Below are 56,375 nucleotides of genomic sequence, written 5' to 3'. Positions count from 1 at the left end.
GCGGGCGCCCGGCCCCCGCCGACGCTGGAGGCGAGCGTGAGGCCGGTGGTCGCGAGCAGCGTCACGCCGAGCCCGAGCGCGATGAAGACGCCCGCGAAGGAGGTCCAGCGCGCGCGTACCGTCTGCAGCGCGATCCTCAGCATGTCGCCGCCGTCTCGAGGGCGGTCATCCGCTCGGCGACGGCCTGCGGCGTGGGCGCGGCCATCTCGGCGACAACGCGCCCGTCGGCCAGGAAGACGACGCGGTCGGCGTGGGCCGCGGCGACCGGGTCGTGGGTGACCATGACGACCGTCTGGCCCTGGCGCCCGACCGTGCTCCGCAGCAGCCCCAGCACCTCGCGGCCGGTCCGCGAGTCCAGGGCTCCGGTCGGCTCGTCGGCGAAGAGCACGTCGGGCCGCGTGATGACGGCCCGCGCGATGGCGACGCGCTGCTGCTGGCCGCCGGAGAGCTCGGCGGGCCGGTGCCGGGCCCGGTCCTCGAGCCCGACGGCCGCGAGTACCACGAGCACCTCGCGGCGGGACGGCCGGCGGCCGGCCAGGCGCAGCGGCAGGGCCACGTTCTGCTCGGCGGTCAGCGACGAGAGCAGGTTGAAGGCCTGGAACACGAAGCCGATCCGGTCCCGGCGCAGCCGCGTGAGCCCGGTCTCGTTCAGCGTGGACAGGTCGGTTCCGGCGACGCGCACGCGGCCGGCGGTGGGCCGCTCCAGCCCCGCGGCCGCCTGCAGCAGCGTCGACTTGCCGGAGCCGGACGGGCCCATGACGGCCGTGAACGTTGCACGGGCGAACCCCAGCGTCACCGAGTCGAGCGCGACCACGGTGCCGAACCGCTTCCCCACGCCCTCGAGCGCCACGACGTCTTCGGTCATGCGCCCATCACACCGCGCGCGAGGCCGGCGGCTCACGCCCGCGGGCAGGTGTCCTCGCGGTGGGGGCAGCCCCACCCCGGCCGGGCCCTGTCCTGGCTGGGGCAGGGCTCAGCTCGGGACGGGGTAGACCGCCCAGGGCTTGGTCTTCAGGCCGCCCCGCGAGTCGATGCTGGTCTTGAGCCGCTCGCCGGTCTCGTGGGAGATGCCCGGCGACTCGTACGTCGGGACCTCGACCGCGCTCGCGGTGAACTGCTGCTTGTCGGTCCCCTCGTAGTCGATGCGCACGACGGTCGGGCCCTGCGCCGTCTCCAGCAGCAGGAACACGTGGCCGGGCCCGCTGATCGGCGGGGTGCGGCGGCCCAGGTCGATGCAGCTGGTCACCTCGCCGAACGGCGACGAGCGGGCGAACAGGGAGCAGGCCTGCCGCTCCTGGTCGGCCAGGAACGACGAGCGCTGCGGAAAGCTCACGGCGAACGGACCGCCGCCACACACCAGCACTACCGCCGCCGCGGCCGTGACCGCCCACCCGAGTCGATTCATGCCGACATTGTTAGCAGATATCCTGCTGCGTGTGATGCCGTGGGAGGACCTCGGGTTCGACACGTACGACGAACTGTGGGCCCGCGTGCCCGCCGACCCGCGGCCGTCGGTCACGTTCGACCTGGCCGGCTTCTTCACCGCCGAGGTCCAGGCGGAGTTCAACGCGGCCGAGCGGGCGGTCGACAGCCTCGCCCACCTCGCCTTCGTCCGGGTGCTGCCGCCGGGCACGCCGCTGCTCGTGCTCACCTGGGAGCACGCCTCGCACCGCTTCTGGCCGCACCGCCAGACCGAGGCGCCGCCGTGGCTGGTCGTGCCCAACGGCGACCACTACGTCGTCGGCACCGAGGACTTCACCCTGGGCACCCGCGGTCACCCGTGGGAGCAGACCCTCCAGGTGTGGGGTGAGCCCCTCCTCGACGTGCTGGTGCCGATGCTGAGCTGGCTTCCCCGCAAGGCGTGACGCGGCCGCTCAGTACTCGACGTCGCCGGTCGCCTCGAACGGGCCGACGACGATGCCGCGGCGGAAGGTGCCGTCGGCCCCGGTGATCGCCTGGAGCGTGAACTGCTGGAGCACCCGCAGCTGGCGCCCGGCGATCCGGAGGGGCCGGCGCACCTCGTAGAGCGGCGACCACGGGCACTCGTAGTAGCAGCTGCTGCCGTCGCGGGTGTGCAGCGGCACGATGTCGCCGGCCGCGAAGGCGGCGTCGACCTCGCTCTTGAGGGCGAGGGTGGCGGCCGGGTCGGGGTCCTCGCGCCACAGCAGGGCGATCGCCTCCCTCGCCCGGCGGTCCTTCTGCCAGCGCTTGAGCGTGACGGGGTCGGTCAGGCACCACGGGTCGAAGTGGCCGCCGCCGGGCAGGGCCCGCACGTCGGGGCGCCCGGCCGGGCGCAGCGACTCGTAGGAGCCCAGCAGCGACGGCATCGCGGCCAGCTGGCCGACGTGGAACCACAGCTCGAGGGCGGTCTTGAGGTTGTTCTCGATGAGCTCGTGCAGCTGCGCGTTGTGCCGCTCGGTGCGCAGCCCCACGGCGTAGTCGGCGGCCGCGGCGGCCTCGGCGTTGAGCTGCTTGAGCCGGTTCACCGCCGCGCGGTGCTCGCCGGGGACGCCGGCGCGCTCCAGGCCGTAGAGGGCGACGTCGATGTGCTGGCGCAACGGCGGCACGGCGGCGAGCAGCGCGGTGAGGTGCTCCGGCGGGCAGGGCCGGACCTCGGCCCAGTCCGGCAGGCCCGCGGGCAGGGCCAGCTCGGCGGAGATGTCGTAGTCGGGGTTGACCCGGGCCTGCCGCGCCCGCGACACCCAGCCCTCGACCGCCGCCAGCCAGGCCGACACCTGGTCGAAGGTCACCGCGGGCACGTAGCCGACGGTGCCGGGGCGGGCCGCGTAGTCGGCGTCGAGGAACTGCTCGCCGAGGGTCTGCAGCATGTAGCCGTTCCACGCCGCGAGCAGCAGGCTCCCGGTCGCCGGCGGCGCGTTCCACAGCGTCCGCCCGTCGGCGACGAGCTGGTCGCGGGCCCGGTCCGCCTCCATCATCTCGTCGTAGGCGGCCTTGCCCGCGCCGCGCAGGGCCTCCAGCACCACCGCGTCGCGCTCCTTGGCCAGCGAGGCACGCATCTTCGTCAGGAGCGAGGGGCGCATCGGGTCGGCCATGCGACTCAAGGTAGCGGCTCCCTGCCATGCCGACGCATGTCCGGAACCGATGAGTTTGCGGGCCGGACGGGGTTGCACGGGTAGGAGCAGCCGACACGACGGGAGTACGAGATGTTGCTACAGGGGCGCAGCGCGGTCGTCTACGGGGGCGGCGGCCACGTCGGCGGGGCCATGGCCAGGGCGTTCGCGCGCCACGGGGCCACCGTGCACCTGGCCGGGCGGACGCTCGCGACGGTGCGGGCGGTGGCGGACGAGATCACCGCGGCCGGCGGGATTGCCTTCGCCGACGCGGTCGACGCGCTCGACGAGCACGCCGTCGACGAGCACATGGGCCGGGTGACCGAGCGCTGCGGGCGGCTCGACGTGTCCGTGAACGTGATCAGCGACCAGGACGTGCAGGGCGTCGCGATGGCGCGGATGACGGCCGCGGACTACCTGCGGCCGATCGTCACCGCGGTGACGTCGAAGTTCCTGACCGCCCGGGCCGCCGCGCGGGTCATGGTGCCGCGGCGCTCGGGGCTCATCCTGTACTTCGGGGGCACCTTCGACTGGTCGGTGGCCCGGCGCTTCAGCGTGGGCGGGATGGGGGTCACGTTCGACGCGGTCGAGTCGATGCGCAAGCAGCTTGCCTGCGAGCTCGGGCCGAGCGGGGTCCGGGTCGTCACGCTGCGCACCGGCGGGCTGCCCGAGACGATCCCGGCCGGGTTCGAGGGGCGCGACGAGCTCGTCGGATGGCTCACCGGCCAGACGCTCACCGGGCGCACGGCGACGCTCGCGGAGGTCGGCGAGCTCGCCGCGTTCGTGGCGTCGGACCACGCCGGGATGATGACCGGCGCCGAGCTCGACATGAGCGCCGGAACGTCGATCCGATGAGTTGATCATTGAAAGATCTTGCCGACCTTCCAATACATTCGCGCAGCTCAGCCCGCACACACGCCGCTGAGCTGCGCGAATTCCTGCAAGAAGCTTGACAAGGATGAATGTCAGGCCCGAACCTTCCTCCACGCGTTGCAACGCCTTGGCTTTCGTTCGGCCGCCACCGTCCGGATCGCGCAAGGAGTGACCACCCCATGCCCCGTCGCAGACCCGTCCTCATCCTCGTGCTGTGCCTGCTCGCCGCGCTGCTGCCGGCCCGCGCGCTGGCCGCCGCCGGCAACAGCCTGACCGTCTACTACAAGCCGCCGAGCGGCTGGAGCACCGTGAACGTGCACTGGGCGCCCACCGGCGGCGCCTGGACCGCCGTGCCCGGCGTGGCCATGCCGGCCGCGAGCTGCGCCGGCTGGTACACCCGCGTGCTCGACCTCGGCTCCGCCGCCGGGGCCCAGCTGACCTTCAACAACGGCGCCGGCACCTGGGACAACCACTCCGGGGCCAACTACTCGGTCGCCGCCGGGCTGGCCGCGATCAGCAACGGCGCGATCGCGACCACGAACCCGTGCTCCGCCACCCCGCCGTCGTCCTCGCCCCCGGGCGGCAACACGGCCACCGTCTTCTACTCGACCGCCGGCCGGGCCTGGAGCACCGTGAACATCCACTACGCGCCCGACGGCGAGGCGTGGACGGCGGTGCCGGGCGTGGCGATGAGCGAGACCGCGTGCACCGGCTGGGTGAAGAAGACCGTCCAGCTCGGCGCGGCCACCGGCATGCAGGCGGTGTTCAACGACGGCGCCGGGACGTGGGACAACAACAACGGCGCCAACTACCGCATCGCCGCCGGGACGAGCCGGGTCGCGGGCGGCAGCGTCACCGCCGCCGCGACCGACCCGTGCACCGCGGTCCCGCCGGACACCACGGCGCCGACCGCGCCCGCGAACGTCACCGCGACCGTCGACCACGTGACCGTGAGCCTGGCCTGGAGCGCCTCCACCGACGACCGGGGCGTCACCGGCTACCAGATCACCCGCGACCCGGGCGGGACCGTGCTCACCAGCGCGTACCCCGGCTACATCGACGGCGGCCTCGCGGCGCGCACCACGTACACGTACACCGTGCGGGCCGTGGACGCGGCCGGGAACCGCTCGGCCGCGTCCGCCTCCGTCACCGCCACGACCGGCGACGCGCCGCCGCTGCCCGAGGGCGGGGCGATGCTCGGCGGCGACCCGCGCAAGGAGAGCATCTACTTCGTGCTCACCGCGCGCTTCTACGACGGCGACCCGTCCAACGACCGCGGCGGCAGCCAGCACGTGAGCTCCGGCAACGCGGCGAACAACGACCCGATGTTCCGCGGGGACTTCAAGGGGCTCGTCGACAGGCTCGACTACATCAAGGGCCTCGGCTTCTCGGCCGTCTGGATCACCCCGGTGGTGCTGAACCGGTCCGACTACGACTACCACGGGTACCACGGCTGGGACTTCTACCGCGTCGACCCGCGGCTGGAGTCGCCGGGCGCGACCTACCAGGACCTCATCAACGCCGCCCACGCCAAGGGGCTGAAGATCTACCAGGACGTCGTCTACAACCACAGCTCCCGATGGGGCGCCAAGGGCCTGTTCACGCCGACCGTGTGGGGCGCGCGCGACGGGCAGTGGGACTGGATGTACAGCGAGAAGGTCCCGGGCGCCGTCTACGACCCGATGCGGGAGAACGCGCTCGGCCGCGCCTACAACGGGGACCTGTGGTCGACGACCGCCCCGGCCGGCAACACGTGCCCGAACTACGGCCTGCCGAACGGGCAGAAGAGCCCGGAGGGGTACACCATCCACTCCTGCCAGTGGCCCAGCCCGACGGCCTCGATGTTCCCCGCGAACCTCTACCACCAGTGCTGGATCGGCAACTGGGAGGGCGAGGACTCCCGCTCCTGCTGGCTCGCCGACGACCTCGCGGACCTCAACACCGAGAACCCGGTCGTGCAGCAGTACCTCATCAACGCGTACAACACCTACATCGACATGGGCGTGGACGGCTTCCGCGTCGACACCGCCGTGCACATCCCGCGGGTGACGTGGAACCGGCGCTTCCTGCCGGCCCTGCAACAGCACCTGGTGCAGAAGTACGGCGCGGCCAAGGCCCAGGACTTCTACGTCTTCGGCGAGGTGGCCGCGTTCGTCAACGACAAGTGGAACCGCGGCTCGGTGAACCACTCCGCGCAGTTCTTCACCTGGAAGGAGCGCAGGTCCTATGTGGACGACGACGTCCAGGCCGCGCTCGACCAGTACAACTACGAGGAGCAGCTCGGCACCGGCAACCAGCCGGCGTCCACGAACGCGTTCCTGAACGGCAACGCCTACCACGCGCCGGACCACAGCCAGTTCTCCGGCATGAACATCATCGACATGCGGATGCACATGAACTTCGGCGACGCCCCGAACGCGTTCCGCAACGGCATGGACTCGGACGACTCCACCAACGACGCCACCTACAACGCGGTGTACGTGGACTCGCACGACTACGGGCCGAACAAGTCCTCGACGCGGTACGCGGGCGGCACCGACGCGTGGGCCGAGAACATGGCGCTGATGTGGACCTTCCGGGGCGTGCCGGTGCTGTACTACGGCTCGGAGATCGAGTTCCAGGCCGGCAAGCAGATCGACTGCGGCCCGGCCTGTCCCCTGGCCACGACGGGCCGCGCGTACTACGGCGACAAGCTGGCCGGGTCGGTGACGGCCTCGGACTACGGCGTGGTCTCCTCGTCCTCGGGCGCGGTGGCGACCACCCTGGCCCAGCCCCTGGTCAGGCACGTCCAGCGGCTCAACCAGATCCGCCGGGCGATCCCGGCCCTGCAGATGGGGCAGTACTCCACGGCCGGCGTCTCGGGCGGCCAGATGGCGTTCAAGCGGCGGTACACCAGCGGCTCGGTCGACAGCTTCGTGCTCGTGACCATCTCGTCGAGCGCCACCTTCACCGGCATCCCGAACGGCACCTACACCGACGCCGTCACCGGTGACGTCAAGGTGGTGTCCAACGGGACCCTGACGGCGACGGTCGCGGCCAAGGGCGACCTGCGCGCGTACGTGCTGTCCCTGCCGGGCAACCCGGCGCCGGGCAAGGTCGGCTCGGACGGGCCGTACCTGCGCTGAGCGCACCGCGGTGGGCCCGGTTCCCGGAGCGCCGGGCCCACCCCTCAGTGCAGGGTGAGCCGCAGCACCCGGTCGTCGTCCGGCACCGGGCCGCCGGGCCGGCGGCCGTCGCGGTTCGACGTCGTCATCCACACGCTGCCGTCCGGCGCCGTGACCGCCGCGCGCAGGCGCCCGTAGCGCTCGGTCAGCGCCTCCACCGGGCGGCCGGCGACGCCCGAGCCGGTGCGCCACCGCACCGACGCCGTGTCGGAGAAGGAGGAGGCGACGACCGGGGACGGGCCCAGCGGCACGAGGTAGATCCGCTGGCCGCGCAGGCACGTCACGACCGCCGTGGTTCCCGTGATCGCCACGCCCGCGGCCACCCCGACCTCCGGGTGCCAGACCACCACCGGGTCGACGTAGCGCGGGTTGCCCCCGATCCCCTCGACGGCCGGCCAGCCGTAGTCGCCGCCCGGGCGGATGATGTTGAGCTCGTCCCACACGGCCTGGCCGATCTCGGACGAGTACATGACCCCGTTCGCGTCCCAGGCCAGGCCCTCGGGGTTGCGGTGGCCGTAGGACCACACGAGCGAGCGCGGGAACGGGTTGCCCGGCGGGGGCCGGCCGTCGGTGGTCATCCGCAGGATCTTGCCGCCGAGGATGTGGAGGTCCTGGGCCGCCTCGGTGCGGGAGGCCTCGCCGGTGGTCGCGTACAGGTAGCCGTCGGGGCCGAACGCGAGCCGCCCGCCGTCGTGGATGCCGCCCCTCGGGATGCCGGTCACGATCGGCTGCGGGCGGGCACGGCCGTCGAGCTTGAGCCGCGCGATGCGGTTGTCGACCTTCGTCGTGTAGTAGACGTAGACCGTCCGGTCCTTCTTGTACCCGGGCGACACCGCGATGCCCAGCAGCCCGCCCTCGTTGTCCGAGTTCGCCTCGCCGATGCGGGCCACGGGGGTGACCGCGCCGGTGGTCGTCACGTGCAGGATGCGCAGGGTCCGCCGCTCGGTCACCAGCGCGCTGCCGTCGGGCAGGAACGACAGCCCCCACGGGACGTCGAGGTGCCGCGCGATCGTCGAGACGCTCACCCGCCCGTCCGCGCCGCCGGACGGGTCGGCCGCCCCGCGGTGGAAGTCGGTCGGGTTGATCGGCGGCAGCGGCCGCCCCTCGGCCCCCGCCGGCGAGGAGCATCCGGCCAGCACACAGACGGACAGCAAGGCGATCCCGGCTCGGCGCACGGGGCAACCGTGCGCCGGGCCGGGATGAGCCGCCGTCATCCTAGGAGGCGTAGACCTCCAGCTCCGAGAGCTGCCCGGCCGGCCAGCCGGTGTTCCCGGTGACCGTGACGCGCAGGTAGCGCACCCCGGCCGCGGGGAACGTGAGCGTCACCGCGTTGCCGGTGGCCGGGTCGAAGGCGCAGGCCCGGCTCGCGACGAGCACCGCCCCGGTGGTGAAGTCCGTAACCGTCACCGTCTCGGTGCGCGCCGCCCACGCCGTCGCCGGCGGGAGTTTCAGCACCACGCGGCTCACGGCGGTGGTCGCGCCGAGGTCCACCTGCAGCCACTGCGGGAACGCGTTGTTCGCGCTCTCCCAGTAGGTGTCCGCGCTGCCGTCGACGGCGTTGCCGGCCGCGTAGTTCTGCGTGTTCGACGACTGCGTGACCGGCCGGCGCAGGGCCAGGTTGGTGGCGGTCGCGGCCACCCCGGTGCCGCTGAGCGCGACGGTGGCCTCGGCGTTGGCGGCGGTAGTGCGCACGCTCAGCGTCCCCGTCCGGTTCCCGGCCGCGCTGGGGTGGAACGTGACCGTGGCCGTGCAGTTGGCGCCCGGCGCGATGGTGGTGCCGCACGTGGTCGTGACGGTGAAGTCGCCCGACGCCGTCACGGACTGGACCGTCGCCGGGGCGGTGCCGGTGTTGGTGACGGTCACGGTCTGCCAGTCGCTGTTGGTGTTCACGTCGGTGTCCTCGAAGTGCAGCGACGCGGGGCTGAGCGCCAGGGTGGCCGTGCCGCCGCCGGTGCCGTACACCTCGAGGGACGAGAGCTGCCCGGCCGGCCAGCCGGTGTTCGCGGTGATGCTCAGCCGGACATAGCGCGCGGTGACCGCCGGGAACGTGGCGCTCGCGGTGTTGCCCGTGGCCGGGTCGAACAGGTAGTCGGCGGCGCCCGCGGCGGTGCTCCACTGGGTGCCGTCCACGCTGGTCAGCACCGCGACCGTCTGCCGCCGGGCGGCCCAGGCGGACGCCGGCGGCACGCGCATCGTGACCTTGCCGACGCTCGCGGAGGAGCCCAGGTCGACCTGCACCCACTGCGGGAACGCGTTGTTCGCGCTCTCCCAGTAGCTGTTCGCGTCCGCGTCGGTGACGTTGCCGGCCGGGTAGCCGGCCTGCGTCGACAGCGCGGTGGCGGGGCGCCCGGCGGCCAGGTTCGTCGTGCTCGACGGCGGCACGCCGGTGCCGGTGAGCTGGACGAGGACGGCGCCCTGGCCGTCGTCGCCGGTGATGGAGTACACCGCGGACTGCGCGCCCTGGGTGCTCGGCGTGAACGTGACGGTCTGGTGGATGACGTCACCGGGCGAGAGCTGCTGGCCCTCGGAGACCGGCGTCGTGGTGTTGAACGCGCCGACCGGCGGGGCCGCCTTGGTCAGGGTCAGCGTGATGTTGCCCGTGTTGGCGATGTCGAAGGTCTGGGTCGCGGACGTACCGACGACGACCGACCCGAACGCGACCGGGTTCGGCGTGATCGTGAGGTGGGCGGCGCCCGCGACCGCCGTGCCGCTGAGCGGGACCGTGACCGGGCCGGCCGAGCTGGTGACGGTGATCGAGCCGGTGTGGTTGCCGGCCGCCGTCGGGGCGTACTTCACCGAGACCGACACGGACGCCCCGGCCGCGATCGTGGTGCCGTTGGCCGGGAAGCCGGTGGCGCTGAACGGGGCCGCGGGTGCGGTCGAGCCGGTGACCGTGACGGCGCTCGTGCCGGTGTTGGTGATGCTGACGCCGAGGGTCTTGCTGGCGCCGGTCGGCACCGTGCCGAACGACAGCGCCGCCGGGGTGGCGCCGAGGCCGGGCTTGGTGCCGGTGCCGTGCAGGTCCAGCGCGACGGTCCCGGCGTCGGTGGTGAAGGTGAGGCTGCCCGCGGCGCCCCCGGCCGCGGTGGGCGTGAACCGCACCGGCACCGCGAGGGTCTGCCCGGTGGCGAGGCTCACCGGCAGCGCGGGCGCGGTGACGCCGAAGGGCGCGGCGGCGCTCACGGCGGTGATGCGCACGGCCCGGGTCGCGGTCACGGTCACCGTCGCACTGGCGGTGCTGCCGACGGCGACGCTGCCGAAGTCCGTCGGCGGGGCGCTCAGCGCGGCGGTGGTCGGGCGGCCGAAGCCGAAGATGCGGCCGTCGCGGTTGCCCACGTAGACGCGGCCGTTGTCGGTCGCGGGCACGGCGAACTTCGTGGCGGTGCCGATCGGCGCGGAGTACCGCAGGTGCAGCTGGCCGCCGGTGGGCAGGGCGTCGTAGGCGCGCAGCTGACCGCCCGAGCCCGTGGAGCCGTCGCTGTAGACGGCCCAGACGATCGCCGAGCCCGAGGTCGTGCCGGTGGAGGTGACGACCGGGGAGCCGGAGGTGTAGCCGAACGTCGAGGGGCTGGTCGCGGCCGAGGTCAGCACCGGCAGGCCGGAGCCGTTCACGCCGTACTTGAACGCGCGCAGGAAGCCCTGGTTCTCGACCTGGTACACGTAGCCGCCGTCGCCGCCCCAGACCGCCGGGTGGCCCCAGACCCCGTTGTAGGGCCCGGCCGGCGGGACCAGCGAGGCGTCGGTGCCGCCCGGGCCCTGGGCCATGCCGCCGAGGTTGTCGCGGTCGAGGAGGAACACCCGGCCGTCCTTGCCGGTCTGCACCATCAGGCGCGGGTGGGCCGCGGTGCCGAACGAGGCCGGCAGGGCCACCGGGCCGCCGGAGCCGAAGTCGGTGTCGTCCTGGTCGAGCTTGCCGTTGTTGGCCGGGCTGAAGAAGTCCTTGGCGCTCAGCGAGCCGTCGCCGTTGACCTGCAGCCGGATCACCGACTCGGCGAGCGTGCCGGGCGGGCTGGTGCCCGGGCCGGGTGCCGGGGACACCCCGTTGCCGGTGGCCACGAAGATCCGGCCGGACCCGTCGGAGACCAGGCCGCCGCCGGACTGCCAGATGCCGCCCATCCCGGTCGAGCGGCCGGCCTCGGTGGACCACAGCGTCGACATGGCGGGGGTGGCGGTCTTGACGCCGGCGACGTACCCGACGTAGGGCCCGTAGTCGCAGTGGCTCGCGAAGCCGGCGTAGACGACGCCGTCGAGCAGCAGCAGGCCCGGGCGCTGGGCCGCGGTCTTCGGGTTGAAGGTGTTGGCCGGGTCGTTGGTCGGCGAGCCCTGGATCGTCACCGGCCAGCCCGAGCGCTCGGCCCCGGTCGCTGGGTCGATCTTGTGCATGTAGAAGTGCGGGTGGTTGGCGTCCGCGCCGTCGTTGACCTTGGCGGTGAAGAAGACCGAGCTCGTCGCCGGGTCGTAGACCGGGGTGCTCGTGACGCCGATGTTCGGCACCAGGTCGCCGCAGCCGATCGCGGACGCGGGCCAGGCGGGGCCGACGCTGCGGGACCAGACGATCGCGCCGGTCTGGGGGTTGAGGCCGTACACCCAGTTGTTCTCGGTCGCGGCGATCAGGGTGCCCGCGGCGACGATCGGCTGGGCGTAGATCTGGCCGTTGAGGTCGGTGGCGAAGAGCTGGCCGAAGTCGGCGGCGGAGACCGCGGACGGGCCGAGAGCGGCCTCGTTCGGGTCCCAGGCGGTGCGCAGGGTGTCGACGGAGACCGTCGTGACATCGGCGGAGGCGGGCGGGGCGAGCACGGCGGCGGTGCCGAGCGCGAGGAGGGGTGGCAGGAGGGCGGCGGCCAACCGGCGTGCGGCCATGACGGCTCCAGGGAGGGGTGTCGAAGAGCGTCGATCGGGACAGCACCGTAACGCGGCCGACATCTCTGCGCAAGATGCCAACGAAAGACGGAAATACTTGCACTCATCAACCGCAAAAGCCATCGACGGTACCGCCTGGGCCCGCACCACCCGCCCGGGGCATTGATCGTTACAGACCTGTGCCGGATGGGTACCACACTCGAACCGACCAGGGCCTTCGCGGTCTCTCGCGGAAGGGGACGGTGCGATGACCGAACCGGGAAGCCGGCGGCTGTCCGCCCGCGACAACCGCACCGCGGTCGCGGCCGGGGGCGCCGCGCTCATCGTGATACTGCTCGCCCTGCTGGCCTACTGCCAGTTCACCGGCTCGGGCTCCGGCGACCGCGCCGCCCCGGGCGCCTCTGTGTCGGCCTCTGTTTCGGCCTCGGTCTCGGCATCCGTCGCGGCCAGTGTGTCGGCCGCCCGGTCCGCCGACGCCGCCCGGTCCGCCGCGGCCGCCGCCGAGCGGGAGCGCTCCGCCGCCGCCTCGCGCTCCGCGGCCGCCGCGGCCTCGGCCGCGAACGACGGCTCGTCGGGCCTGAGCGGCAATGGGAACCCGACGGGCCCGGCCCCGAGCGGCGCGCCCCACACGGGCGGCGGCGACGGCCTGGGCATGCGCAACCCGCTCCTGGCCGGGGCGGGCATCGTCCTGCTGCTGGCCGCGGCCGCGCTCGTGGTCTTCCGCCCGCGCCCGGCGACCGGGCGGCGCTGACCGTGCGGCCGCCCCGGCGCCTGGTGATCGACGGCCTGACCGGCCTGCTCGCGGCCGGCGGCCTCACGCTGCTGGTGATCGGGGCGTCCCCCGCTCCCCCGCCGCCCGAGCGCCCGGCCGCCGCGCCCGCCGCCTCCGCCCCGATGCCGGACCCGATCCCGATCGCCAGCTCGGCCGCGCCGGCGACGGCGGTGCGGACGAACGGGCTGGGAGCGTCCGCACCCGTGCGGCTCACGATCCCCGCGATCGGGATCGACACCGCGCTCATGTCGCTCGGCCTCAACCCGGACGGCACCGTCGAGGTGCCACCGCTCAAGCCGGGCGCGCCGGCCGGCTGGTACCGCAACCTGCGCACCCCGGGCGAGGTCGGGCCCGCGGTGCTCCTCGGCCACGTGGACACCGCCCACGACGGCCCGGCCGTGTTCTACCGGCTGCGCGAGCTGCGCCCCGGCGACACCGCGACCGTGCGCCGGGCCGACGGCACCGCGGCGGTCTTCGTGGTCGAGCGGGTGGTGGAGGTGCCGAAGACCGACTTCCCGACGGATGCCGTCTACGGCCCGGTCGACTATCCGGCCCTGCGGCTCGTGACGTGCGGCGGCACCTTCGACCGCCTCCGCCACGAGTACCGCGGCAACATCCTCGTCTACGCCCGCCTAGAACGATCCTAGGACTTCGTCGGTCGTCGGGGTCGCGGCGCAGCTGCGCGAGGCGTAGTCGAGGGCGAGCGCGTGGTCGGCCGCGGTGAAGTCGGCCATGGCGTCGGCGACGAGGAACGGCTCCACGTCGTGCGCATAGGCGTCGGCGGCGGTCAGCAGGCAGCCCAGGTGCGCGAAGACGCCGCACACGAGCAGCTGGTCGCGGCCCAGCCGCCGCAGCGTGTCCAGCAGCGGGGTGCGGTGGAAGGCGCTGTACCGCCACTTCGTCACCACCTCCGAGGGCGACGCGGGCTCGAGGACCAGACCCCGGCTCGACTCGTCGGACGTCATGCCCGCGCCCCACACGTCGTGCAGCAGGCCGCGTTCGGCCCGGGTCATGCGGCCGGGCTGGGCGGTGTACCGGATCGGGATGCCGAGGCCGGTGCACGCCGAGCGCAGCCGGGCGACGTTCGCCAGCAGCTCGCGGCCGGGCGGGACGGCGGGGTCGAAGCGGTCGACGAAGTACCGCTGCATGTCGTGGATCAGCAGCACACAGCGCGACGGGTCCGGCCGCCACGGGGCGGGCCCCGGGCGGGGCGGCGACGGCATCGGATACGAGACGACGGCGGGCATCATGCGAACAACCAATCCTGTCCGGGCAGCCCGGAGGCCGCGATCCGCTCGTCCCGGCGGCGCTGCTCGGCGCCGTCGGGGAGGTGGTACTCGTGGCCGCCCGCCACGCTCGCCGCGGCCACGCGCTCGGCCCGCGGGCGGCGCGCCGCCTCGAACCCGGCGAGGTCGCCGAGGTGGCACGGCAGCGCCGCGGCGTCCTCGATCGCCTGGGCCGCGCCCTGGGCGAGGAAGGGCGGCATCGGGTGGGCCGCGTCGCCGATGACGACGGCCCCGTCCCGGTGCCAGGCCGGCAGCGGCGCGCGGGTACGCAGCGCGAACCCCCGGGTGGCCGCCTTCGCCAGCGCGCGCACCGGCCCGTGCCAGCCCCCGAACCGCTCCCCCGGGCGGGCCACGACGACGAGGTTGAGCCCGCCGGGGATCGGATAGGCCACGACGTGCGCACCCGGGCCGAGCCAGACCGTCACCACCGACGACTCGACCTGCGGGAGCACCGCACGGTAGGCGGTGTACCCGACGTCGACCAGCCCGCCGGGGACCAGCAGGCCGCGGACCGTCGAGTGCAGACCGTCGGCGCCGATGACGAACGAGGCCGGCCGCAGCGTCTGTCCGAAGTGGATGCGTCCGGCACGCGCGGCGAGAGCCTGCACCAGGTCGGCCCGCCGCAGCGTCAGATATGGGGAGCCGTAGCGGGACCGCACGGCCGGGCCGAGCGGAATCCGGCCCAGCAGCGCGCCGTCCGACCAGCGGCGGATCTCGCGCGCCGAGGGCTGCAGGGATACGGCGCCCAGGTCCACGCCGAGGCCGGCGAGGATGCGCGTCGCGTTCGGCGGGAGCTGGATGCCGTAGCCCGACGCCGGCAGGGAGGGGGCACGCTCGACGACCTCGCAGGGCACGCCGTGGGCGGCGAGGGCCACGGCCGCGGTCAGGCCGCCGATCCCGGCGCCGACGATGAGCGGCTCAGTAGTACCGCAGCGCACGGTCCCAGTCCTCGTCCGGGCCGAACAGGCCGCGCGGCTTCATCACCTCGGCGGTCGCGGTCAGCAGCCGGTGCGGGACCAGGCCGCCGGGCGGCACGGGCACGACGAGCGGCTCGACGTGCGGGTACGCGGTGCGCAGCGCCGCCGTCAGGGTCGCGGTCGCGGCGGTGCGCCAGCGGTCGGCGACCTCGATCTCCACACCGAGGCGGGGATGGTGCCGGTCGCCGTCGACCCGGGCCCGCCAGAACCAGACGCCGAAGTCGTCCGGCAGCCCGAAGACGAGCTCCTCCAGGCCCAGCTGGGTCAGGCCGCCGCGGGCGAAGCGGCCGAGCAGGCGCACCGCGGGGAGGTGCCAGCCGCAGGGGCACTCGCGGTACGCCACCTCCACCTCGTCCTCGATGGCGTAGCGCAGCAGGGGCATCGCGTCGCGGAAGAGCGGCGTCACGACCAGCCGGCCGCGCCCGTCGGGCCGCAGCTCCCCCGTGTCCGGGTCCTGCACCTCGAAGACGGCCCGGTCGGCCCACAGGTGCATGGTGCCGTGCGCGCACTCCCCGGCCAGGCTGCCGGTCTCGGTGGCGCCGTACTCCTCCACGACCGGCGCGTTCCACACCCGCCCGATGCGGGCCTTGCGCGCGGGCCCGACGGGCTCGCCGCCGACGAACAGCGCGCGCAGGCTCGGGAAGTCGCGGTAGCCGCCGGCGCGCGCGGCCGCGGCCCACAGCAGCGTGTCCGTCGGCAGCGACCAGGTGAGGGTGACGCCGAGATCGTGCAGCAGGCGCACCACCCGCGAGTAGGGCGTGGCCAGCGAGCGGTTGTCGGCCGGCACCACGGTCGCGCCGCGCAGCCGGGCGGCCGCGTGTGCGAGGTGCCCGGTGATCATCAGCGCGTACGGGGTGCGGACCAGCATCGTGTCGTCGGGCGCGATGCCGGTCCACTTGCGCGCGAAGCGCTCGGCGAGGTCGAGCCAGTCGGTCTCGGTGTAGTAGGACGCGGTCGGCTCGCCGCTGCTGCCGCTGGACTCGTGGTAGGTGGCGATGTCGGCGCGGTCGCAGGCGAGCAGGCCGAACGGGTACGCGTCGCGGAGGTCCTGCTTGGTCGTGAGCGGCTGCTCGGGCAGGGGCGCCAGGCCGCGCTCGCGGTAGAACGGGGAGCGCTCGGCCGCCGCGTACACCGCGGGGAGCCGCTCCTGCTGGAGCCGGGCGAGGCCGGCGAAGTCGTGCCAGTCGCCGATCTGGGGCAGCGTCATGAGTTCTCCAGGATCCGGTCGGCGTTGCCGAAGGAGACCAGCGCGAGCTCGTCCGGAGGCAGGCCGAGGGCGCGCAGCTTGGCGACCTCGACGCTCGGGTGCTGCAGCGGGTGCTCGGTGCCGAAGAGCACCCGGTGCGCGCCCAGCCGGCGCACCGCGAGCCGGGCCACGGCCGTGAAGCAGCCGGAGAGCTCGACGGCGATGTTGGGCAGGGGCGCGACGAGGCTGAGCCCGGCCGCGTCCAGGCCGGTGTGCCCGCAGTGGCCGGAGACGAACGTGACGTCCGGGTGCCGGCCGGCGAGGACGACGAGGTCCTCGGTGCGGGTGCCGGCCCGGCCGAGGCAGACCACGTAGACCGGGTGCCGGTGCCGCGCGGCGATGCGCACGAGCGCGTCGACCCGCGGGTCGTCGAGCCGGAAGCCGTGCACCGCCGGGGAGATCTCCAGGCCCCGGAACCGCGGCGCCGCGGCCTCGTAGCCGGCGGCGTCGCGGTACGGGTCGGCGAAGAAGAACGGCACCAGCCGCCCGCCGGACGCCTCGCACGCCCGCCGGACCCCCTCGTTGTCGGCCAGGGCCTTGCTCCGCCCGCCGTCGACGATCTGCACCGAGAGGCGGTCGAGCCCGACCACCCCGCCGGCGCAGACCGCCGCCCGCTCGACCCCGGCCTCGTCGAGGGCGCCCAGCAGGGCCTCGGCCGCGCCCGGGCCGGGGGTCAGGCGCGCGTGGAAGTCGAACATGGCGATCACTGCTCGTAGCAGAGTTCGTCGATGGGGTAGCCGACGTGGCGCTCGCGCCGGGGCAGGTACCCGAGGATGCGGTCGCCGGGCTTGAGCGCGGTCGAGTTCAGCACCGCGCCGCCGGGCCCGAGGATGCGCACGTGCCAGTCGTCCTGGACGATCACGTTGACCGCCTCGCCGCCCTCGGCCACGGCGTCGATCGACAGCAGCGGCCGCGTCTCGATCTTCACCCGGCCGACGACCACCGGGCGGCTGCGCCCGTCGGCCCCGACGGCCAGGACGGTGCCGCCCGCGCGCAGTTCGCTGAGGTACCGCGTGTGCTCGCCGTCCGCCAGCGTGTACGACATGATCGCGCCGGCGTTGACGCGGAACGGGCGCGTCGGCATGTACGGCAGCGGGTGGGTCTCGCTCACGCAGAGCACGAGCGCCTTGGCCCGCGACCCGACCAGGATGCCCTCGTCGCGGGCGAGATAGGTGCACGTGTCGACGCAAGCGCGCTCGCCCATCCCGGCGTGGGTGATCGCGGTGACGGTCAGCTCGGTGAGCTCCAGGTCCGGGGAGCGCCGCTCGACCGCGTCCTTGAGCCGGCCCGCCTCGCCGGGCGCGGACGGGGCCAGCATCACCCCGTCCGGGCCGTGCTCGAGCACGCCGAGGAACACGGGCGCGTCCGCGGCCCGCTCGACGGTGGTGACGATGAGCCCGTGCGCGTCGGCCGCCGCGGCCAGCACGATCTCGAGCGGGATGTTCGTCGGGTCGGCGAAGCGCAGCACGGTGACCGGGTCGCGGGTCACGCTCGCGCAGGCCGCGGCCAGGGAGTCGGCGTCGGTCACGTCGACGTGGGCGCCGAAGCGCACGCCGGGGTGGCGGGCCGCGAGCCGGCCGGGCTCGCCGTGCTGCGCCGGGTCCACGACGACCAGGTCGGCGTCGCCGAAGGAGTCGGGCAGCTCCTTGCCGGGCAGCAGCACCCGGCTCACGGTCGGCGGCAGCCCGGCGAGGTCGGCCGGGTCGTCGGCGACGATCGCGTCGAAGCCCCGGTGGATCGCCTCCTGGCACAGGACGGACTTGAGCCCTTCGGCGGCCCGGATGTCGAGCCAGCACTGCTTCATGGGGGTACTCCTTCTCATCGGGTGCGGGCCGGGGTGCGGTCATGGACGAGTGCGGCGAGCCGGCGCACCATCGCGGCCGGCTCGGGGGCGTTGAAGACGAGGCGGCCCGCGGCGACCCCGCCCGCGCCGGCCCGCATGGCGGCGGCGAGGTGCTGCAGGGCGGCGGCGCTGTCCAGGGCGTCGCCACCGGCCGCGAGCACCGGGATCGGGCTCGCCTCGGTGATCGCCGCGAGGTCGTGCGCGTCGCGGGGCAGCGCCGTCTTGACCAGGTCGGCGCCGAGCTCGGCGGCGATGGCGGCGGCGTGCGCGACGAGCCGCGGGGCGCGGCCGTCGGCGATGCCGGGGCCGCGGGCGTAGACCATGGCCAGCAGCGGCACGCCCCACCGGTCGCAGTCGCCGGCGACCGCGGCCAGGTCGGCCAGCTGCCGCGGCTCGGTCGGCGAGCCCGCGTTGACGTGCACGCTGACCGCGTCGGCCCCCAGGTGCAGGGCCTCCTCGACGGAGCCGACGAGCACCTTGGCGTCGGGGTCGGCGGACAGGCCGGTGCCGGCGGACAGGTGCAGGATCAGGGAGAGGTCGCGGAAACGGTGGGCGGCCACGTGCCGCAGCGCGCCCTTGTGCAGGACCACGGCGTCGGCACCGCCCGCGGCGAGCTCGCCGACGAGCCGGTCCAGACCCCCCGAACGTCCACTGTGGATGATCGGGGCGCCGCTGATCGGGTGATCCAGCGGCACGATGAGCAGGCCGCCGGATCCGTTGCGGTACAACCGGTCCAGCCGGACCCGGCGGGCGAAACTGTCATTGGGAGCCACGCCTACCGACGCTAGGCCCGGGCCGGTACACGCCCCACTACCTCAATGGGTAGTGGCCGCCCTCACCGGCGCGCTGCGACGGTGACGAGCATGACGCATCCGTGGTTGCAGCGTATCGCCGGCGCCGAGGCCTTCGCGCTCGTGTGCCGGGACGACCGGGTGGAGCTGCGCGTCGGGGTCCCGCTCGCCTCGATCCCGGACCCGGTGGACTCGGAGGTGGTGGCCGCGCTGCCCTACCGCACGATCGCCGAGCGCGGCCTGGCCTGCGTCGACGACGGGGCCCCGCCGCTGGCCTTCGCCGTGACCTGGTCCGCCTCCCTGCCGGTGTCCTCGGTGCTGGAGCTGCTGCCCTCGTGCTCCCCGGGCCTGCTCGACGGCCGGTTCGACCTGGACGACGCCGAGTATGCGGAGGTCGTCCGGCGGGTGGTGCAGGAGGACATCGGCGGCGGCACGGGCTCCAACTTCGTGATCCGCCGCACCTACCGGGCGCGCATCCCCGGCTTCACGCCCACCGCCGCGCTGTCGGCCTTCGCCGGCCTGCTGCGGTCCGAGCGCGGGGCGTACTGGACGTTCCTGCTGCACTGCCGCGGCCGCACCCTGCTCGGCGCCACCCCGGAGTCGCAGGCCCGCCTCGAGCGCGGGATCGCCGCGATGAACCCGATCAGCGGCACGTACCGCTACCCGCCCGGCGGCCCGACCGCCCGCGGCCTGCGCCGGTTCCTCGCCGACCGCAAGGAGACCGAGGAGCTGTTCATGGTCGCCGACGAGGAGCTCAAGACCATGGCCCGCATCTGCGACGGCGGGGGCCGGCTGCGGGGGCCCTGGCTGCGGCCGATGTCGCGGCTGGCGCACACCGAGTACGTCATCGACGGGCCCACCGGGCTCGGGCCGGCCGAAGTGCTGCGCGCGACCATGCCCGCCCCGACGGTGACCGGCAGCCCGATCGCCGCCGCGTGCCGGGTGGTCGCGGCGCGCGAGGGCACCGGGCGCGGCTACTACGGCGGGGCGATCGCGCTGCTCGCCCCGGGCGCGCTGGACTCGGCGCTGATCATCCGCACCGCGGAGATCGGGCCGGACGGGTCCGTGACCATCGGCGTCGGGGCGACGCTGGTGCGCCACGGCGACCCGGCGGCGGAGGCGGCCGAGACCCGGGCGAAGGCCGCGGCGCTGCTGGGGGCGCTGGCGGGTGAGCGGACGGCGGCGGCAGCGCCGAAGCTCCCCGCCCTCGAGCGCGCCCTGCGCCGTCGCAACGCCGGCCTGTCCCCGTTCTGGCTCGGCCGGCCGGTGCGGCTGCGGCCGCTGTCCGGCCGGGTGCTGATCATCGACAACGAGGACGACTTCACCGCGATGCTGGCCCGGCTCACCGAGGCGCTCGGGCTGCGCGTGGACGTCCGGCCGACGCTGCGTGACGGCTACGATGCGGTCGTGCTCGGCCCCGGCCCCGGCGACCCCCGCGACCGCGACGACCCGCGCATCGACCGGCTGCACGAGATCGCCGGGCGGCTGCTGGCCGAGCGGACCCCGACCCTCGCCGTCTGCCTCGGTCACCAGGTCCTCGCGGACGAGCTCGGCCTGCCGATCCGGCGGCTCGCCCGGCCGGCCCAGGGCGAGCCCCGGCGGGTGCCCGGATTCGGGCGGGTCGGCTTCTACAACACCTTCGTCGCCGTGTGCGGACCCGCCGAAGGGGCCCCGAGGCATCGAATGAGTGCAATTCATGTGACCACCGTGCGTAACGGCCGGCCGGAGCGAATTGGGATATTGCGGGATGCCGCGACCGGGGCGGTGCACGCGATGCGATTGGCACGAGCGCGGTCAATACAGTTTCATGTTGAATCGGTGCTGACCGAGCATGGCCCGGCGATTCTGCGGGGCCTGCTGGCCGAAATCCTGTCCGCCCCGCCGGGCGGGCCGGGAGCAGCACGATATCGGGCCAACGGAGGATGCCGTCCGGGTTCGTCCGGCTCCCCCGAATGGCTGTTCAAGTCGATCATCGAGTACCGAGAGAATCACCGCAGGCCAGCCACGATAACCGAACCGAGCTCCGCTGAGACGTCTGACAATTTGGGGTGATTTCGCTGACTGCACCGGCCGCGGGGACATTCGGGCGCGATCGGGAGCTCGCCGTCCTGCGCACAGCGGTGTCCGGCGCCGCCGAGGGCTTCGGCGGGTGCACGATCGTGACCGGCTCGGCCGGCATCGGCAAGTCTCACCTGGTCCGGGCCTCGATCCTGTGCGCGCGGGCGCGCGGGGTCTCGGTCGCGGCCCGCGCCGCGTTCGAGCTCGACCGCGCGGCCCCGCTGATCACCCTCGCGGGGACGCTGCAGCAGCTGCGGCCGGCCGAGCCCGCGATCGGCTGGCTGCGCGAGGAGGACGACGCGCAGTACCGCACCCTGGAGCGGCTCGGCGCCGCGCTGGAGGACTACGCGGCCCAGCGGCCCCTGGTGATCGCGATCGACGACGCCCAGTGGATGGACGAGCTGTCCGCCCTCGCCGTCGCCGAGCTCGTCCCGGCCCTGGCCTCCTCCCCCGTGCGCTGGGTGTTCGCGCACCGCCCGGCCCCGTCCGGCACGCCCGGGCAGCAGCTCATGGAGCGCCTCGTGCGCGACGGGCACGAGCAGCTCACCCTCGGCACGCTCGACGACGACGCCGTGCGCCGGCTGTGTGCCCAGGTCGTCGGCGCCGACGTGGACAACACCGTGCTCGCCCTGGCCGGCGGCTGCGACGGCAACCCGCTGCAGATCGAGCAGCTGGTCCGGACGCTGCACATGACCGGGCAGCTGGTGGTGGCCGACGGGATCGGCACCGTCGTCGGCGAGGAGCTGCCGTCGAGCTTCATCACGATCGTCGACCAGATGCTGCACGGGCTGTCCAGCGAGGCCCAGGAGCTGCTGCAGGCGGCGGCGGTGTTCGGCCGGCCGTTCGGGATCGAGGCGGTCGCCGAGCTGCTCGAGGTGCGCCCCGGCCCGCTGGTCAAGCAGGTCAAGGAGGCGCTCGACGCCCGGGTGCTGGTCAACAACGGCGACGAGCTCGAGTTCGTGCACGACCTGGTGCGGCTGGCGGTGTACGGCACGCTGAACCCCGCCGTCGCGACCATGCTGCACCGCCAGGCCGCCGCGATCGCCCGCGAGGAGGGCCGCCCGCCGGTCGAGGTGGCCGAGCACCTGCTCAAGACCGGCCGCTCCGGCCGCCGCGAGGCCGTCACGATCCTGCACGAGGCCGCGCTCGAGGTCGCCCCGGCCGCGCCCAGCACCGCCGCCGACCTGATCGAGCACGCGCTGTTGGTGATCGGCGAGCACGACCCGGCCCGGGTGGCGCTCGTCGCGGACGCCGTCACGCTGCTCGCCTCGGCCGGCCGGCTCGAGCGGGCGCAGGACCTGGGCGAGACCGCGCTGCGCGCCGGGCTCGACCCGCGCACCGACGCCATGCTCAAGTTCGGGCTGGCCGAGGCGTTCAAGCACGCCGGGCACAACCGGCTCGCGGTGGAGTGGGCCGACCAGGGCCTCGCCGTGCCCGCCGTGCCCGGCTCGGTCGCGGCGAAGCTGCACGCCATCCGCGCCCACGCCCGCTTCTACTCCGGCGACCTGCCCGGGGCCGACGCGGACGGCGAGGCGGCGACGGCGGCGGGGCTGACCACCGGGGAGTACGCCGCCTCGGTGTTCGGGCTCACCGGCCGCAGCCTCGTGGCCCAGGCCGAGGGCCGCCTGGACGACGCCTTCGGCCACGCCGAGCGCGCGACCGGCATCGCCGACCAGGTGCGCGGCGACGCCGCCCACCGCCACCCGCGGATCTGGCTCGGCGACGCCCAGGCCTGCCTCGACCGCTTCGACGAGGCCGAGGAGACCTACCGCCGCGGCCGCCGCGAGTCCGAGCGCCTCGGCACCGCCTGGTCCACGCCGCTGTGGCACTACTACCACGGGGCCCTGCTCACCGCCCGCGGCCGCCTCGACGACGCCGTCGCCGAGGCCGAGGCCGGCGTGGCCATCGCGCTCAACCTCACCGCCTACGCCCTGGCCGTGCCGCTGCTGGGCCAGCTCACCCGGCTCGCCGTCCTGCAGGGCGACCTGCCCCAGGCCCAGGCCCACCTCGCGCACATGCACCGGCGGATGGCGGCCGGGATCACCGCGGCCCCCGAGGACATGTACTGGCCCGAGGGCGTCCTGCAGGAGGCGATCGCCGGCCCCGAGGCGGCCCTGGCCGCGCTGACCGGCCTGATCGACGCGCTGCCCGCGCGGCCGGTGCTCATCGCGCAGGACCCGTCCACCGCCCCGGCCCTCGTGCACCTGGCGGTCCGCGCCGGCGACCTGCCCCGCGCCCGCACCGTGGTCGCCGCGGCCCGGGCCCTCGTCGCCCGCAACCCGCGCCAGCTCTCCCTCGCCGCCGCGGCCGACCACGCCGAGGGCGTGCTCACCGGCGACCCCTGGCTGCTGCGCGGCGCCGTCGAGCGCTTCCGCCGCACCCCGCGCCGCCTCGCCCTCGCCGGGGCCCTCGAGGACGCCGCCCTCAACACCGCCGACGACCAGCAGGGCCGCGCCTGGGCCGCCGAGGCCATCGCCATCGTCACCGACTGCCGGGCCGAGCGCGCCCGCCGCCGCCTCGAGTTCAGCCTCGGCGGCCCCAAGGCCCCCACCGAGCGGCCCGGGTTCCGCCCCGGCTCCCCGCTGCACCAGCTCACCCCGGCCGAGCAGAACGTGGCCCTGCAGGTCGCCCTCGGGCTCACCAACCGCCAGGTCGCCAGCGCGCTGCACCTGTCCCGGCACACCGTCGACAGCCACCTGCGCAAGATCTTCACCAAGCTCGACCTGCGCGGCCGGGTCGAGCTGGCCAACCTCGTGAACCGGGATCGCTTGAACACGTGATGTACGGGGGCACCCACCGGGCCCGAGCATGACCATTGGCGACGAAGGCGTCGCCGTGGCCGAGCGATGGGGGAACACCGGTGACGACGCCGTCGAGCGCACAGGTTCTCGTGGTCGGGGCGGGCCCGACCGGCGCGGTCCTCGCGCTGGAGCTCGCCCACCACAACGTGTCCTGCCTGGTCGTGGAGCGGGCCGTGGCCCCGCCCCGCCACCCCGGCGTCGACCGGCTGACCGGGCACGCCATGGGCCTGTTACGCCGGCTCGGCCTCGACGCGGTGATCGAGCGCTACGCGGAGGCGCCCGAGCCCGAGGACGTCGAGTGGCGCACCGGCCTCGACGACGACCCGGTGCTCGTCTCCTCGCCCGGCACCGCGTCCGGCGGCGGGCCCGACCATCGCGTCCCGGCCGCCGACCTCGCCCGGCGCCTGCGCGACGAGCTGCGCGGGCACCCCCTCGTCGACCTGCGCGAGGGCTGGACCTTCACCGGCCTGCGCGTCGAGCCCGACGGCGCCGTCGCCACGGTGCTCGACGTGCACGCGGGCGTGCGGCACACGATCGCGGCGCGGCACCTGGTCGGCTGCGACGGCGCGCAGAGCACGGTCCGGCGCTGCGTGGAGGTGCCGATGGAGAGCCTCGGCAGCCCCGCCCGGCACTGCTCGGTGTTCTTCCGCAGCGCCGACCCCCGCCTGCCCGCCAAGGACGCCCACCCCGTCGCCGTGGTCGTCGGCGGCGTGACCAGCGTGTCCCGCGGCGACGGCGACGGCTGGGTGGCCCACCTGCCGGTCGGCGCCGACGAGCCGGTCACCACCGACCCGGTCGCGATGCTGCGCTCGCGGCTCGGCAGCGGCCTGGAGGTGGCCGAGATCCTCGGCGTGGCCCAGTGGGACGACGCCCTGGCCGTCGCCGCGGCGTACCGCCGGGGCCCGGTGTTCCTGGCCGGCGAGGCCGCGCACCGCTTCCACCCGGCCGGCGAGCTCGCCGACACCAGCCTCGCCGACGCCGTCGACCTGGGCTGGAAGCTGGCCGCCGAGATCAACGGCTGGGGCGGCCCGGCCCTGCTGGCCAGCTACGAGGCCGAGCGGCGGCCGGTCGCCCTGCTCGATCGGGAGCTGCTGGCCCGCTCGCTGGAGACCCGGCGCCGGTTCGGCCGGCTCACCGCGGCCGGGGCCGCCCCCGAGCTGCTCGCCGGGCTGCTGCGGCAGGAGGCGCACCGCCCCGACGCCCGCGCCCTGCCCGCCCGGCACGCGACCTCGGCCGTGGTCTGGCACAGCGGCGCGAGCGGCCTGGGCGGCACGATCCGCCCCGGCGGCCGGGCCCCGGACCTGCGCCTGGACGGTGGCGAGGCGCTCGCCGACCGGTTCGGCCGGGCGCTCACCCTCGTCGACCTCACCGGGGAGGCGGCCGGCGCCCCGCTCGCCGCCGCCGCCAATGGCCGCGGCATCCCCGTCACCCACCTGCCCGTCGCGGACGCGAGCGTGCGCGCCGGCTGGGACCGCCCGCTCGCGCTGGTCCGCCCGGACGGGCACGTGGCGTGGTGCGCCGACACCGTGCCGGCCGACTGGGACGCGGTCCTCGACCTGGTCAGCGGCAAGACCACGTGAATACGTGATGTCCGCGGGAGCCTCCGGAGGCGACGCTCGATAGCGCCCAGCCCACCACCGACAGGCAGGACAGAGCCGATGAGCATGACGACCCTGGCACCGCCGCTGACGGGTTCCCCGGACTTCGGCAAGGCTCTCCGCGACACCGTCGTGAGCCGGTGGCACAAGCGCCTGTCGGCCAACCCGACGGCCAAGCGCAGCCACTGGCGGACCAAGACCGTGTACTTCCGCGCGGTCGCGAGCCTCGTCGCCGCCGCGCCCGGTGCCCCGCTGACCTGGAAGAGCATCGTCGAGGCGGCCGCGCCCAACGGCAGCCGCAGCACGTTCTACGAGGTCGCCGGCGCGCACGCCCGGCACCCGATGATCGACGCGTTCATCGACGACGGCCGCACCGACTCGATCCAGCTCGCGCTGCACTACCGGCGCACCGACGCCGTCGCCCAGCTGCTCGACGAGGCCAAGGTCTGGTCCTACTGGACGCACCGCGAGCGCATGCTCGACGCCGTGGGCACCGCGGGCCCGCTCTCGCCGCTCGCGCTCGAGGCCGAGGTGTGCGAGTCGCTGTCGAAGTGGTCGCGGGCCAACCCGCAGCTCGCCGCGACGCTCGGGCACACCCCGCCCGCGTGCGCCGTCGAGGACCTGATGCTGATCCGCAACGGGAAGATGGCGGCGGTACGGGCGGCGAGCCAGCTGACCGAGCACCTGCGCCGGGCCGCCTGAGCACTTTTCACCTTCTCGCGGGCAGGGCCTAGGCTGGCGGGGTGCGACTGCGGCGGCTCGAACGGCAGTGCCGGCGGCTGATCGCGGACATCGAGGTGCCGGAGCCCTTCGACCTGTCCGTGTTCCTGTCGATGGTCGCCGCGCGCCGCGGCCGCGACCTGCACCTGCATCCACAGCCCGCGCCGTCCGGCGCACCGTGCGGGCTGTGGCTCGCGACCGAGCAGGCCGACCACATCTTCTACGCGGCCGGGGCCGACCCGCTGCACCGCCGGCACATCATCCTGCACGAGATCGGGCACATCCTCTGCGACCACAGGGCGCCCGGTCTCGTGCTGCCGGACCTGGACCCGGCGACCGTCGCGCGGGTGCTGCTGCGCTCGACCTACTCGGCGCCGCAGGAGCAGGTGGCCGAGATGATCGCGACGATGATCAGCGGCCGGGTGCTGCGCGGCGGCACCGCCCCGCGCACCGACGACCCGCTCCTGCAGGGCCTGCAGGAGGCGCTCATCCCGGGACCGGGCCATGGCCTTCGCTGACACCCTCGAGTTCCTGGTGCTCGGCTCGCTCTGGGCGTTCACCGTCTGGCGCTTCGCGACGCCGCAGCCGCCCCGGGGCCGGGCCGTCCGGCTGGTGGTCCTGCTCGCCGCGCTCTCGTTCACGTTCAACCGGCGGGAGATCTCGTTCGCCACGGACCGGTTGCTGCATGTGGCCGACATATCGGTACCGCTGAAGAATCTGGCGACCGTCGCCGCATCGGCCGCGATGGTCCACGTCACCGGCCTCATGCCCGGGCCGGTCGCCGACCGTCCCCGGCTGCGCCGCTGGGCCTATGCGCTGCTCGCCGCGACCGGCGTGACCATGGCGGTGCTGTTCGTGCTGGTGCCGCGCAGTCCCGCCCGCGGCGACTTCGTGGCCGAGCACGCCGGCACGCCGCTGGTCACCGCCTACGGCGTGCTGACCCAGTTCGGCCTGCTCGTCGGCCTCGCGTGCTGCCTGGCCCTGTTCCACCCCGCGGCCGGGCGGGCCGAGCGCGGCACCATGCGCGCCGGGCTGCGGCTGCTGACTGGCGGGGCGCTCGTCGGGCTGCTGTTCATCGCCAACCGGGTCGCGTTCCAGGTGAGCAACGCCCTGGGCAGCGACGTGATGAACGGCCCGGGCGCGGAGAGCCTGTCGCGGGTGATCCTGGCCGCGATGCTGCTGCTGTTCGCCTCGGGCGCGGCCCTGCCGGCGATCGGCGGGCTCCAGCGGTGGCTGGCGCACTACGCGGCCCTGCAACGGCTGCGTCCCCTGTGGGCGGCGTCGGTGGCGGCCGTCCCGCACGTCGTGCTCGGCGATCCCCCGTCCCGCCTCGCCGACCTGCTCACGGTCCGGGGCGTGGACCTGCGCCTCTACCGCCGGATCATCGAGATCCGCGACGCGCAGTGGGAGCTGGGGCAAGCTCAGCAGGCACCCCCGGACGCCGACACGAGCCTGGTGGAGCAGGCGCGTGCGCTCCTGCGGACTGGAAGCGTTGTGACCACCCCCGAGTTGGCGCCGATCCGGCGACCCGGCCACAACGATCCCCCCGATGTCCCCAGCGCCTCGTAAACCTGAGTTGATGGGTGCACGGTGCCCGTAAATCTGAGCTTATGATGGACATTTCCATCCAACCGGCGGGATTGTCAAGGGTTGATGCGATGAGTGAGCCGACACTCGCGGCCAAGCTGGACCGCCTGTTCCGCACGGTCCACCCGGCCGGACGCGGCGAGTACACCTACGAGGAGGTGGCCGCCGCCATCCGCGAGCGCGGCGTCATGATCTCGCACACATACGTGTGGCAGCTGCGCAAGGGCGCCCGCGACAACCCGACCAAGCGGCACCTGGAGGCGCTCGCCGAGTTCTTCGGCGTCAACGCCGCCTACTTCCTCGACGACGACCCGGCCACCGTCCGGCGCATCGAGGAGCAGCTCGACCTGCTGGCGGTGCTGCGCGACAGCGCGGTGCGCTCGGTCGCCCTGCGGGCCGCGGGCCTGTCCGGGCCCAGCCTGGAGGCCATCCACGGCATGATCGAGCACGCCCGGCGGATCGAGGGCCTGACCGACTCGGACTGAGCGTTGACTAGCCTTGACGCGGGCGTCAAGGTTTAGCGTGGCCTCCATGCGGATCGGCGAGTTGGCGGAGCGTGCGGGCACCAGCACGCGTGCCCTGCGCTACTACGAGCAGCACGGCCTCATCGCCGCGCGGCGCACCACCAACGGCTACCGCGAGTACGACGAGTCCGACCTGCGCCTGGTGCGCGAGATCCGCTCGCTGCTGGAGATCGGCTTCAACCTCGAGGACACGCGCCCCTTCGTGGAGTGCCTGCGCTCGGGCCGCGCCTCGGGCGCCGAGTGCCCGGGCTCGATCGAGGTGCTGGGCCGCAAGCTCGCCGACCTGGACGGGTGCATCGCGCGCCTGCAGGCGGTACGCGGCGTGGTGGAGCGCGAGCTGGCGCAGGCCACTGCCGAGGAGGAGCCCGCATGACGATCGAGGTCACCGACAAGACGTTCGCCGCCGAGGTACTGTCCAGCGACGTGCCCGTGCTCGTGGACTTCTGGGCCGAGTGGTGCCCGCCGTGCCATCGGATCGCGCCGATGCTGGAGGAGCTGTCGACCGAGTACTCGGGGCGGGTCCGCATCGTGAAGCTCAACGCCGACGAGAACCCGGTCACGGCTCGCGCCTACGGGGTGCTGTCGATGCCTACGCTGGCGGTGTTCCGCTCGGGGGAGCTGGTGTCGTGGCACGTGGGCGCGCGGCCCAAGGCCAAGCTGCGCGAACAGCTGGACTCGGCGCTGTGAGGTGTTGCGGGCGATAAGTCGGGCGCTCCGCGCCACGACTTATCGGATTTATACCCCGTCGCCGGATTTGTCGGATTCAACGGCGCGCCCGCTTCGTGCCGGCGTCGCTTCTTACGGCTTCTTCGGGTGCTTCTACGGCTTCTCCGGGTGCTTCGGCGGGTGGCCTTCGGCGGCCCCTCGCGCGCGGGGGCTTCCCGCTGCGGCCGGCGGCGGGCGGCCTCCGGCCACGAGCTTTGACGGTGATCCGCGGCGGCAACCCTGAGCGGCGGTCATCGGCAGGAGCCGAATCACAGGTGGCGGGGCGGTAAGGGCAGACTACCCTTTGCACTGTGTCCGTCCTTCCGTCCGGGCCACCGCGGCCCGCCCCCGTGCCCCACACCGGCCGGGTCGTGCGCGCCGAGCGCCTGACCCCGAACATGCACCGCGTCGTGCTCGGCGGCGACGGGCTGGCCCGGTTCGCAGCGGGAGAGCACACCGACCACTACGTCAAGCTGATGTTCCCGCGCCCCGGCGTGGACTATCCGCAGCCGTTCGACCCGGTGGACGCCCGCGCGTCGATGCCGCGGGAGCTGTGGCCGGTCACGCGGACGTACACCGTGCGCGAGTGGAACCCGGCCACCCGCGAACTCACGCTCGACTTCGTGCTGCACGGCGACAGCGGGCTGGCCGCGCAGTGGGCGGTCAACGCCCGCCCCGGCGACGAGCTGCACTTCAACGGCCCCGGCGGCGCCTACTCGCCCGACCCCGCCGCCACCTGGCACCTCCTCGCCGGCGACGAGAGCGCCCTGCCCGCGATCGCCGCCGCCCTGCCCCGCGTCCCGGCCGGCGCCACGTGCACCGCGTTCGTCGAGCTCGGGAACCCGCAGGACCGGCAGGACATCCCCGGCATCACGTGGCTGGACCGCGGCACCGGCCCGATCGGCTCGGCGCTGGTGCCGGCCGTGCTCGCGCTGCCGTGGCCCACCGGCGCCGGCCCGGAGGCGGTGCACGCCTTCGTGCATGGGGAGGCGACGTTCGTGAAGGAGCTGCGACGGTACCTCCGAATCGACCGCTCCCTCCCCCGCGAACGCATGTCCGTGTCGGGGTACTGGCGCATGGGCCACGACGAGGACGGCTGGCAGGCCTCGAAGCGCGCGTGGAACGCCCAGATCGAGGCCGAACAGGAGCCGGCCTTCTCCTAGCCTCTCCCCCGCACCACCCCTTTCCGTGCTGCACCCTCCCGCCGCCCGGCGCCTGCTCAGGGCAGGCGCCCCGACGCCGGCACACGACACCGGCAGCGCCCGCACGCCACGAGTCGCGAGCGGGCGCCGGCTCGCGACGTCGGCAAAGCCCGCACGTACGGCGCCGCGAGCGGGCGCCGGTTCGCAACGCAGGCAGTGCCCGCGCTACGGTGCCGGCGGCGACTCCCGAGCCCGGCTTCGGGGTCCGGTCAGAGCACCGGCGCCGTGATGGTGAACCGCGCCTCGACCGCGGCCGTCACGCGCTGGCGTTCGGGGTCAAGCTGCAGGTCCGCGTACCCGCCGCCGCCGCTCGACTTGCTGCGCAGCAGGCCGCCGCCGTACCCCTGCGCGAACGGCTGCACCCCCTCGGCGCGCCCGAGGCCGGGGTCGGCCAGCTCGACGAGCTCGATCACCTCGGCGCCGAGCGCCTCCGCGTATTCGCGGGCCCGTGCGATCGCGTTCTCGACCGCCGCCCGCCGCGCGTCCTTGTGCACCGGGCTGTCCGGCCGCACCGACCAGACCGGCCCGTGCACCTGAGCCTGCTCCTGCCCGGCGACGGCGAGCATGATCTCCCCGAGCGCCGCGAAGTCGCGGATGCGGACCGTGGTCGAGACGCTGCCGTTGTACGCCGAGACGCGCTCCCCGCGTTTGCCCGAGCTCTCCGGGTACACGTGAAGGCCTGAGGTTTCTCGCTTTTCGACGGCTTCGCCGAAGCGCTCCATGAGCTGCCGAAGACCATCGGCGCGCTCCCGCAGCCGCCCGAGCGTCGTGTCCCGGTCCCGATCACGGGCCGACACCACCACCGTGAACTCGGCGATTTCGGGATCAACCTCGCGCACGGACTCGCCGCGCACCGCAACCGTCGTCATGCCGCACAGCGTAGGAGCCGCGCGCCGCCCACCTTCCCAGCGCGTCGGCATTTCGCCGGCCCGGGGGTCCTCAGGCGCCTCGGGAAATCCTTCCGGAGCCGGGTGTCCAGCGGCGGCGCCCCGGTCCGCCTGCCCCGCCCGGTTACGAGCCGGCGCCCTGGCCCTCTTCTTCGAGAGAGCGCCGCTTGCGCTTGCGCCGCTCGACGCCCACGCCGCCCCACATCGCGAACCCGGTGACGGTGATCCGCGGGGCGCCGTGCCGCCCCGGGCCGGAGGCGTCGTGCCCGAAGCCGCCCATGAACCCGCTGCCGGTCACGTGCACCTCGGCGTCCTGCGGCACGATGACGTTCACGCCGCCCATGAGGGCGAACGCGCGGATCTTCACCTCGCCGTGGAGCATGCGGGCCTCGCGCAGGTCGACCGTACCGCCGCCCCAGAACGCGAAGCACGTGAACACCTTCGGCACCACCCAGGCGCCGCGGCGGGTGAAGCCGCTCATGACCGCGACGGCCGAACCGGTCGCGGGCACCTCGCCGGGGCGGGGCGGCACGCCGTCCATCATCGGCAGCGGGGCGGACCCGGCGGTGGGCAGGTCGCGCACGACGGGCTCGAGATCGGCGTACGTGCGGGCCGCGTACACCGCGTGCAACCGCTCATCGACCTCGTCCAGGTCGAGCCGCCCCTCGGCGGCCGCGGTGCGCAGCACTTCGGCGACGCGCTCGCGGTCGGCGTCCGAGGCTCGCAGTTGCCGTGGGTCGATGCGCTCGGGCAGATCGGCCATGGCGAACAGCGTAGGCCGTACGCACACCACCGCGGGACCCGGATCGCGCCGCCCCGACCGCGCCACGCGCCCACGCCACGACTCGATCGGCCCGAACCCGGCCACGACCCGCACCTCTGCACGGCTCCGCTCCGCACTCCGCACCGCACCGCACTCCGCGCCTCACCGCGCCGCACTCCGCGCCTCACCGCACCGCACCGCACTCCGCACCGCACAGCCCGCACCGCACAGCCCGCACCGCACAGCCCGCACCGCACAGCCCGCACCGCACCGCACTCCGCACCGCACAGCCCGCACTGCACAGCCCGCACCGCACAGCCCGCACCGCACAGCCCGCACCGCACAGCCCGCTCCGCGCGAGTCTGCTCCGCGGTCGCGTGCGCGCGCGTGTCGTGTGGTCGTGTCGCGCGTTTTCACTGCTCGTCTTTGCGCGCCGGGTGCTCGGTTGTGCGCGGGCCGCGGGTGGCGGGCCGCGGGTGGCGTGATCGGCCGGTCGGCCATCACGTGCGTCGGCCGAGTGGACGCGTGGTGGGTGCCGAACAGGCGAGCGGGCGTCGATGCCGCGTCGCCCAACGGCCATCACGCGTGTCCTCCGGTGGGCGCGGGCGCGGCGACGAGCGGGTGGCCGCGGGTCGGCGCGCGGTCACGATTCGGGTGTCACGCGAGTCGGCCGTGCGGGTGTGAGTTGGGCGTCAGGCGGGCGGGTCCGGGCCGGCGGGAGCGACGTTCGGTGCCGTACGAGTGACCGATTGTCCACTGTGGTCGCGACACGTCCGGAAAATTCGGGATAAAACGGTCTCGACGCGTATCCTGCCCGAAACAACCTCTTCGCAAACCGAAGACTTGCGCAAGGGGCTCGGTAGCGTTTTGGATGTGCTGGCGGGCCGTGTGCCACCGTCCGTGAGCGGCGGCGTCAAGCTTCCCGATCGTATGGAGGATCGATTCATGACCCATGGCGGGGATCTGTTGACGCAGCGCGACGACGCCGCGGCGCGGCCCAATTTCACGCAACAGGTCCGGGGCTACGACAAGCGCCAGGTCGACCAGTACCTCAACCAGCTCGACCGGCAGATCGCGAGCCTCACGAACGACCGCAAGCGCGCGGCCGGGCAGGCCCAGGATCTGACCAACCAGGTGCAGGACCTGACCGCACAGCTCAAGCAGCTGCAGGCGGAGCTGGTCGAGGTGAAGCAGCGGCCGGCCCGGGTCGACCGCGCCTCCTTCCGCCACCTCGGCCCGATGGTCGACCAGATCCTCGCGCTGGCCGAGAAGCAGGCCGGCGTGATCATCGACAACACCGAGCAGAAGGCCGCCGAGCACCAGGCGAACGCCGAGAAGGCGCTCGCCGAGGCCAAGGAGCGCGCCGAGAAGCTCATCGCCGACGGTGAGGGCGCGCGCGAGCGCTCCGAGGCCGAGGCCAAGCGCATCCACGAGCAGAGCGTCGAGCACATGGAGAAGACGCGCTCCGAGGCCGACGCGCTGGCCGAGGCCGCGCGGCAGCAGGTGCTCGCCGAGGTCAAGGCCGGCCGGGCGCAGGCCCAGCAGGAGCTGGCGCAGTGGAAGGCCGCCGCGCAGCGCGAGATCGAGGAGCTCAAGGCCGCCTGCGACCGCGAGCTCACCGAGCAGCGCCAGAGCACCGAGCGTGACCTGACCCAGCAGCGCCAGGCCTCGGACCAGAAGAACGCGGCCCTGCACGCCGACGCGCAGAAGTTCGCCGCGGACCTGCGCAAGCGCTCCGAGGAGGAGAACGCTCGCCATCAGCAGCAGCTGGCGGCGGTACAGCAGGACATCCAGGCTCGCCAGAAGGCCCTCACGCAGCTGCAGGCGGAGCTGGAGTCGACCCAGACCAAGCTGGCCGACGCCCGCCGCGAGTCGACGGAGCTCGGCCGCGAGGTGACGACGCTCCAGCAGCGCCTGGGCGAGACCAAGCAGAGCCTCACCAGCGAGCTGACCCGCCTCGAGCACGCCCGCCAGGCCGCGGACTCGGCCGAGCGGCACGCCAAGGAGGTCCGGGCGCGAGTCCAGCGCGAGGCGAAGCGCGTGGCCGACCTCGCCGCGGCGGCGGTCATGGCCGCGGCGGCCGGCGGTGGCGGCGACACCGGCGAATACCCGAAGGTGCCGGCCCGCCAGATCCCCGAGCAGCTCCCGACGCAGCCGGACAGCGCCTCGGCTCAGGACGCCCGCCGCGAGGAGACGGCCCCCGAGCAGGCCTGACAACGCTGTTCCGCACTTCCCGAACGGCCGCCGCGATGTGTCGCGGCGGCCGTTCGCCGCTCGCGGCGGAGTCGCCGCGCGATCCCCCGGCCGGTGCCGCACGCCCGATATATCCGCATTTTTCGCCTGTCGGGGCATCGGCCCGGTTCGTCCAGCCCGGCGACCGGGCGCGGCGCGGGCGACCACGGCCAGTCGCGGCGCGGCGACCCGGCCGGGCGCAGCGCGGCGACCCGAGCCAGGAGCGGCGCGGCGCGGCGCGGGCCGGGAACGGCGCGGGCCGGGAACGGCGCGGGCCGGGAACGGCGCGGGCCGGGAACGGCGCGGGCCGGGAACGGCGCGGGCCGGGAACGGCGCGGGCCGGGAACGGCGCGGGCCGGGAACGGCGCGGGCCGGGAACGGCGCGGGCCGGGAACGGCGCGGGCCGAGAGCGGCGCGGCGCGGCGCGGGCCGAGAGCGGCGCGGCGCGGCGCGGGCCGAGAGCGGCGCGGGCCGGGAACGGCGCGGGCCGGGAACGGCGCGGGCCGGGAACGGCGCGGCGCGGCGCGGGTCGAGAGCGGCGCGGGCCGGGAACGGCGCGGGCCGGGAACGGCGCGGGCCGAGAGCGGCGCGGGCCGGGAACGGCGCGGGCCGGGAACGGCGCGGGCCGGGAACGGCGCGGCGCGGCGCGGGTCGAGAGCGGCGCGGGCCGGGAACGGCGCGGGCCGGGAACGGCGCGGGCCGAGAGCGGCGCGGGCCGGGAGCGGCGCGGCGGCGCTGGCCAGGAGCGGCGCGGCAGGAGCCGGAATGCATCGGCTTCATGGCTCGCGCGGGGGCGTCGAACGGCCGCCGGGAACGCGTACGCGCGCCGGTGCCGATGGCGCGGCGATTCCTCTACCGTCCAGCGTGGTGTGGGACTCGCGGAGGTGGTGGGCGTGAGGATCGTGGCCGTCGTCAACAACAAGGGCGGCGTGGGCAAGACGACGATTACCGCCAATCTCGGCGCCGGACTCGCCGCCCGCGGTCTCAAGGTTCTCATGATCGACCTCGACCCGCAGGCGAGCCTCACCAAGTCGTTCTTCACCGTCGACGAGTCGCAGCTGTTCCTGTCGAAGCTGCAGACCGTCGGCGCGTGGTTCCGAGCGCCGGACAAGGGCCGCGCGCAGGTGCTCGCCGATCTCGTGTTCAGCCCGCCGCGGTGCAACGCGCTGATCGGCAAGCAGGGCGGCTGGCTCGAGCTCGTACCGTCGGATCCCCTCATCATCAACTCCGAGAGCCTCATTCCGGGCGCCGTGGACAACTCCGGTCACATCAAGCCGTCGAAGTTTGTCGCCCTGCACCGGCGGCTCGCGGAGGATCTGAGCGATCCGGCGTTTTCGAAGTACGACGTCGTGCTCGTCGACTGCGCGCCAGCGTTCTCGCTCACCACGAAGATGGCGACGGTCGCCGCCGACATGCTGCTCATGCCCGCCCGGCCCGATTTCCTGTCCACCGAGGCGATCCAGGTCATGGGCCAGCGGCTCCTGGAGCTGACCAAGGCGTTCAACCAGCACCGCGAGGCCGCGCCGGCGGAGGCGCCGCTGATGCGCATGCCGCGCGTGGCCGTGCTGTTCACGATGGTGCAGTGGTACAACGGCAGCCCCATCGACGTGCAGGCCCAGTTCATCAACGAGGTGAAGGCGCTCGGCGTGCCGGTGTTCGACACGCTCATCCGGGACCGCAGCAACGCGTACGCGGCGTCGGGCCGGCACGGGGTGCCCACGATCATGGCGGGCGGCGTGGCACCCGAGGTGCGCACGAACCTGCACGACTGCGTCGACGAGCTGCTCAAGATGTTCGAGAGGTTGTGACGTGACCCAATCCCCCAAGCTGGCCGCCCTCGCGCTCAACGAGATCGGCCGGCTCCTCGGCGGCCTGACCGAGGAGCAGCTGGCGGCCCTGGCCGAGGGCCGCGCCCACGTCGAGTTCCGCGACACCGACGGCACCGTGGCGGCCCTGCGCACGGCCCCCGACCGTGCGAACGCGGACGGTGAGCGGGCGGGCGGCGAAACGGCGGCTCCCGCGCGCGCGACGGCGAAGGCGACCCGCTCCGCCGTCGACCTCGACGCGATCATCGCGGACATCAAGGCGCTCACCGAGGAGGACGCCGTCGAGCGGTACCTCATCGGCCGCGACAAGGAGCTGTCGCTCCCCCTGATGCGCGAGCTCGCCGACCGCATCGGCCCGCCGGTGACGTCGAAGGGCGCCAAGTCGAAGGCCCAGCTGCGCAAGAACATCGCCGCGGGCACCGCCGGCCTGCTCAACCGCCCCGCGTCGGTCTTCTCCGGCAGCTGGGACCGCTAAAGCTAGTCGGTGCTGCTGGCCGGCAGCGCGATCCGCTCGCCGGCCCACGGCTTCTCGTCGACCGCCGGCAGGTGCGCCACCGAGCGCATGGACACCCGCTCGCGCTCGATGATGTCCGTCCACTCCTGCGCGGTACCGGAGACGACGAACGGCCCGATCGGCACCTCGATCGCGTCCTCGAGCACCTGCACCGGCACCGACTCGCCGTTGATCTCCACGTCGCCGTCCCGGCCCTCGGTGCAGGCCGCCTCGATCGCGGCCGCGAAGTCCTCCATCTCGGTCGTGCCCGTCCACTCCACCCCGGTGCCGGAGGCGCGGAAGAGCAGCCGGCCGGGAATCCAGGCGCTGCCGTACAGCACCATGGTCAGCTTGTAGCCGTCGCTCGTCGTGGCCGGCCCGCTCGGCAGGGCCTGGTCGAGCCACTTCGGGCGGAACGACGCGAGCAGGTCGGTCATCGCCTCGGCCAGCAGCCGCCGCCGCTGCGCGAGGAACCGGGGGAACGCCGCCGCGGCGCGCAGGTCCTCGTCCAGCGGGATGTAGTGGGCCTGGAGCGTGTCCGCCTCGACGCTCGGGAAGTAGTCGGCGGGCGAGCGGTCACTGATCTTCAGGTTGGCCTTGCGGGAGATGAAGGCGAGGTTGGCCAGGTCGTTGATCTCGCCCTTGTCGTAGCGGTCGAGCGTCGCCACGGGGTGGACGTGGTGGTACTGCAGCTGGAAGTCGTCGCTCTCCCCCGGCATGATCGAGGTCGCGTACCACCAGTCGCGGGCGCCGTTGCGCTGGGCGACGAGGAGGCTCAGGAAGAAGTACGGGCTCTCCTTCGACCGGCCGGCCAGGGACTCCGCGGTGATGCTGGGCACGGCCTGCAGCACGCCGAGGTTGCGCAGCAGCTCCCGGGCCGGCTCGGGCTTGCGGGCGGCCTGGATGTCGCGGGCCAGATTGGTGTCGGAGGACGTCGAGTAGCGGGCCCGGATCGTCGCGATGAGCAGCCAGTAGAGCAGCGCGTCGGCGGTCTGCCGCTCCATCGGCCCGTCGGGGCGCTCGCCGAGCAGCACGATGAGCGGGATCAGCGCCACGAGCGAGGGCAGCGGGCCGGACCGGGCGAGCCTGAGGTTCGCCTTCAGCAGCGGGACCAGGTGCCGCAGGCCGCGCTGCACCGTCTCCCACGCCTTGGCCAGGTCCGCCTCGCCGACCCGGCTGAGATCGTTGACCGACCAGGAGGACATGCCGCCGCCGAACAGTACGCCCGCGAAGGCCCGGGCCAGGAACTCCACGTCGAGATCGCCGTAGCCCGCGCGCTGCCAGTGACCCGCCTCCTTCTGGAACTTGTCCAGCACGCCGGGCCACTTGGCCGAGAGCGTGGACATCGCCAGGTCGGCCCGGCTGAGGTGCCGGCCCGCGCTGTTGACCCGCACGAAGATCTCGGAGACCTCCTGGTACCCGCACTCGCGCAGCGTCTCGACGTGGAAGGTCCGGTCCCCGAGCGAGCGGACCGCGCCCACGCGCGTCTCGATCTCCAGTTCGTCGAGCTGGCAGCCCGCCGCCCGCAGACGTTTGATCAACGAGACGAGCGACTCGTCGCGCCGCAGCAGCGAGTACACCTTGATCCAGCTCGGATCCGCCTGCGTTGCGGCGCTCTGGTTCTGGAACCGCTCCTTCTCGACGTGGAAGACGATCTGGGCCTCGGGGTGGTCGTGGAAGACCCGGTGCAGGGAGGTCAGCCGCTGCTGGCCGTCGAGGAGGTAGAGCGGCGGCTGGACCGGCTTCTCCGCGACCCCGGTGACCGCGAGCTCCCGCGTGGCCGGGGCCTCGTCGGACTGCCAGAACAGCAGCGAGCCGAACGGGAAGCCGTGATACAGCGAGTCGACCAGCTTGGCGACCTGCGTCGGGCGCCAGACGTAGCTGCGCTGCAGCTCCGGCAGCCGGATCTCGGTGCGTGAGATCTGCCGCATCAGCTCACTGACATGCAGGGTCGCCCGGTCGATATGCATGGCAGCGATCCTTCCCGCGGGGCGGCGGGCACGGTAGCGCCCGGTCGCGCTTGTCGGGACGGATGGTCCGGCACGGATTTCGGGCCGAACGACGTTGCATTCCGCGTCCGTCGCCAGGATCCCACCATGCCGCCCGACAGGCGAAAAATCAGACATGTCGGATCGCGCAGCGTCCGACATGTCGCCGCCCGGCCTCAGCGCGAGAAGAGCTCCCTCAGGTCGGGCAGCTCGGCGAGCTCGGCCGGGACCCGGGCCGCCATCAGGTCGTACGCCCGCTCGGCCACGGTCAGCAGCTCCGGGTAGTGCGGGTACGGCCGCCGGCCCGCGGCGAAGGCGATGATGTCCGGGATTCCGGCGACGGCGTCGGGGTCGCGCAGCGCGCCGGTGAAGGTCTCGCGGCCCTGGCCGATCAGCCAGAGGCGGAAGTGCAGCCAGGACTCGTCGGAGTACCCGCCGCTGTGCACCACGACGCAGGCGGCCAGCAGGTCGCGGGTGTTGCTGGAGCGCACGAGCGCGTGCAGGGACCGCTCGAAGTCGGCGATGCCCTCGGCCGGGCGCTGGGCCAGCCGCGCGGCCAGGGCGTCCGCGTCGCAGAACGGGATGCCGTCGAACAGGTCCCAGAAGTGCGGGTCCGGCAGCGTCACCGGATGCGGGCCACGGCACCGTGGCAGGCGACCTCCTCGGCCGGCGGGCGCGGGCCGGGGACGTCGGCGGCGTGCCAGTAGGCGACCGACTCGATGCCCGGCTCGACCAGCTCGAAGGCCGACAGCAGCTCGGCGAAGCGCGCGCCCGTGCGGGCCTGGAAGCGGCCGTCGGCGTTGTTGGCGCTCAGCGCCCGGATGGCCTCGTCGGGCAGGAACTCCCAGGTGGCGTGGGACGCGACCAGGTAGCTGCCGGGGGCGAGGGCGGCGGTGAGCTTGTCGACGATCTCCTGCGGGTGCTCGTCCTCGCGAATGAAGTGCAGGACCGCGACGAGCAGCAGGCCGACCGGCTTGGACAGGTCCAGGGTGCCGGTCAGGTCGGGGTGCTTCAGGATCGCGTCGGGCTCGCGCAGGTCGCCGTCGATGTAGGCGTTCGTGCCGCCCGGCGCGCTGGTCAGCAGCGCCCGCGCGTGGGTGAGCACGATGGGGTCGTTGTCCACGTAGACCACGCGGCTGGACGGGTCGACGGCCTGGGCGATCTCGTGGGTGTTGTTCGGCGCCGGGATGCCGGTGCCGATGTCGAGGAACTGCCGGATGCCCTGCTCGGCAAGGTATCGCACGGCGCGGCCCATGAAGGCGCGGTTCTCCACCGCCATGAGCTTGACGCCGGGCATGGCGGCCGCGATCGCGTCGCCGGAGGCCCGATCGGCGGCGAAGTGGTCCTTGCCGCCCAACCAGTAGTTGTATCGCCTGGCCGGGTGCGCGACGGTGGTGTCGATGCGCGTCCGGGCGTCGTCGGAGGTGTCCATCAGGCCACCATCGTAGCCATCGGTGAGCACGATTGGTCAATGACGCCGATGGGTACGTTCGCGGCGTGAGGATCGTGGTGGTGGCACACCGGAAGAAGACGCTCGGGGGCGGGCTCGACGAGCTGCGGCGCGAGCTCGACCGGGCGGGGGCCGGCAAGGTCGGCTGGCATACGGTACCGAAGAGCAAGAAGGCCCCCAAGAAGGTCCGCAAGGCCGTCGACGCCGGTGCGGACCTGGTGTTCGTGTGGGGCGGCGACGGCATGGTGCAGCGCTGCGTCGACGCGGTGGCGGGCACCGGCGCCACGGTCGCCATCGTCCCGGCCGGGACCGCGAACCTGTTCGCCTCGGCGCTGCGCATCCCCCGCGACATCCGCGCGGCCGTGCAGATCGGGCTGCACGGCGAGCGCCGGCGGTACGACCTGGGCCGCATCGACGGCGAGCACTTCGCGGTGATGGCGGGGGCCGGCTTCGACGCCGCGATGATCGAGGACGCCGACCGCCGGCTCAAGCGCCAGGCCGGCCGCTTCGCCTATGTGCGCACCGCGCTGCGCCACGTGCGGGACGCCCCGGTGCACACGATCGTGCACCTCGACGACGAGCCGTGGTTCGAGGGCCCCTCGACGTGCCTGCTCATGGGCAACATCGGCACGATCTCGGGCGGGATCAAGGCGTTCGACGACGCGAGCCCGTTCGACGGCCGGCTGGAGGTCGGCGTGACCACCGCGCGCGGGGCGCTGCAGTGGGCGCGCACGGTCGGGGTCATGGCGACGGGGCGCACGGACCGGTCGAAGTTCGTGCGGATGGGCCGCGCGCGGAAAGTGTACGCCGAGTTCGCCGAGCCCGTCCTCCTGGAGCTCGACGGCGGGGCCCGCAAGCGGGTCAAGCGCGTGGAGGCCGAGGCGGTGCCCGGCGCCGTCACCCTCGCGGTGCCCGCGGCACAAAGGTGAATAGCCGCCGCGGGCCGGTGTGCGGGCGCGGCGGCACCGCCAGCTCGTGCACGCCGACCCCGATCTCGAGCTCGCCCGGCGAGTCGAAGGCGACCTCGCGGAACCCGGCCTCGGCGAACCACCTCCGGATGCCGGCGGTGACGTCGGGCGCGCGGCGGTGCCGGGTCCAGATCACCCGCGCGCCCAGCTCGGGCAGCGCCGCGACCGTGGCGCGGATGTCGTCGTCGGTGATGTTGCCGAACACCCCGCAGACGAGCACGACGTCGGCGGGCACGGCCCCCGCATAGGCCGCGCTGTCCCCGGCATCGCCCCGCACGACCTCGAGCGCCGTCCCGGCGAGCAGGTCCCGCGCGACGGCGGCGTTGCCGGCGTCGAGCTCGACGAGCCGCCCGGTGACGTCGGCGCGGCGCGGGTGCCCGTCGAGCGCCCCGGCGACGTCCCGCCCCTGGCCGGCGCACATGCTGACCAGCCGCACCGGCCCCGGGGCCCGCCCGTCGAGGGCCTCCGCCACGCGCCGGATGACGATCCCCAGCCGCACGGCGAGCGCCGAGCCGGGGACGTCGTACGCCTCGTGCCACCGCGTCCACTCGCTCATCCGACCACTCTCGCACAGCGCAGGCCCGGATCGGCGTCCACAGTGGACGGCACGAACGGCCCGCGGTGCGTTGCGGTGGATTTCTGCTCGGGCCCGCGTCAGCTGCGGACCGTCGCTCCCGCCAGAAATCCCGGCCTCCGTGGGGGGCAAGGACGACGCTAACGCGGAAGCTGCTGCAGCACGATCCGCGCCATCTCGGCGACCAGCGCCCCGTCCTCCGTGTGCGCGAACTCCATCGCCGAGTGCGAGCCCCGGCCGCAGACCGCCGCGGTGTAGCGCGGCGCGACGACGATGAGCGCGCACTCCTCGACGGCGGCCCCCGGCCCCTGCGCGAACCGCACCCCGGGCCCGACCGCGGCCGGGTGCAGCGGCGCGACCAGCCCGACGAACGCGGCCCGCTCGGCGAGCCCGGTCAGCGACGGCAGCCACGACCGCGCGGTGTCCGCGTCGGTGCACGTGGCCAGGACGACGGCGCCGTTGCCGGCCCGCCGCAGCACGTGGTCGAGCCGCGCCGCGAACGCGTCGGGCGTGGCGGCGCGGGTCTTGCCCCGGGCCGCGGCCGCCTCGAACGGCGTCCCGCCGGGCAGGTGCACGTCCGGCCGCGACTTGCGCAGGCGGGCCGCCGGCACGAACCGCCCGGCGTGCTCGGGCAGCGGGGCCGGCTCGCCGAACAGCAGCCCCTGGCCCCAGTGCGCGCCGAGGGCCCGCGCGTTGGCGAGGTCCTGCGGCGTCTCGATCCCCTCGGCCACGATGAGCGCCCCGGTCTGCTCGGCGACCGCGTTCACCGCGGCCACCACCTCGACGGTGCGCGGCGCGTGCGGCGCGCGCAGCAGCTGCAGGTCGAGCTTGACGACCTCCGGCTCCAGCAGCGGCAGGAAGGCCAGGGACATCGGGTCGGCGCCGACGTCGTCGAGCGCGAGGCAGTGCCCGTGGGCCTGCACGGTCGCGGCGAGCTGGAGCAGCGCGGCGGGGTGGGCCGAGAGCGCGCGCTCGGTGTATTCGAGGACCATCCGGAACGGCGCGTCCGTCATGAGCTCCCGCACCCGCGCGGACAGCGGCTGGTTGATGACGGCGGGCTCGGCGTTGACGAAGACGAGCGGCGGGGGCGCGTCGGCGGCGCGGGCGGTCTCGAGGGCCCGCTCCGCGCACAGCGCGTCGAGCTCGGCCAGCCGCCCGGCCGCGACGGCCGCGGCGAAGAGGTCGCGGGCCCGCCAGAGCCCCGACCCGGCCGGGCCGCGCGAGAGCGCCTCGACCCCGATCGGCCGCAACCCGGCCAGCTCCACGATGGGCTGGAACAGCGGCGTGACCGCCCGCTCGGCGAGGACCCGCTCGATCGTCCAGGCCCCGTCGCGCACGGCCCAGTCCACGACCCCGTCGGCCGCGCCGCCCCGCGAGGCCAGCCACGGCGCCCCGCCGACGGTCCCGCCGCGCGACCACCACCGGACATTGGGCCCGCCCGCCGGATCGGCCGTGCGCTCGGCGTCGCCGGGCGCGTCCGCCGAAGGCGCGACGGTGTCGGCGTCGGCGTCGAGGGCCTGCTGCAGGCCGGCCAGCTCCAGGACCGAGGTGCGGGTGACGACCGGCGTCTCCAGCATGCCCAGCGGGGTGACCTCCACGGTGTCGTCCTCGAGTCCGATCGTCGGGGCGGCCGTCGCCGCCGGGCCGAGCCGGGCGCGCAGCACATTGCGGGACGCCAGCGTGCGGCTGACGCGGGAACGGAAGGACGAGGGCCGCAGCGGCGCGGGTGCCGGAACCGACACGGAGGGTGACGAGGCGGTGGGTGCGGGAGGAACACTCGGCCGGTCTTGGGCCTGCATGCCAACCTCCCGGCTCGACACCGCCATGTGCCCCGCTCCCCCGCACACCCTAGTCCCTCACCCACCGTCAAACCAGCCGTGCAGGTCAGCCCCGCGCGCCGAGATCAAGTCCCTGACCAGCCCGGAGCGCTCCGAGCCCATCGAACGAGATCAAGCTCACGCGACCGAACACAGCCCAACACAAACGGAACCGGAGACCAACGCAAGCCCAACCGGACCGTCCGCATCCGAGCGACTACCGTGACCGTACGACCGTCCACAGAGGAACGACGCTCCGCAGTCGAGCCGGCACGCCCCGGCGGGCCCCCGCGGGGCGGGCACCGGCCGGAGCAGGACGGACGAGCGGGTCAGGCGGTCGCGGCGATCACCTCGACCGACTGGGTGTCGGCGTTGACGGCCGCGGTCGAGTACGAGCAGTCACGCAGGCGCTTCTGGGAGTACAGCTGCGTCTGGTCCGTGTAATGCGGCGACGAGCGGTCCCCGGACTCCCCGAACGTGAGGATGCACTTGGCCGACGGGCCGCTGCTGGTGTAGGCGAGGGTCAGCAGGAAGCTGGTCCCGTAGTTGACGACGTAGCCCTTGTCGGTCAGGTCGCTGCCCGGCACGAAGGTCCCCGGGTCCATGAACGGCTCCAGCGACGAGCCGGGCGCGGGCTCGTACTGCGCCATGCTCGCGCTGCCGATGTTCTCCGTCGACCCGGGCACCGGGATCTTCTGGCCGTTCTTGATCGTGTACTGCACCTGCGACATCGGCACGTTGAGCGCCAGCCCGACCGCCCGCATGCGCTGCATGCCCCGGGCCAGCCCGGCCAGCAGCCCGTCGGGCGAGGCGGGGGCGCCGCGCGGGGTCCGGCCCGGGTCCGCGGGGTTGAACGCGGTCCCGAAGAGCGGCCCGGCCTCGTCCAGCGCGCCCGGGTTGGCCGCGACCACGGCGCCCACGGTCTCGCGCCACAGCACGGCCCCGCGGCTGGCGAGCTCGAACTGCTTGTCCCAGGCGGCCAGCACGGAGCAGCCGGCGCTGACGTCGACCGGCGTGCCGTCCACGACCACCGGCGTGTGGCCGCGGGCCTGGCAGGCGCTCACGGTGTACGCGGCCAGCTGCGCCGACGTGTACGTGTCGCCGGACAGGATCGTGGTGCCGAGGCCGGCCAGGTCGAACTTGGCCTGGCTCGTGACGAGCTTGACGTTCTGCCGCGTGCGGACCGTCAGCGGCGTGCCCTCCGGCCCCTGCAGCGGCGTGAAGCCGGTCAGGAACTGCCCGGCGTTGGGCACCCAGTGGCTGTCGTTGGAGTTGAACACGTAGTCGCGGCGGGTCAGCTGCGGCTGCCGGGCGAAGGGCACCAGCCCCGGCGAGCGGGCGCCCGGCGCGGCGACCCAGGCGTTGGCCGAGTTGCTGCCGTCGAGCAGGCCCAGCGGGTTGCCCGACCACTCGGCGATCGAGGCCGGCGAGAGGTTCGGCGTCGGCGAGGAGTCGACGTAGAACGCGTTGCCGGAGGAGTCCGTGGCGATCGTGTTCACCCACGGGATGCCCTGGTTCGCGGCGATCGAGGCCTTCAGGCCGTTCACGTCGGTGGCCCGGGCCATGTTCAGCCACGTGCGGATGAGCTTGTCGTTGTCGATGTTGGCGTCGCGGTAGGTGATCGCGGAGTACTCGTTCCAGCCCAGCGACGGGTCGATGGCCGACAGGTCGAGCACCGGCCCGTAGCGCGTGGACCACATCGTGCGGGTCACGTTCTGCAGCGACCCGTTGGCCTGCTTCACCTTGACGGTCACGGACTTGCCGGTCATCGACTCGGTGGCGCCGTCCACGGTGTACTTCGTGGGCTGCCCCGGCACGAGGTTCACGGAGTAGAAGGTGTACCGCGAGCCGGCCGCGATCGTGTGCGTCCACGCGACCTTGTCGGTGAAGCCGATCTGCACGCCCGGCAGGCCCCCGAGGCTCGCGCCGTACACGTTGACGTTGCCCGCCACCGTCAGCTGCGACTCCCAGAAGCGCAGCTCGCCCTCCCACGGGAAGTGCGGGTTGCCGACGAGCATGCCCTTGCCGGTCTGGGACTTGTCCGCGCCCAGCGCCCAGCCGTTGCTCGACAGCGACTTGCTCTGCCCGGTCAGCTCCGCGACGTCGTCCTGGACCTGCCGCTTGGACACGGCCAGCGCGGCGGTCGACGGCGGCGTGGCGGCCGCGATCGGCAGCAGCAGCGCGCCGCCGCTGGCGAGCAGGGCGATGTCGCGGTCGTAGGCGAGCAGGTCCACGGCGCTGATGGGCTTCACCCACGGCTGCCCCGCACACCAGCCCGGCACCCGGGCGGCGGTCCTGCTCGCCAGGAAGGCGTTGTACCCGCGGACGTAGCCGTTGACCATGTCGCGCTCGTCGGCGTTCAGCGTGGCGAGCTGGGCCTGGGCGCGGTCGACGACCCCGAGCGAGGCGTAGGCGAAGTCGGTGGCCAGGTTGGCGTCGTCCGTGCCCGGGCCGAAGTAGCGGGAGCGCTCGCTGCGCACCTTGACGATCTGGTCGGCGAGGTCGCAGAAGCGGTCCTCGGCGTAGGCCCACGCCTGCCCGAAGGCGACGGAGCCGAGGTTCGCGGCGCTGATGTGCGGCACCCCGTAGGAGGTGCGCTTGATGACGGCGGAGTACCCGCCGGCGGCGACCGCGTCGGCGGCCGCCGCGGCCGGTCCCGCGGTGGCGACGACGGCGGCTGGGGCTAACAGCGCCGCGGCGGCGAGCGCGATGACGACCCGGCGGGTTGCGGACACATTTCCTCCGTCGTGAAGAACACCAATACGGGGAAGATCACAAAAACCGTGCGCGTCAACCACAGTACGCAGCGTCATCACTGGTTTCAATGGCCACACCAGTCACACAGCGCACCGCGGGGGCATCGAATCCGTTAAATCTCGATGCATAGACGGTGGTGTACGCCCCTGTGGTTGCGAGGTACACCTGGTCGCCGGCCCGCAGATCCGCGGACAGCTCGACGTCCAACATGATCGTGTCCTGGCTGTCGCAGGTCGGCCCGGTGAGGTGGAACCGGTCGCGGGTCGCGCTCCCGCGCGAGTCGGAGACGGGAAAGCGCAGCTGGTTGCCGGTCTCCAGGCTCTCCATGAGCCCGTTGAACGCGCCCACGTCGAGGTGCGCCCAGCGCCGGCCGCCCCGGATCGCCGTGCCGATCACGGTCGCGCGCAGCCGCCCGGCCTCGGCCACGAGCGCCCGGCCGGGCTCGCAGACGGCCTGCACCGGATACGGCAGCTCGGCCAGCCCGGCGCCGATGGTCGCGCCGTAGTCGGCCAGGGGCGGAATCTTTCCGGCGTACCGCGCGGGAAATCCGCCGCCAAGATTCACCATGTGCAAAAAGACATTTTCGGCGGCCAATTCGTACATCACGTACCCGACGGCCCGCAGCGGCGCCCGCCACGCGTGCGGCAGCAGCATCTGCGAGCCGACGTGGAAGGCGACCCCGTACGGGCGCAGCCCGCGCTCGCGCGCGGCGAGCAGGAGGGCCACGGCGTGCCGCGCGTCGACGCCGAACTTGCCCTCGCTGGGCACGCCGCTGCGGATCTGGTGCGCGGCCAGGCGCACCACGACGGCGGCGCCGGGCGCGGCGACGGCGAGCTTGTCCAGCTCGTCCTCGGAGTCGGCGGCGAAGCGCCACACGCCGGCCGCGGACTGCCGGGCGATGTGCGCGAGCGGCTTGACCGGGTTGCTCGACAGCACCAGCGCCGGGTCCGCCCCGATGCCGGCGAGGGCGTCGAGCTCGGCGGCGGAGGCGATCTCGAAGCGGCCCCCGAGGGCGTGCAGCAGCGCGAGGATCTCCGGGTGCGGGTTGCACTTCATCGCGTAGTGCACGTCCACGCCGGGCAGCGCGGACGCGAACCCGCGGTAGGCGGCGGCCACCCGATCGAGGTCGATGACGAGCTCGGGGGACGGCGGGAAGGCGTCGAGGCGGTCCATGGACCCTCCCGAGATCGCAGATGGCGACGGATTGAGAGCACCATATTGCACAACGTGACTCTTGGACTACTCTCAATACACAATCGATCGAAAAAAGTTGATCGACTCCAGTTCACGGGACCAACGACGTGCCCAGCCGACGGCGATCGGAGTGCTCGACATGAACGTCAAGATTGTCGATCTGGTGCAGGGCGAGCTGCGAGAAGAGGCCTGGAGACTCTACTCGGAGGCATTCGCCGAGCTCAACGCGCTGGCGGTTCAGCGCCACCTCATGTTCCGCAACGAGTTCGACGCCGTGATGGACGACCCCCGGGTCGACAAGTACCTGTGCCTGGACGACGACGACACGGTCCGGGGCATGTCGATCTACACCAACCAGCTCGACGCGGTGCCACTGATCTCGCCACCGTACTTCGAGCGCCGCTGGCCGGAGCACTACCGCGAGGGGCGCATCTGGTACTGCGGCTTCGTGGCCACCCAGGCCGACGCCCGGGCGGCCACCGCCTTCGGCGAACTGGTCACGCAGATGTACCTGACCGCGGCCGCACAGAACGGCCTCATCGCACTCGACTTCTGCTCCCGCACCGACGACGTGCGTCACATGTCCCGTGTCGTCCGGCTGATGCTGCACCGGCTCTCGGGCGACGTGAAGACCCAGAAGATGGACGAACAGCAGTACTGGCTCTACGAGTTCCCGTCGGCCTGAGCTACAACATCGGCTCGCGCCACATCGGCCACACGGGCGGCCCGTCCGGCAACAGCACCGGCGGGCGGCTCTCGTAGCCGTGGCGAAGGTACAGCTCGCGATTGCGCGGGTCGTTGGCCTCCAGGTATGCCGGGAGGCCGGCCCGGTCGAGCCGGGCGTGGTGCCTCGCGAGCAGCGCGCTGCCGATGCCGAGGCTCTGCCGATCGGGCCGCACCGCCACGAACGCCAGATAGTGGTGCGGCCCGAGCGGGTGCTTGGCCTCCAGCGCCGCGTCGAGCTCGCAGACGCGGTCGAACGCGGGGCCGGTGACCTCCTTGAGCCGGCTGTCGTAGTCGACCGGCGACGGGATGGCCCGGGTCAGCGGGAACCACAGCGCGACCCCCGAGAGCTTGCCGTCGATGGGGTCGACGCTGGCGTACACCTCGCCGTGGCGCAGCGCGTGCTCGGCGAAGATCGCGAAGTACTCCGGGCTCGACTCGCGCCGCAGACGATCATCCGGCATGAGCCAGCGCGCGACCGCGCCGTCGCTCATCGCCTTCACGAGCACCTCGGTGACCTCCTCGGGGCCCACCGGATCGATGTCGCGAACGACCACGTCCGCAATGGCGTGCGTCATGTGCATCCTCTCCCGAGACGAACGGCCGAGATATCCACAGTGGACGGTGCTAGGCCGCGTGGTGCGCGACGTCGGCGGTGACCCGGTGCGGCCTCGTGGGCCGGCCGAAGACGCTTTCCGCCGCCACGAAACCCTCGGTGCCGCGGCCGATCCCGGCGTAGGCATCCGGCCGCGAGCCGCGCATGATCGCGGCCCACCCGATGCCGAAGAGGGCGCAGAGTGCGTAGATCGTGGGGAACAGCCAGTTGAACGGCGAGTCGGCGGGCACCTGCAGCAGCTGCCCAAGGCCGATCACGGTCGCCGCGAGCACGATGGACAGCAGCAGGAACGCCGCGATCGGGGCGATGCGGGCGCGCCAGACGTTCTCCCGGCGCCGGTTGCGCAGGAAGAAGCCGATCACCGCGGCCGACGTGGCCCACATGAGGATCAGCACGCCGAGGCCGCCGACGACGGTCATCCACGCGAACAGGTGCACGAGCGGGTCGGTGTGCGTCACGAAGTACAGGATCAGCACGACGAGCGCGATGACGCTCTGGGTCACCGAGCCCGCGATCGGCGCGCCGGTGCGGGGGTGCGCGGAGCCGTAGATCCGCGGGAGCACGCGCTCGCGGCCGAGGGCGAACTGGTATCGAGTCACCGAGGTGTGGAAGGCCAGCATCGCGGCGAACACGCTGGTCAGGAACAGGATGTAGCCGATGTTGACCAGTGCCTCGGGGACGTACGGCGTGACCAGGTTGAACACCAGGTTCGTGGTGTCGGCCCGCGCTGCGCCCACGATGTCGCCGGCGTTGGTCGACATGGCGAACGCGGAGACCCCGCAGAGCAGGCCGGGCAGGATCACGGCCCAGTGCGTCGCCCGTCCGATGGTCCGCTTCGGGTCCTTGGCCTCCTCGGAGAGCACGACGGTGGCCTCGAAGCCGACGAAGCCCGCGATCGCCAGCACGAGCATCGCGACCACCTCGGGGGTGGCCAGCTGCTGCGGGTTGAGCGGGGCGAAGTCGGTCCGGCCGCCGTGCGGGTGGGCCAGCATCACGAAGTCGTAGATGAGCACGATGGTGATCTCGACGGTGAGCAGCACCGCGAGGACCTTGCCGCTCAGGTCGACCCACAGCACGCCGAGGATCGCCACGAGGAACCAGCCCACGATCGCGCACACGAACCAGCTCGCCTGCACCCCGCTGGCCGCGAGGATGCTCGAGGCGACCACCCCGAAGAGGCCGAGCAGGCCGATCTGCATGGCGGCGTAGGCGGGCAGCGCGATGAACGCCGCCGCGACCCCGACCATGCGGCCCAGCCCGTGGCTGATGTAGCTGTAGAAGGCGCCGGAGTTGACGATGTGCCGGCTCATGGCCACGAAGCCGACGGTGAACAGGGACAGGATGGCGGCGGCCACGAAGTACACGAGGGGAACGGCGGTGTTGCCGACGACGGCGTAGATCGTCGAGATCGAGCCGAGGATCACCGTCAGCGGGGCGGCTCCGGCGACGCCGAAGAACACCACCGACGGCACGCCGAGCCGGTTGTTGGCCAGCCCGCGCGCGACGATGTCGGGCCCGGTCAGGGTCGTACGCGCCATAGTCTTCGTCTCTCCTTGAGCGGGACGTCGCCTGGGCTCACCGGCGACCGGCGGCGAGGGCTGAACCCACCGCGGCCTCGGTGTACTGCACGAGCTGGACGAGGTCGTCCGGGAGCGAGCTGAGGATCCCCGGCATCGCCTGCATGCAGTCGCGCTGCTGCTGGGGGCTGAAGAACACGTAGCGGGTCAGTCCGGTCGCCACGACCAGTGCCACGAGCACGCGGTCGGAGAGGTTCATCGACCGGCGCCGGCCGAGCGCCTCGGCGAGGCGGATGGACTCCCAGGCCGCGGCGTTGCGCTGGTCGGGGCTGACCGGCATGTAGAGGGTCTGGGCGCTGAGCAGCTTCCGCTTGGTGACGGGCTCGACCACGCCCGCCCGCAGCAGCCGCTCACCGACCTGGTCGGCCGCGTCCTGCGAGAGATACGCCAGCCAGGTGCGGATCTCCTTGTGCTGTGGCTGGGCGACGAGCAGGTCGAGCAGCGTATGGGAGAGCGAGTCGCCCGGTGGTTCGTGGCTGACCACGTAGAGGTCGCCCGTCATGGCGCGCAGCCGGCCGAAGAGCATCAGCTCGCCGAGCAGCCCCGCCGCGAGGCCGAGCCCGGTCGCCCTTGGGTGCAACCGGGAACGGCCGGTCCGATCGTCGTGGGCAATGAGGTAGTAGCTGTTGGCAAGCACGACAAATCACGCTCCCCGGCACTAGGCAAAAGGAGATCATGAATGAATGGAGGTTCATCCTCGATGTCCCCAGCATCATGTACCAAGCACTGCGCGTAGTGCAACGAGTACTAGACTCGGAGTATCGGCGAACGCCAAATTGTTTAGGATCACCAGCGTGCAGACGGACACCACCAGAACACCCGATGAGCTGCCGACGGCGATCGATGAGGGGCCCACATTGCGCCGTCGTCGGCTCGCCGCCGAGCTGAAGAAGTGCCGCGAGGACGCGGGGTTCACCCAGGAGGCGGTCTCCCGCCAGTTCGAGTGGCACTCGGCCAAGGTCACCCGCATCGAGAACGCGCGCGTTCCGGTCACCCCGCGGGACGTCAACGATCTGCTGACGCTGTACGGGGTGGCCGACAGCGAGTACCGCGACGCCCTCATGACCCTGGCCCGGCTGGCCCGCCAGCGCGGCTGGTGGACCGACTACAAGGACGTCATGCGCCCGGGCAACTTCGTCGGGATGGAGGCCGACGCCTCCTCCGCGAAGGTCTGGGAGCCCATCGTGCTGCCCGGGCTGCTGCAGAGCGAGCCCTACATGCGCGCGCTCTTCGGCAGCGGCCGCAGCCACGACCCGCAGGCCGCCAACGACCGCCGCGTCGAGCTGCGCAGGACCAGGCAGCGGCGCCTGACCGGGCCCTCGCCCCTGACCCTGTGGGCGATCGTGGACGAGTCCGTGGTGCGCCGGATGATCGGCGGCGCGGAGGTCATGGCCGGCCAGTGGCGCCGGCTCATCGAGGCCGCCGAGCAGCCCAACGTCACGCTGCAGGTGTTGCCGTACGACGCCGGCGAGCACGCGTTCCTCGGCGGTTCGGTCGCACTGCTGGAGTTCCCTGACGTCGCCCACCTGGATGTCGTGTACCTCGAAGGGCTTGCCGGGGACTACTACGAGGAGCAGCCTGCAGAGGTCAAGCGTTATCGGGTCGAGTTCGAGCGCCTCAGCACCAGAGCACTCACGCCGGAGGAGTCGACCGGCATGATCCAGCGCCTGCTCGACGACCTCTGACGGCCGAGGAGTCCGTCAAGAAGGGAGGTGTGCGATGCATGGCTACGAATTTTCAGCATGCGGCCTGGCGTAAGAGCAGCCGCAGCAACGGCAACGGCGGCGCCAATTGCGTGGAGGTCGCGGTCGCCGGCACAAGAATCGGCGTCCGGGACAGCAAGAACACCGCCGGGCCCGTTCTGCAATTCACGCCCACGGATTGGAAATCGTTCGTGGACGGCACGAAGCACGGCAGCTTCGATTCCGCCCACTAACGACATGTCAGATCAGCGCCGGTGCTGCCAACACCGTCACTGAAAGTATGCAAGGGCACTTTGCCGTGCCCTCATGTCGAGCCGAGACGCCTGACGGCGCGTTGCGGGGGGGCCGATGCGTTCAGCATCGGTCCTCAGCAATCGAACGCATCGATGCTATTGCGTATCTTGACGGAAGCCCAGCACGTCGTTTCGCAGCATCTGCGATTTCTACCCAACCACCAGAGACGGGTCGCTCAGGGGTAGAACTGTCCTCATCGTACCGCACGCAACGATCCGGATCACTCGACCGAAAAGCCCTGTTGACCTGCGCATTCACCGGCATACGCTCGCGGCTCACCAACGAGCGTGGAGGTATGCGTTGGTCGATCCCGGCATGGTGACGTGGGCCCGAGTGGTACTCCTGCAGGACCACCCCCGCCCGTACGAGCGTGTCCAGGCGTACCGAATCCTCACTCCCGTCAACCCCGCCGTCCACGCACCGCGGCTCGCCCGGGCCCTGGGCGACCTCGTGGACGGCTTCGCCCCCGGCGCCCCGCACGCGGCCCTGCTCGAGGAGGCCGCGACGACCCTGCGGCGCTGGGCCGAGGCAACCAGCGTCATGTCCACCGGCGTCGCCGAGTTGCTCGAGGGCGGCCGCAACCGCCGGGCCGCCGACCACGACGGCCCCGACTGGGACCTGCTGGCCCTGTCCCTGTCCCTGTCCGCGGCCGGCCGGGGCGACGCGGCCCTGGCCGTGGCCGAGGAGCTCGTGGAGTGCGAGCGCCGCCGGCGCCGCCACGCCCCAGAGGCCGCCGGACGCCTGGCCGTGGCGCTGGATCATCTGGCCGTGCTTCTGGAGTCCCGCTCCCGCACGGCAACGCACCTGCGCGCGGAGGCCGCGGCCCTGACGAGGACCGCGGTACCCGTGCGCAGCACCGGCATCGCCCACCTCCTGCGGGCCGCGACCCCGGTGCGGCCCGCCCGCGACAAGCGCGCCCCGGCGCCGTCGCGCAATCCCATGCCCATGCGCTGACCGGTCCGGCGCCGGGTGCCCGTCCGAGGCACCCGGCGCCGGTTCCAGCGATGGCATGATCACCGATATGACGAGGGACAGCGCATCGCGTGGATCGTGGGTGCGCTCGCGGGGATGTTCCTGATCCTGGGCTCGGGCGCGGCCGTGATGGACGGTGCTGGACCGCGTCGAGGACGTCGCCGGCCGCCGCCCTGCACGCTCGACGGGCTCAAGGCCTCCTACTCCCCGGGCGAGGGCAACCGCGCGGTGACCGTCGTGGTGTGGCTGAAGAACGCCTCGGACGCGTACAGCAAAACTGCCGGCATCGCGGTCTTCCGAGCCCTGCGCTCGAAGATCAAGGAGTGACATGGGTCGACGACCGGTATATGGCGACGGGCCGGGCGTCGACAAGCCCCGCGCCGATCCGTGAGACTGCTCGGCGTGGAGCAGCAGATCGCCTTCGCCGGGGGACGATCCGGCACCGGCCCGGCCACCTGGGGACAGAGCGCGATCTGGGACGTGGTGCGCCGGCTCGGCGAGGACGCGGCGCGGTACAACGTGAGCGGCGGGCTGCCGCTGGACCCGCCGCTGCCGCTGGACCGGCTCGCGGCGATCGTCCGGGAACTGCTGCTGCGGCACGACTCGCTGCGCACCACGCTGCGCTGGGACGGCGACCGGCTCGAGCAGGACGTGCACGCCGACGGCGCGGTGGCGCTGCACGTGCGCGAGTCCGAGCCGGCCGACGTCACCGAGACCGCCTACGCCTTCTACCACGAGCTGCAGGCGATCCCGTTCGACGCCGAGCGGCAGCTGCCGGTGCGGGCCGGGGTCGTGACGGCGGGCGGGCGCGCGGGGTACCTCATCCTGTCCCTGTCCCACACCGCGTCGGACGGCTGGGGCCTGCGCAACCTGCTCGCCGACGCGGCCGCGCTCGCCGCCGGGCGCCCGTTCGCGGGCGAGGAGCCGACCCAGCCGCTCGACGAGGCCGCGTTCCAGACCTCGGACAAGGGCCGCCGGCGCGACGCCGCCGCCCGCCGCTCGTGGCTGGACAAGCTCGCCAAGGGCCCGGCGAGCCAGTTCCCGGCGCGGGCCGGGCGCCCGGCCGCCGAGACGTTCCCGAACGCGGTGCTGAACTCCCCCGCCCTCGCCCTGTCGCTCGACCGGGTCGCGACCGGGCTCGAGGTGAACCCGGGCGCGGTGCTGCTCGCCGCCGCGGCGTCCGCGGCCGCCCGGCTCGGCGGGGCGCCCGACGCCGTGTTCCAGGTCGTGGTCAACAACCGCTTCCTGCCGGGCATGGCGGGCGCGGTGAACACCGTCGCGCAGGAGGGCCTGCTCCTGCTGCCCGGCACCGCCGAGGACTTCCCGAGCCTGGTCCGGCGCACGTTCGGGGCCGCGCTGTCGGCGCAGCGGCACGCCTACTACGACAAGCTCGCCCTGGCCCGCGACATCGCCGGGCTCGGGTCACCCGGCGACCACTCCTGCTTCGTCAACGACGTGCGCGGCCTCATCCCGATCGCCGGCTACGGCCAGGCGCCCGACGAGCCGCTGGCCGCCGCCCGCGAGCGGACCACCCTGACCTGGCCGGTCGAGCACGCGCCCCGGCGCAACACCACGTTCGCCCTCGACGCCCAGGACGCGCCGGGGAGCCTGGAGCTGGCCATGACCGCCGACGCCGCGATCCTCCCGCGGGCCGACATGGAGCGGTTCCTGTTCGGCATCGAGGACCTGATCGTGACCCAGGCGATGCGCTTCGCCGCAGTGTGATCGCCGCGGTGTGAGCTACTGCCGCTTGATGTCCATCAGATGGTGCTCGCCCTCGTGGACGGTGTGCCGGCCGAGCCAGAGCAGCGTGCGCGGGACGGGTTCGGGCCACGGATACAGCCCGATCCGGTCGAGCTCGGCGGGCCCGAGCGCCGCGAACGCCGTGCCGAGCACGTCGGCGGCGGCCCCGAGGGCGGCGAGCACGGCGGCGGGGTCCTGGCGGTTGTACGCCGCCGTCACCGCGAGCTCGTCGCGCCCCATCGGCGCGAACTCGGGCGCGTCGGCGTGCAGCGCGAGGTCGAGCCGTTCGCGCTGCACGCGCAGGACGTCCCGGACATGGCACGTGTACTCCAGCGCCGACCACACGCCGGGCGCGGGCCGCCGCCGCACGTCCGCCACCCCGTCGAGCGCGTCGGCGTAGCGCCCGGCGAACTCCCCGAGCCGCCCCGCCACCTCGGCCGCCGCGACACCGTCATACGCGAACCCGCACTCCTCGCAGAGATCCACGCATCGAGATTAGTACCGGAAGTTCGCCACCAGGGCGCTGAGCTCGGTCGACATGCGGGCCAGTTCGGCCGTCGCCTGCTGGGACTGCCCGACGCCCTCGCTCGTGAGGCGGGCCGACTCCGCGACGCCGGAGATGGTGCCCGAGATCTCGCCGGAGCCGGCGGCGGCCTCGGCGACGCTGCGGCTCATCTCGGCCGTGGTCGCGGTCTGCTGCTCCACCGCCGAGGCGATCGTGGTCTGGAAGTCGCTGATCCGCGCGATGACCTGCGACACCTGCTCGATCGCGGCGACCGCGCCGGCGCTGTCGGCCTGGATGGCCTGCACCCGGCGGGAGATGTCCTCGGTGGCCCGGGCCGTCTCCTGGGCCAGGTCCTTGACCTCGGAGGCGACGACGGCGAAGCCCTTGCCCGACTCACCGGCGCGGGCCGCCTCGATGGTGGCGTTGAGCGCGAGCAGGTTCGTCTGCTCCGCGATCGAGGTGATGACCTTGATGACGTTGCCGATCTCCGCGGAGGAGTCGCCGAGGCGGCCGATCGTGGCCGAGGTGCTGGCCGCGACCGCGACGGCGTCGCTGGCCACCCGGGCGGCCTCGGAGGCGTTCAGGGCGATCTCGTGGATCGAGGCGCCCATCTGCTCGCTGCCGGCGGATACCGTACCGACGCTGGCCGACACCTCCTCGGCCGCGCTCGCGACCGCCTTGGCCTGCACCGAGGTCTCCTCGGCGGAGGAGGCGATCGACGCCGACACCGAGTGCATCTCCTCGGACGCACCCGCGAGCGCGGTCGCCGAACGGTCGATCGTGGACACGGCGGTGCGCAGCCGCTCCATCGCCGAGTCCAGCGCCCGGCCCATCCGGCCCGGCTCGTCACCCGAGGCGAGCCCGGCGACGCGGGTCAGGTCGCCGGCCGCGAGCCCGTCGCAGACCGCCTGCACCCGGTCCAGCGAGCGCACGATGGCCCGGGCCACCAGCCAGCCGAAGCCGAGCGCGACGACGAGCCCGCCGATGAGCAGGGCGAGCGAGATGTCGCGGCTGCGCCCGTAGCTGGAGCGGGCGGAGGCGGCGGCCTTCGCGGCGGCCGCGATCTCGGCCGAGTACATGGCGTCCAGGGCGTCGCTGATCTTCGTGTAGATCGGGCGGATCTGCGTGTCGAGGGTCTTCTGCCACGCGGTGAAGTCGCGCGCCTTCGCGTTGGCCAGCTGGGTGTTCGTGGCGATCTGGACATACGCGGTCCAG

Annotated in this window: 51 protein-coding genes (2 of these 51 only partly in view); 25 read left to right on the top strand and 26 right to left on the bottom strand. The window is 73.4% G+C overall.

The window, feature by feature from the left end:
• The 3 genes from AC6JBM_RS01440 to AC6JBM_RS01430 all read right to left on the bottom strand — a co-directional run.
• On the bottom strand, nt 1-143 hold the beginning of the coding sequence (locus tag AC6JBM_RS01440; RefSeq protein ID WP_497981791.1) for an ABC transporter permease. 2,155 nt of this gene lie to the left of the window's left edge; the window shows 143 of its 2,298 coding nt (coding positions 1-143); it begins with the start codon at nt 141-143; the stop codon falls past the left edge of the window.
• A complete protein-coding gene (locus AC6JBM_RS01435; RefSeq protein WP_497981790.1) occupies nt 137-865 on the bottom strand; it encodes an ABC transporter ATP-binding protein in 729 nt (242 codons plus the stop codon). The genes AC6JBM_RS01440 and AC6JBM_RS01435 overlap by 7 nt, the downstream gene beginning before the upstream one ends.
• Nucleotides 866-973: 108 nt before the next feature.
• A complete protein-coding gene (locus tag AC6JBM_RS01430; protein WP_497981789.1) occupies nt 974-1,405 on the bottom strand; it encodes a hypothetical protein in 432 nt (143 codons plus the stop codon).
• A 34-nt stretch (nt 1,406-1,439) separates the two neighbouring features.
• Here AC6JBM_RS01430 and AC6JBM_RS01425 point away from each other — a divergent pair, with 34 nt between their 5' ends.
• A complete protein-coding gene (locus AC6JBM_RS01425; protein ID WP_497986396.1) occupies nt 1,440-1,865 on the top strand; it encodes a DUF2716 domain-containing protein in 426 nt (141 codons plus the stop codon).
• Between the two features lie 9 nt (nt 1,866-1,874).
• On the opposite strand, the gene AC6JBM_RS01420 is transcribed toward AC6JBM_RS01425, so the two are convergent.
• Nucleotides 1,875-3,053: a hypothetical protein gene (locus AC6JBM_RS01420; protein ID WP_497981788.1), complete on the bottom strand. Its 1,179-nt coding sequence runs from the start codon at nt 3,051-3,053 to the stop codon at nt 1,875-1,877.
• 111 nt (nt 3,054-3,164) lie between these two features.
• On the opposite strand from AC6JBM_RS01420, the gene AC6JBM_RS01415 reads away from it, so the two are divergent.
• Nucleotides 3,165-3,926 carry an SDR family NAD(P)-dependent oxidoreductase gene (locus AC6JBM_RS01415; RefSeq protein WP_497981787.1) on the top strand — a complete coding sequence of 254 codons (762 nt, stop codon included), beginning with the start codon at nt 3,165-3,167 and terminating at the stop codon, nt 3,924-3,926.
• 197 nt (nt 3,927-4,123) lie between these two features.
• Nucleotides 4,124-7,069, top strand: coding sequence for a carbohydrate binding domain-containing protein (locus AC6JBM_RS01410; RefSeq protein WP_497981786.1), 2,946 nt, complete (start codon nt 4,124-4,126; stop codon nt 7,067-7,069).
• Nucleotides 7,070-7,113: 44 nt separating this feature from the next.
• On the opposite strand, the gene AC6JBM_RS01405 is transcribed toward AC6JBM_RS01410, so the two are convergent.
• Nucleotides 7,114-8,322: a PQQ-dependent sugar dehydrogenase gene (locus AC6JBM_RS01405; protein WP_497981785.1), complete on the bottom strand. Its 1,209-nt coding sequence runs from the start codon at nt 8,320-8,322 to the stop codon at nt 7,114-7,116.
• A gap of 1 nt (nt 8,323) precedes the next feature.
• Nucleotides 8,324-11,968, bottom strand: coding sequence for a choice-of-anchor D domain-containing protein (locus tag AC6JBM_RS01400; protein WP_497981784.1), 3,645 nt, complete (start codon nt 11,966-11,968; stop codon nt 8,324-8,326).
• Nucleotides 11,969-12,215: 247 nt separating this feature from the next.
• Here AC6JBM_RS01400 and AC6JBM_RS01395 point away from each other — a divergent pair, with 247 nt between their 5' ends.
• Nucleotides 12,216-12,719 (top strand): hypothetical protein, encoded by a 504-nt coding sequence (locus AC6JBM_RS01395; protein WP_497981783.1) that lies wholly within the window; start codon nt 12,216-12,218, stop codon nt 12,717-12,719.
• Between the two features lie 2 nt (nt 12,720-12,721).
• Nucleotides 12,722-13,387 (top strand): class F sortase, encoded by a 666-nt coding sequence (locus tag AC6JBM_RS01390; protein ID WP_497981782.1) that lies wholly within the window; start codon nt 12,722-12,724, stop codon nt 13,385-13,387.
• On the opposite strand, the gene AC6JBM_RS01385 is transcribed toward AC6JBM_RS01390, so the two are convergent.
• From AC6JBM_RS01385 to AC6JBM_RS01360, 6 genes are read right to left on the bottom strand one after another with little or no spacing between them, the layout of a single operon-like run.
• Nucleotides 13,373-13,990: an isochorismatase family protein gene (locus AC6JBM_RS01385; protein WP_497981781.1), complete on the bottom strand. Its 618-nt coding sequence runs from the start codon at nt 13,988-13,990 to the stop codon at nt 13,373-13,375. The two genes, AC6JBM_RS01390 and AC6JBM_RS01385, sit on opposite strands and share 15 nt — an antisense overlap.
• Nucleotides 13,987-14,964, bottom strand: coding sequence for an FAD-dependent monooxygenase (locus AC6JBM_RS01380; RefSeq protein ID WP_497981780.1), 978 nt, complete (start codon nt 14,962-14,964; stop codon nt 13,987-13,989). Before AC6JBM_RS01380 ends, AC6JBM_RS01385 begins: the two co-directional genes overlap by 4 nt.
• Nucleotides 14,945-16,210 carry a phenylacetate--CoA ligase family protein gene (locus tag AC6JBM_RS01375; RefSeq protein ID WP_497981779.1) on the bottom strand — a complete coding sequence of 422 codons (1,266 nt, stop codon included), beginning with the start codon at nt 16,208-16,210 and terminating at the stop codon, nt 14,945-14,947. Before AC6JBM_RS01375 ends, AC6JBM_RS01380 begins: the two co-directional genes overlap by 20 nt.
• Nucleotides 16,207-16,947: an amidohydrolase family protein gene (locus tag AC6JBM_RS01370; RefSeq protein ID WP_350625042.1), complete on the bottom strand. Its 741-nt coding sequence runs from the start codon at nt 16,945-16,947 to the stop codon at nt 16,207-16,209. The genes AC6JBM_RS01375 and AC6JBM_RS01370 overlap by 4 nt, the downstream gene beginning before the upstream one ends.
• Nucleotides 16,948-16,952: 5 nt before the next feature.
• On the bottom strand, nt 16,953-18,053 hold the full coding sequence (locus AC6JBM_RS01365; RefSeq protein WP_497981778.1) for a 3-dehydroquinate synthase II family protein: 1,101 nt from the start codon (nt 18,051-18,053) through the stop codon (nt 16,953-16,955).
• 14 nt (nt 18,054-18,067) lie between these two features.
• On the bottom strand, nt 18,068-18,865 hold the full coding sequence (locus tag AC6JBM_RS01360) for a 2-amino-3,7-dideoxy-D-threo-hept-6-ulosonate synthase (RefSeq protein WP_497981777.1): 798 nt from the start codon (nt 18,863-18,865) through the stop codon (nt 18,068-18,070).
• A gap of 90 nt (nt 18,866-18,955) precedes the next feature.
• Here AC6JBM_RS01360 and AC6JBM_RS01355 point away from each other — a divergent pair, with 90 nt between their 5' ends.
• From AC6JBM_RS01355 to AC6JBM_RS01310, 10 genes are all read left to right on the top strand, one after another.
• Nucleotides 18,956-20,935, top strand: coding sequence for an anthranilate synthase family protein (locus AC6JBM_RS01355; protein WP_497981776.1), 1,980 nt, complete (start codon nt 18,956-18,958; stop codon nt 20,933-20,935).
• Nucleotides 20,932-23,721, top strand: coding sequence for an ATP-binding protein (locus AC6JBM_RS01350; protein WP_497981775.1), 2,790 nt, complete (start codon nt 20,932-20,934; stop codon nt 23,719-23,721). Before AC6JBM_RS01355 ends, AC6JBM_RS01350 begins: the two co-directional genes overlap by 4 nt.
• An 80-nt stretch (nt 23,722-23,801) precedes the next feature.
• Nucleotides 23,802-25,322, top strand: a complete 1,521-nt coding sequence (locus AC6JBM_RS01345; protein ID WP_497981774.1) for an FAD-dependent monooxygenase — start codon at nt 23,802-23,804, stop codon at nt 25,320-25,322.
• 78 nt (nt 25,323-25,400) lie between these two features.
• Nucleotides 25,401-26,042, top strand: coding sequence for a hypothetical protein (locus AC6JBM_RS01340; protein WP_350625018.1), 642 nt, complete (start codon nt 25,401-25,403; stop codon nt 26,040-26,042).
• A 41-nt stretch (nt 26,043-26,083) separates the two neighbouring features.
• Nucleotides 26,084-26,578, top strand: coding sequence for a hypothetical protein (locus AC6JBM_RS01335; RefSeq protein WP_497981773.1), 495 nt, complete (start codon nt 26,084-26,086; stop codon nt 26,576-26,578).
• On the top strand, nt 26,565-27,629 hold the full coding sequence (locus AC6JBM_RS01330; protein WP_497981772.1) for an MAB_1171c family putative transporter: 1,065 nt from the start codon (nt 26,565-26,567) through the stop codon (nt 27,627-27,629). The genes AC6JBM_RS01335 and AC6JBM_RS01330 overlap by 14 nt, the downstream gene beginning before the upstream one ends.
• Before the next feature lie 89 nt (nt 27,630-27,718).
• The gene (locus AC6JBM_RS01325) at nt 27,719-28,132 is read left to right on the top strand and encodes an XRE family transcriptional regulator (protein ID WP_497981771.1); all 414 of its coding nucleotides are present in this window, start codon (nt 27,719-27,721) and stop codon (nt 28,130-28,132) included.
• 46 nt (nt 28,133-28,178) lie between these two features.
• Entirely contained in the window at nt 28,179-28,544 is a 366-nt protein-coding gene (locus AC6JBM_RS01320; RefSeq protein WP_497981770.1) for a MerR family transcriptional regulator, read from the top strand.
• Nucleotides 28,541-28,858: a thioredoxin gene (trxA, locus tag AC6JBM_RS01315; RefSeq protein ID WP_350625008.1), complete on the top strand. Its 318-nt coding sequence runs from the start codon at nt 28,541-28,543 to the stop codon at nt 28,856-28,858. Before AC6JBM_RS01320 ends, trxA begins: the two co-directional genes overlap by 4 nt.
• Before the next feature lie 329 nt (nt 28,859-29,187).
• Entirely contained in the window at nt 29,188-30,039 is an 852-nt protein-coding gene (locus AC6JBM_RS01310) for a siderophore-interacting protein (RefSeq protein WP_497981769.1), read from the top strand.
• Between the two features lie 248 nt (nt 30,040-30,287).
• Here the strand turns inward: AC6JBM_RS01310 and AC6JBM_RS01305 are convergent, their stop codons facing one another.
• Together AC6JBM_RS01305 and AC6JBM_RS01300 are read right to left on the bottom strand one after the other, a co-directional pair.
• Nucleotides 30,288-30,947, bottom strand: coding sequence for an SIMPL domain-containing protein (locus tag AC6JBM_RS01305; protein ID WP_497981768.1), 660 nt, complete (start codon nt 30,945-30,947; stop codon nt 30,288-30,290).
• Nucleotides 30,948-31,089: 142 nt separating this feature from the next.
• Nucleotides 31,090-31,728 (bottom strand): DUF1707 SHOCT-like domain-containing protein, encoded by a 639-nt coding sequence (locus AC6JBM_RS01300; RefSeq protein WP_497981767.1) that lies wholly within the window; start codon nt 31,726-31,728, stop codon nt 31,090-31,092.
• Between the two features lie 945 nt (nt 31,729-32,673).
• Between AC6JBM_RS01300 and AC6JBM_RS01295 the strand changes: the two genes are divergently transcribed.
• The 3 genes from AC6JBM_RS01295 (at nt 32,674) to AC6JBM_RS01285 (ending at nt 36,261) form a co-directional block, all read left to right on the top strand.
• Nucleotides 32,674-33,942, top strand: a complete 1,269-nt coding sequence (locus tag AC6JBM_RS01295) for a hypothetical protein (protein WP_497981766.1) — start codon at nt 32,674-32,676, stop codon at nt 33,940-33,942.
• Between the two features lie 911 nt (nt 33,943-34,853).
• On the top strand, nt 34,854-35,768 hold the full coding sequence (locus AC6JBM_RS01290) for a ParA family protein (protein ID WP_497981765.1): 915 nt from the start codon (nt 34,854-34,856) through the stop codon (nt 35,766-35,768).
• 1 nt (nt 35,769) lies between these two features.
• On the top strand, nt 35,770-36,261 hold the full coding sequence (locus AC6JBM_RS01285; RefSeq protein ID WP_497981764.1) for a hypothetical protein: 492 nt from the start codon (nt 35,770-35,772) through the stop codon (nt 36,259-36,261).
• 2 nt (nt 36,262-36,263) lie between these two features.
• Here the strand turns inward: AC6JBM_RS01285 and AC6JBM_RS01280 are convergent, their stop codons facing one another.
• From AC6JBM_RS01280 to AC6JBM_RS01270, 3 genes are all read right to left on the bottom strand, one after another.
• A complete protein-coding gene (locus tag AC6JBM_RS01280) occupies nt 36,264-38,249 on the bottom strand; it encodes a GmrSD restriction endonuclease domain-containing protein (RefSeq protein WP_497981763.1) in 1,986 nt (661 codons plus the stop codon).
• Nucleotides 38,250-38,443: 194 nt separating this feature from the next.
• On the bottom strand, nt 38,444-38,893 hold the full coding sequence (locus AC6JBM_RS01275) for a DUF4240 domain-containing protein (protein WP_497981762.1): 450 nt from the start codon (nt 38,891-38,893) through the stop codon (nt 38,444-38,446).
• Nucleotides 38,890-39,699 (bottom strand): SAM-dependent methyltransferase, encoded by an 810-nt coding sequence (locus tag AC6JBM_RS01270; RefSeq protein WP_497981761.1) that lies wholly within the window; start codon nt 39,697-39,699, stop codon nt 38,890-38,892. Before AC6JBM_RS01270 ends, AC6JBM_RS01275 begins: the two co-directional genes overlap by 4 nt.
• Nucleotides 39,700-39,764: 65 nt before the next feature.
• Here AC6JBM_RS01270 and AC6JBM_RS01265 point away from each other — a divergent pair, with 65 nt between their 5' ends.
• Nucleotides 39,765-40,646, top strand: coding sequence for a diacylglycerol/lipid kinase family protein (locus AC6JBM_RS01265; RefSeq protein WP_497981760.1), 882 nt, complete (start codon nt 39,765-39,767; stop codon nt 40,644-40,646).
• Here AC6JBM_RS01265 and AC6JBM_RS01260 read toward each other — a convergent pair.
• The 4 genes from AC6JBM_RS01260 to AC6JBM_RS01245 form a co-directional block, all read right to left on the bottom strand.
• Nucleotides 40,615-41,241: a class I SAM-dependent methyltransferase gene (locus AC6JBM_RS01260; protein ID WP_497981759.1), complete on the bottom strand. Its 627-nt coding sequence runs from the start codon at nt 41,239-41,241 to the stop codon at nt 40,615-40,617. The genes AC6JBM_RS01265 and AC6JBM_RS01260 overlap by 32 nt on opposite strands.
• A gap of 158 nt (nt 41,242-41,399) precedes the next feature.
• A complete protein-coding gene (locus AC6JBM_RS01255; RefSeq protein WP_497981758.1) occupies nt 41,400-43,001 on the bottom strand; it encodes an EAL domain-containing protein in 1,602 nt (533 codons plus the stop codon).
• A gap of 404 nt (nt 43,002-43,405) precedes the next feature.
• Entirely contained in the window at nt 43,406-45,811 is a 2,406-nt protein-coding gene (locus AC6JBM_RS01250) for a penicillin acylase family protein (RefSeq protein WP_497981757.1), read from the bottom strand.
• A gap of 55 nt (nt 45,812-45,866) precedes the next feature.
• Nucleotides 45,867-47,006, bottom strand: coding sequence for a type III PLP-dependent enzyme domain-containing protein (locus AC6JBM_RS01245; protein WP_497981756.1), 1,140 nt, complete (start codon nt 47,004-47,006; stop codon nt 45,867-45,869).
• Nucleotides 47,007-47,166: 160 nt separating this feature from the next.
• Between AC6JBM_RS01245 and AC6JBM_RS01240 the strand changes: the two genes are divergently transcribed.
• On the top strand, nt 47,167-47,712 hold the full coding sequence (locus AC6JBM_RS01240) for a hypothetical protein (RefSeq protein ID WP_497981755.1): 546 nt from the start codon (nt 47,167-47,169) through the stop codon (nt 47,710-47,712).
• Nucleotide 47,713: 1 nt separating this feature from the next.
• On the opposite strand, the gene AC6JBM_RS01235 is transcribed toward AC6JBM_RS01240, so the two are convergent.
• The 3 genes from AC6JBM_RS01235 to AC6JBM_RS01225 are packed head-to-tail and all read right to left on the bottom strand — an operon-like array spanning nt 47,714 to nt 50,580.
• Entirely contained in the window at nt 47,714-48,328 is a 615-nt protein-coding gene (locus AC6JBM_RS01235; RefSeq protein ID WP_497981754.1) for a GNAT family N-acetyltransferase, read from the bottom strand.
• A gap of 49 nt (nt 48,329-48,377) precedes the next feature.
• Nucleotides 48,378-49,904, bottom strand: a complete 1,527-nt coding sequence (locus AC6JBM_RS01230) for an APC family permease (protein WP_497981753.1) — start codon at nt 49,902-49,904, stop codon at nt 48,378-48,380.
• Nucleotides 49,905-49,941: 37 nt separating this feature from the next.
• Nucleotides 49,942-50,580: a GOLPH3/VPS74 family protein gene (locus AC6JBM_RS01225; protein ID WP_350624973.1), complete on the bottom strand. Its 639-nt coding sequence runs from the start codon at nt 50,578-50,580 to the stop codon at nt 49,942-49,944.
• 157 nt (nt 50,581-50,737) lie between these two features.
• Between AC6JBM_RS01225 and AC6JBM_RS01220 the strand changes: the two genes are divergently transcribed.
• From AC6JBM_RS01220 to AC6JBM_RS01200, 5 genes are all read left to right on the top strand, one after another.
• The gene (locus tag AC6JBM_RS01220; RefSeq protein WP_497981752.1) at nt 50,738-51,628 is read left to right on the top strand and encodes a helix-turn-helix domain-containing protein; all 891 of its coding nucleotides are present in this window, start codon (nt 50,738-50,740) and stop codon (nt 51,626-51,628) included.
• A gap of 38 nt (nt 51,629-51,666) precedes the next feature.
• Nucleotides 51,667-51,879, top strand: coding sequence for a DUF397 domain-containing protein (locus AC6JBM_RS01215; RefSeq protein ID WP_350624969.1), 213 nt, complete (start codon nt 51,667-51,669; stop codon nt 51,877-51,879).
• Between the two features lie 376 nt (nt 51,880-52,255).
• A complete protein-coding gene (locus AC6JBM_RS01210; RefSeq protein ID WP_497981751.1) occupies nt 52,256-52,894 on the top strand; it encodes a hypothetical protein in 639 nt (212 codons plus the stop codon).
• A 96-nt stretch (nt 52,895-52,990) separates the two neighbouring features.
• Nucleotides 52,991-53,239: a hypothetical protein gene (locus AC6JBM_RS01205; RefSeq protein WP_497981750.1), complete on the top strand. Its 249-nt coding sequence runs from the start codon at nt 52,991-52,993 to the stop codon at nt 53,237-53,239.
• Between the two features lie 75 nt (nt 53,240-53,314).
• Nucleotides 53,315-54,637 carry a condensation domain-containing protein gene (locus AC6JBM_RS01200; RefSeq protein ID WP_497981749.1) on the top strand — a complete coding sequence of 441 codons (1,323 nt, stop codon included), beginning with the start codon at nt 53,315-53,317 and terminating at the stop codon, nt 54,635-54,637.
• Between the two features lie 15 nt (nt 54,638-54,652).
• Here the strand turns inward: AC6JBM_RS01200 and AC6JBM_RS01195 are convergent, their stop codons facing one another.
• Both AC6JBM_RS01195 and AC6JBM_RS01190 read right to left on the bottom strand, forming a co-directional pair.
• Nucleotides 54,653-55,141 (bottom strand): DinB family protein, encoded by a 489-nt coding sequence (locus AC6JBM_RS01195; protein WP_350624961.1) that lies wholly within the window; start codon nt 55,139-55,141, stop codon nt 54,653-54,655.
• Between the two features lie 9 nt (nt 55,142-55,150).
• Nucleotides 55,151-56,375, bottom strand: partial view of a methyl-accepting chemotaxis protein gene (locus AC6JBM_RS01190; RefSeq protein WP_497981748.1) — the 3' portion only. It continues 344 nt past the right edge of the window; the window shows 1,225 of its 1,569 coding nt (coding positions 345-1,569); the start codon falls outside the window, past its right edge — the gene reads right to left on this strand; it ends in the stop codon at nt 55,151-55,153.

It is taken from the genome of Dactylosporangium thailandense (assembly GCF_059739745.1).
Note: the sequence above shows the minus strand (reverse complement) of the source record. Positions and strands in the feature narration are given on the sequence as shown.

Coding starts and splice junctions, on each gene's coding strand:
- AC6JBM_RS01435 (WP_497981790.1), bottom strand. CDS start 865: ATGACCGAAGACGTCGTGGCGCTCGAGGGCGTGGGGAAGCGGTTCGGC.
- AC6JBM_RS01430 (WP_497981789.1), bottom strand. CDS start 1,405: ATGAATCGACTCGGGTGGGCGGTCACGGCCGCGGCGGCGGTAGTGCTG.
- AC6JBM_RS01425 (WP_497986396.1), top strand. CDS start 1,440: ATGCCGTGGGAGGACCTCGGGTTCGACACGTACGACGAACTGTGGGCC.
- AC6JBM_RS01420 (WP_497981788.1), bottom strand. CDS start 3,053: ATGGCCGACCCGATGCGCCCCTCGCTCCTGACGAAGATGCGTGCCTCG.
- AC6JBM_RS01415 (WP_497981787.1), top strand. CDS start 3,165: ATGTTGCTACAGGGGCGCAGCGCGGTCGTCTACGGGGGCGGCGGCCAC.
- AC6JBM_RS01410 (WP_497981786.1), top strand. CDS start 4,124: ATGCCCCGTCGCAGACCCGTCCTCATCCTCGTGCTGTGCCTGCTCGCC.
- AC6JBM_RS01405 (WP_497981785.1), bottom strand. CDS start 8,322: ATGACGGCGGCTCATCCCGGCCCGGCGCACGGTTGCCCCGTGCGCCGA.
- AC6JBM_RS01400 (WP_497981784.1), bottom strand. CDS start 11,968: ATGGCCGCACGCCGGTTGGCCGCCGCCCTCCTGCCACCCCTCCTCGCG.
- AC6JBM_RS01395 (WP_497981783.1), top strand. CDS start 12,216: ATGACCGAACCGGGAAGCCGGCGGCTGTCCGCCCGCGACAACCGCACC.
- AC6JBM_RS01385 (WP_497981781.1), bottom strand. CDS start 13,990: ATGATGCCCGCCGTCGTCTCGTATCCGATGCCGTCGCCGCCCCGCCCG.
- AC6JBM_RS01375 (WP_497981779.1), bottom strand. CDS start 16,210: ATGACGCTGCCCCAGATCGGCGACTGGCACGACTTCGCCGGCCTCGCC.
- AC6JBM_RS01370 (WP_350625042.1), bottom strand. CDS start 16,947: ATGTTCGACTTCCACGCGCGCCTGACCCCCGGCCCGGGCGCGGCCGAG.
- AC6JBM_RS01365 (WP_497981778.1), bottom strand. CDS start 18,053: ATGAAGCAGTGCTGGCTCGACATCCGGGCCGCCGAAGGGCTCAAGTCC.
- AC6JBM_RS01355 (WP_497981776.1), top strand. CDS start 18,956: ATGACGCATCCGTGGTTGCAGCGTATCGCCGGCGCCGAGGCCTTCGCG.
- AC6JBM_RS01340 (WP_350625018.1), top strand. CDS start 25,401: ATGAGCATGACGACCCTGGCACCGCCGCTGACGGGTTCCCCGGACTTC.
- AC6JBM_RS01330 (WP_497981772.1), top strand. CDS start 26,565: ATGGCCTTCGCTGACACCCTCGAGTTCCTGGTGCTCGGCTCGCTCTGG.
- AC6JBM_RS01325 (WP_497981771.1), top strand. CDS start 27,719: ATGAGTGAGCCGACACTCGCGGCCAAGCTGGACCGCCTGTTCCGCACG.
- AC6JBM_RS01320 (WP_497981770.1), top strand. CDS start 28,179: ATGCGGATCGGCGAGTTGGCGGAGCGTGCGGGCACCAGCACGCGTGCC.
- trxA (WP_350625008.1), top strand. CDS start 28,541: ATGACGATCGAGGTCACCGACAAGACGTTCGCCGCCGAGGTACTGTCC.
- AC6JBM_RS01305 (WP_497981768.1), bottom strand. CDS start 30,947: ATGACGACGGTTGCGGTGCGCGGCGAGTCCGTGCGCGAGGTTGATCCC.
- AC6JBM_RS01300 (WP_497981767.1), bottom strand. CDS start 31,728: ATGGCCGATCTGCCCGAGCGCATCGACCCACGGCAACTGCGAGCCTCG.
- AC6JBM_RS01295 (WP_497981766.1), top strand. CDS start 32,674: ATGACCCATGGCGGGGATCTGTTGACGCAGCGCGACGACGCCGCGGCG.
- AC6JBM_RS01280 (WP_497981763.1), bottom strand. CDS start 38,249: ATGCATATCGACCGGGCGACCCTGCATGTCAGTGAGCTGATGCGGCAG.
- AC6JBM_RS01270 (WP_497981761.1), bottom strand. CDS start 39,699: ATGGACACCTCCGACGACGCCCGGACGCGCATCGACACCACCGTCGCG.
- AC6JBM_RS01260 (WP_497981759.1), bottom strand. CDS start 41,241: ATGAGCGAGTGGACGCGGTGGCACGAGGCGTACGACGTCCCCGGCTCG.
- AC6JBM_RS01245 (WP_497981756.1), bottom strand. CDS start 47,006: ATGGACCGCCTCGACGCCTTCCCGCCGTCCCCCGAGCTCGTCATCGAC.
- AC6JBM_RS01240 (WP_497981755.1), top strand. CDS start 47,167: ATGAACGTCAAGATTGTCGATCTGGTGCAGGGCGAGCTGCGAGAAGAG.
- AC6JBM_RS01235 (WP_497981754.1), bottom strand. CDS start 48,328: ATGACGCACGCCATTGCGGACGTGGTCGTTCGCGACATCGATCCGGTG.
- AC6JBM_RS01230 (WP_497981753.1), bottom strand. CDS start 49,904: ATGGCGCGTACGACCCTGACCGGGCCCGACATCGTCGCGCGCGGGCTG.
- AC6JBM_RS01215 (WP_350624969.1), top strand. CDS start 51,667: ATGGCTACGAATTTTCAGCATGCGGCCTGGCGTAAGAGCAGCCGCAGC.
- AC6JBM_RS01210 (WP_497981751.1), top strand. CDS start 52,256: ATGGTGACGTGGGCCCGAGTGGTACTCCTGCAGGACCACCCCCGCCCG.